The sequence below is a fragment of the Streptomyces sp. NPDC001222 genome, assembly GCF_042896945.1.
Taxonomy (GTDB): domain Bacteria; phylum Actinomycetota; class Actinomycetes; order Streptomycetales; family Streptomycetaceae; genus Streptomyces; species Streptomyces gibsoniae.
Genome location: NZ_JBIAXT010000018.1, coordinates 55,496 through 113,166, shown reverse-complemented (window position 1 = coordinate 113,166; position 57,671 = coordinate 55,496). Strand labels below are relative to the sequence as shown.

Sequence of the window (57,671 nt, the reverse complement as noted above, 5' to 3'; positions counted from 1 at the left end):
GTCGTCGTTGCCGGTCATGCCCGTCGGCCCGTCCGTGAACAGGGTCAGCGCCGCGTGCACCACGTCCGTCGTCTTCCAGGGCTGGCCGGTCGAGAGATACGTGTAGGGGGCGATGAGGTCCGGCTCGTTCTGCGGGTTGTACTTGTCCGCGTTGTAGTACGCGTACGGCCCGTTCACCCAGACCTTCCGCGCGGTCCCCGCCGGGTCCTTCAGCAGCCGGTCGTAGGCGAAGAAGGCGTCGAGGCGGTCGTTGGCCGCCTTCTCGCCGCCGAGGAGGCCGATCAGGCCGCGCAGGTCCTGCGGCACGAGCCACTGGTACTGCCAGGCGGTGCCCTCGTGGAAGCCCTCGCCGCGGGCCGGGTCGGCCTGCCCGGTGAAGGTGCCGGAGGTGCCCCGGGCGCGGAAGAAGCCGGTCGAGGCGTCGAAGAGGTTGCGGTAGTCGCGGGACCGGGCCGCGTAGCGTGCCGCGTCCGCGGGGTGGCCGAGGTCGCGCGCCATCTGGGCGAGCATCGCGTCGGACAGCGCGTACTCCAGCGTCACGGAGGCGCCGTGGTGGTAGTCGGAGTCGCCCGGCTTGGCATACGGGCGGCCCTTGACGTAGGGCGCGAATCCGTGCGCGATGTACTCGCGGTTCGCCTCCCGGCCCACGTACATGGTGTCGGCGGGCGGCACGCCGTCGGCGTTCTTCCTCAGCGCCCGGTAGGCCCGCGCCTCGTAGCCCTTGAGCAGCCCCTGCTGATAGGCGTTGGTGAGGAACGGGGTGACCGGGTCACCGCTCATGATGTTCGTCTCGACCGTGGCGTAGCCCCACTTGGGCAGCCAGCCACCCTCCTCGTCGACCTTGAGCACGGAGATCGCCATGTCCCGCGCCTCGTGCGGCGCGAGCAGGCCGAGCAGCTGGATCTGGGTGCGGTAGGTGTCCCACAGCGACCAGTTCTGGTAGTACGTGAACCCCGTCGCCCGGTGGATCTTCTGGTCCCAGCCGGTGTAGCGGCCGTCGGCGTCGCTGCCGACGTTCGGGGCCAGGAAGGACCGGTACAGGGACGAGTAGAACGTGGTGCGCAGGGTGTCGCCGCCGCCCTGGACCCGGACGGCGTCCAGGCGGCTCTCCCAGGCCTGGCGGGCGTCCTCCCTGATGTCGTCGAACGAACGTCCTTGCGCGGTAGCGAGGTTGACGGCGGCACCGTGCGCGTCGACGTACGACAGAGCCGTGGTGGCCTCGACGGTGCGGTCCGCCCTCGTGTCGAAGGTGACGTACGCGCCGTTGCGCCCCGGGCCCGAGGACTTCGTCGCGCCCGACGTGATCGAGTCCTGGTACCACGTTCCGTGGACGGTGAACGGCCGGTTGAAGCGGGTGACCGTGTAGAGCGTGTACGGGCGGGTGGAACGGCAGAAGCCACTGCCCGTGATCTGGGTGCGCACTGTGCGGTCGTCGAGGATCTCGACCTTGGACGAAACGTTCTTGTGCAGCGCCTGGCCGGCGTTGAGGAGCACATTGGCCTTGCCGGTGGCCGGGAACGTGTACCGCTGCACCCCGGTGCGTGCGGTCGCCGTCAGCTCGGCCTCCACACCGCTGTCCAGCCGGACCCGGTAGTACCCGGGGCTCGCCTGCTCGTCGGCGTGCCGGAACGTCGCGGCGTACTTGGCGTAGTCCGTCTCGGTCACGTCGCCCGTCGTCGGCAGCACGGGCAGGTCCCCTCCGATGGCGCAGCCGACACCGGAGAGGTGCACCAGGGAGAAGCCGCGGATCCGGTGCTGGGTGTAGTCGTAGCCGGTGTTGTGGCCCGTGTCCGGCGAGAGCTGGACCATGCCGAAGGGAACGGCGGCGCCCGGGAAGGTGTTGCCCTCGTTCTGTGCGCCGATGAAGGGGTTGACCAGGTCGGTGAGCCTGCCGCTGTTCGACTCGGCGGCATCGCCCGCCGACGGCGAGAACAGCGCCGAGACCACCGCCGCGCCCACGGCCAACACCCGCAGGCACCGGGTCCATCTCATCTCGGAACACCTCCGGAGGATCGACATCGTTGGTGCACATGGTGGTGGCGCGATGTCGGATTCCGGAGCAATGAGCGGATTTGACCTGCGGCGCGTCGCGGATCGGTGACCTCTCACGCGCCCCCGGCGGTGCCGGGGGCGGCGCCCTTCACAGCACGCGTTGTCCCTTGCCCAGGGCGATCACCCCGGCCTTGGAGACCGTGTACAGCTCCGCGTCCCGGTCCGGGTTGACGCCGATCGTCGCGCCCGGCGGGACCTCCACGTTCTTGTCCAGGACCGCTCCGCGTACGATGGCGCCCCGCCCGACGTGCACGTTGTCGTGGAGGACCGACCCCTGGACGACGGCGCCCGGGTCCACCACGACGCCCGGCGAGAGCACCGAACGCGTCACCTGCCCCCGGATCAGGCAGCCGGCGCTGATGATGGACTCGCCGGCGATCCCGCCCGCGTTGAAGCGCGCCGGTGACAGCTGGCCGGAGTGGGTGTAGATGGGCCAGCTGCGGTTGTAGAGGTTGAAGGCGGGACGCTCGGCGATCAGATCCATGTGCGCCTCGTAGTAGGCGTCCAGCGTGCCGACGTCCCGCCAGTAGCCCCGGTCGCGGTTGGTCTCGCCGGGCACGTGGTTGACGCTGAAGTCGTACAGCCCGGCCTCGCCCCGGTCGGTGAGCGCGGGAAGGATCGAACCACCCATGTCGTGCACGGAGTCGGGGTCCTCGGCGTCCCGCTGGAGCGCCTCGATCAGCACCTTGGTGGTGAAGACGTAGTTGCCCATCGAGGCGAACACGCACTCGGGGTCGTCGGGCAGGCCCGGCGGGTCGGCGGGCTTCTCCAGGAATCGCTGCACGGTCTGGCCGTCGCGGCCCGGAGTGATCACCCCGAAGGAGGACGACTCGGCGCGCGGGACGCGTATCCCCGCGACGGTCACCCCCGCGCCGCTGTCGATGTGCTGGGCCAGCATCTGCCGCGGGTCCATGCGGTAGACGTGGTCGGCGCCGAACACCGCCACGTACTCGGGCCGTTCGTCGTAGATCAGGTTCAGGGACTGCAGGATCGCGTCCGCACTCCCCAGGTACCAGCGCGGCCCGAGCCGCTGCTGGGCCGGCACCGGGGTGACGTAGTTGCCGAGCAGGCTGGACATCCGCCAGGTGGTGGTGATGTGCCGGTCCAGCGAGTGCGACTTGTACTGCGTGAGCACGCAGATGCGCAGGATGTCGGCGTTGACGAGGTTGGACAGGACGAAGTCGACGAGGCGGTAGGTTCCGCCGAAGGTCACAGCCGGTTTCGCCCGGTCGGCGGTCAGCGGCATCAGCCGCTTCCCCTCGCCACCGGCCAGTACGATTCCCAGCACCGAAGGTCCACCGCGCATACCGCCGCCCCTCTACGCCCGGTTGTGACGCTCTCCGCTCAATGACTACCCCTGTGCGAGGACTTTCTCGTACAGGTGGACCGTGCGGCGGGCCACCGTGGCCCAGCCGAACTCCCGTACCGCGCGCTGCCGTCCCGCCTCACCCATGCGTTCCGCGGCCGCCGGATCGGCGAGGAGGGTGTCGAGGGCGCGTGCGAGGTGTTCCTCGAAGTCGTCGTCCACGTCCACCAGGAGACCGGTGCGGCCGTCGTCCACGACCTCCGGGATGCCGCCCGTGCGCGAGGCCACCACGGCCGTGCCGCATGCCATGGCCTCCAGATTGACGATGCCGAGCGGCTCGTACACCGACGGGCAGACGAACACGGCCGCGTGCGTCAGGAGTTGGATCACCTCCGGGCGCGGCAGCATCTTCGGGATCCAGTGGACGCCCTCGCGACTCAGGCTCAACTCCTTGTACAGATCGCGGAACTCGCGGTCCGTCTCGGGTGTGTCGGGCGCGCCCGCGCACAGCACGACCTGTGCCTCGGGGGTGATGTTCCGCACCGCGCGCAGCAGATGCGGCACACCCTTCTGGCGGGTGATGCGGCCGACGAACAGGACGTAGGGGCGGCTCGGGTCGAGGCCGAGGCGGGCGAGCACGTCCGTGCCGTCGTCCGGCCGGTAGAGCGAGGTGTCGATGCCGTTGTGCACGACGTGGACCCGCGCCGGGTCGAGGGCCGGGTAGCAGCGCAGGATGTCCTCGCGCATGGCGCCGGAGACGGCGATCACCGCGTCGGCGGCCTCCATCGCGGTGCGCTCCGCCCAGCTGGAGAGGGCGTATCCGCCGCCGAGTTGCTCGGCCTTCCACGGTCGCAGCGGCTCCAGCGAATGGGCGGTCAGCACATGCGGGATGCCGTACAGCATCTTGGCGAGATGCCCGGCGAGATTGGCGTACCAGGTGTGCGAGTGGACCAGTTCCCGGTCCTGGAGGACGGCGGCCATGGACAGGTCCACGGAGAAGGTGCGCAGTGCGTCGTTGGCGGTGTCGAGCGCGGCCCAGGACCGGTGGCGTACGACGCCGCCCGCGCCGCCCTCACCCCAGCAGTGCACGTCCAGGTCCGTCAGCGAGCGCAACTCCCGGGCGAGGAACTCGACATGGACGCCCGCCCCGCCGTAGACATCCGGCGGGTACTCCCGGGTCAGCAGTCCCACACGCACCCGGAACCCCCTGTCTCAGCGGCTGGTTCCCACATGGTCACCCAGATACGGCGGTTGGGGAAGACCACGCGTGGTCACCGGCGGCCCGGCGGTCGGCCGAAGCAGCAGTCGCCGCACAGGCCGCCACCGGGCAGCCGGTAGTACAAACAGCAGGTGCGGCGGCGCCCGGTGGCGGGGTCGATCGTGCGGGCCAGGTCGGGGTGCGTGAACAGCCCGGCGGCCAGGGTGCGGGCGCGCTCCGCCGCATCCGGGCGGCCGGCCGTCCGCGCCCAGCGGTCGATCATACGGACGCTGCTCGCGAGCGCGGCGCCCGCGTTGCCCCACAGCAGCCGGACGGAGACCCCGTGACGGCTGCTCAGTGCGGTGGCGAGCGGGACGAGATGCCTCTCCCGTACGACCGCGTCGAGCGATGCGACGGGCAGCCCCCGGACCTCGCCGAGCCACAGGTCGTCGGGGGCGCTGGCGTCCGGGTCCCAGCGCAGCAGCCGCGGATCGAGGTCCGGCACCTGCCCGTACAGGGCGGCGGCACCGAGGGCGACGGACCACAGCCGGGCCGCGAGGCCCTGGTGGGCGAGGGAGGCGGCGACCCGGTCCTCCGGCGCGCCGAGCGCGCGGGCGACCTTGCGGACGCGGAAGGCCAGTGGGTCCGCGTACGCCTCCGAGGGGGCGGCGGGCCTCGCGGGCGTGTACGCCTGTTCAAGGGTGGGCAGCCCGGTCCGGGGCGGCAGCGCGGTGTGCAGGACGAAGAAGCCGCCGAGGGGGCGCAGGGCGGCGAGTTCGGGGTCGAGGTCGAGGTCCACGAAGGCCAGTAGTACCAAGGACCCGGTCGGGCTCCCACCTGGGGGGACGCGTGCGGCGCCACCCCTCCCGGGGAGGAGGAGGTCGCGACCGTACTCCGTCGGCAGTATGACCCAATGCGTGCTCAGGGACGACGACAGGAGGATTCCCGGACGGCATCGTATGGGCAATGCATGCCGACCGTTCGTCGTTCCGGGCCCCCCGTCCCGGTCCCGCGCGAAGGAGCCGCCGATGAGCGCCCTCGCGTTGTCCGTGCTCCTCTCGCTCGTCTCCGCGGTCGCCTACGCGGGCGGGGCGATCGTGCAGGAGCGGGTCGCCGTGTCCACCCCCGGCCCGTCGTACGCGCCGCTCCGCAGGCCGGCCTGGTGGGCGGCCGTGGTGCTGAACGGCCTCGGCGGGCTGCTGCATGTGGTGGCGCTCGCCTACGGTCCGCTGAGCCTGGTTCAGCCGCTGGGCGCGCTGACCATCGTGTTCGCCCTGCCGATGGCCGCCCTGTTCGTGAGCCGCAGAGCGGGGGCGACCGCCTGGCGGGGCGCCGTCATGGCGACCGTGGGCCTCGCGGGCCTGCTGTCCCTGATCGGCACCAACGACACCCGTTCGCTGGACGACCCCCAGCGGGTGACGGCCGCGCTCGTGACGGCCGGCTGGATCGTGGCGCTGATGGTCGCGGCCCGGGCGACGCACCGGCATCCGGCGGTCCGCAGTGTGCTGCTGGCGGTGGCGTCCGGTGTCGCGTTCGGTATGTCCTCCGTGTTCACGAAGACCGTCGCGGTGGACTGGACGGGCGGCGTCGTGCTCACGGACCTGCCGAGCCTCGCCGTGATAGGCGTCCTCGCCGTCGTCGGCGTGCTGTTGTCGCAGGCCTCCTACCGGGGCGCGGGCCTCGCTGCGCCGTTGTCCACGCTGACGGTGGTCAACCCGGTGGTCGCGGCCGCGGCGGGCATCACCCTGTTCGGGGAGACCTTTCGCCATGGCACGGCGGGCACCGCCGGGGCGCTCGGCTGCGCGGTCGTCGCCGCGGGCGGTCTGGTCCTGCTGACCTCGGAGCGGATGGGCGCGGAGGAACGGGACGGGGTCCCGGCGCCGGTCGTCCGGCAGGAGTCGTCCGCAAGCCGGGAACAGGCGGTTCACGGTGAGCCGCCGCGGCCGTTCGGCCCTGTCCACGGCGGCGAGCGGTCAGATCCGTACGGCTCTGTCCACGGCGGGCCGCTCCTGCGCGTGCCGGGCCCGGCCCGGGGGCGGGGGGCGGGGCGGGACCGGGTCAGATCCTGAGGCCGCCCTCGCGGAGATAGGCGATCGGATCGATGTCACTGCCGAACTCGGGCCCCGTCCGCACCTCGAAGTGCAGATGCGGGCCCGTGCTGTTCCCGGTGGAGCCGGAGCGGCCGATCCGCTGACCGGCCACCACGCTCTGCCCGTCCCTCACGGAGATCGCCGACAGGTGGGCGTACTGCGTGTAGCGGCCGTCCGCGTGCCGGACGACCACCTGGTAGCCGAAGGAGCCGCCCCAGCCCGCGCTGACCACCTGCCCGTCCGCCACCGCCTTCACGGAGGTTCCCGTGGGCACGGGGAAGTCGACGCCGGTGTGGTAGCCCTTCGACCAGGAGGAGCCCGCCGCGTGGTAGGGCGTGCCGGTCGCGGCGTTCACCGGGGCGACCATCGTGTGGATGGTGGTGGCCGCCCGGCTGGAAGTGGCCTTTCCCGACGACGACTTGCGGGACGGGTGGCCGGAATGCTGATGAGACGGCTCGTGGACCGGCTTGTGGGGGTGGGTCGAGGGTGCGTCGGGGTGCACGGGGGCCCTGCCCCGCAGGTTCAGCCGCTGGCCGGGCAGGATCAGGTCCGGGTCCGTGCCGACGGTGGTGCGGTTGGCCTGGTACAGGCGTTGCCAACCGCCCTGCACCCGATGGGAGTCGGCGATGCCGGAGAGGGTGTCGCCGTGCACCACCGTGTACATCTCGGCGGTGCCCGCCTGCGATTGCGGTGTCGTCTGCGGCTTCACATCGCGGACGGAGCGCTTGGCGGTCTGCGTGCCGACACGCGAGGCGTCGCGGTCGCCGCCGGTGGCGGTCCCGCCGCTCGTATGACGGGAGGCATGGTCGGCGGTGAGTCCGGCGCGCACGGAGCAGACCGGCCAGGCGCCGGGGCCCTGGCCCGCCAGCACCTTCTCGGCCACGGCGATCTGCTGGTCCCGGGTGGCGAGATCCGCCCGTCCGGCGTAGGCCGTGCCCCCGTAGGCCTCCCACGTGGACTGGGTGAACTGAAGTCCGCCGTAGTAGCCGTTGCCGGTGTTGATGCTCCAGTCGCCGCTCGCCTCGCAGGCGGCCACCTTGCTCCAGGTGTCCACGTCGGCCGCGTGTGCCGCTCCGGCGCCGATGAGCGGGATCGCCATGCCGGCACTCCCCGCCGTGACGGTGAGCGACGCTCGGTTGATCCTCGTCGGCTGATACCGGCGGTGCCGACCGCGTGCGGCCATGGTGAGCCCCCTCGCCATGCGTCAGAAGGGCCAAAAGTATGGGCCCCGAACCGGCCGGGACAAGACGGCAATCGGCCGCTCCGAATATCAACTGGCCAAGAAACACCCTTGGTTGACGAAGCGGGCGAAAACAGCGGGGACGAAAGGCGCGGTGGGGGCCGGTGGGGAGCCGGTCCGACACGTCCGGATGTGCGGGGGCCGTACCGGCACGTCAGGATGGTCATCGGGCAATACTGGCGTGCACGACCGGCACCACCCGTCGAGGACGTATTCAAGACCGAACCGGCACCGACGATCCCAGCACCTCTAGGAGCCAACCGTTATGAACGCTTCCGCTCAGATCGGCGTCACGGGCCTCGCGGTCATGGGCCGCAACCTCGCCCGGAACTTCGCGCGCAACGGCTATACGGTCGCGCTGCACAACCGGACCCCCGCGCGGACCCGTGATCTCGTGAAGGAATTCGGACACGAGGGCAACTTCGCGCCTGCTGAGGCCCCGGAGGACTTCGTCGCGGCGCTGGAGCGCCCGCGACGCCTGATGATCATGGTGAAGGCGGGTGCGCCGACCGACGCGGTGATCGAGGAGTTCGCCCCGCTCCTGGAGCCCGGCGACATGATCATCGACGGCGGCAACGCCCATTTCGCGGACACCCGCCGCCGGGAGAAGGACCTGCGGGAGCGGGGCATCCACTTCGTGGGCACCGGCATCTCCGGCGGCGAGGAGGGCGCACTGCACGGACCGAGCATCATGCCGGGTGGTTCGGCCGAGTCGTACGCCTCTCTGGGCCCGATGCTGGAGAAGATCGCCGCGAAGGCGAAGGACGGCACTCCGTGCGTGACCCATATCGGCCCGGACGGTGCCGGCCACTTCGTGAAGATGGTCCACAACGGCATCGAGTACGCCGACATGCAGCTCATCGGTGAGGCGTACCAGCTGCTGCGCGACGTCGCGGGCTACTCGCCCGCCGAGATCGCGGAGATCTTCCGCACCTGGAACACCGGACGCCTGGACTCGTATCTGATCGAGATCACGGCGGAGGTGCTCTCCCACATCGACGAGGCGACGGGCAAGCCGTTCGTGGACGTGGTCCAGGACCAGGCGGAGCAGAAGGGCACCGGGCGCTGGACGGTCCAGATCGCGCTGGACCTCGGTGTACCGGTCTCGGGCATCGCGGAGGCGGTGTTCGCCCGCTCGCTCTCCGGCCACTCGGCGCTTCGGGAGGCGTCGCGCCATCTGGCCGGTCCCAAGCCCGCGCCGCTGAGCAAGGCGGAGGCCGGGGCCTTCGCGGACCGCGTGGAGCAGGCGCTGTACGCCTCGAAGATCGTGTCGTACACGCAGGGCTTCCACGAGATCGCGACGGGCGGCGAGGAGTACGGCTGGGACATCGACCTCGGGAAGGTCGCCTCCATCTGGCGCGCGGGCTGCATCATCCGCGCGGCCTTCCTGGACCGCATCCGGGCCGCCTACGACGCCCGTCCCGACCTGCCCAGTCTGCTGTCGGACGAGACCTTCGCCCAGGAGATCGCCGCGGCGCAGGACGACTGGCGCGAGGTCCTGATCGCGGCGACCCGCCAGGGCGTGGCGACACCCGGCTTCTCGGCGGCTCTCGCGTACTACGACGCCCTGCGCGCCGAGCGGCTGCCCGCCGCGCTCACCCAGGGGCAGCGGGACTTCTTCGGGGCGCACACATACCGGCGGACGGACCGCCCGGGCTCGTTCCACACGCTGTGGGGCGGAGACCGGTCGGAGGTCGAGGCGTAACGCTCCGTCGCCCGCGCGTGCTCTGACGCGGGCCGTCGGCTTCGATGTTCCGGACTGGCTGCCTCACTTCAGGGGCGGCCCCGGTTCGGGCCGGGGAACGGGGTCCGGACCCGGCGGTTCGGGAATCGGCGAGGGCGGCTCCGGCGTGGGACGGGGCTCCGGTTCGGGCACGGGCTCCGGCCCGGGCTGCGGACGGTCGGGGCCGGGCCCGGGGGGCGTGGGCCCGGGTCCGGGCGGGGTCGGCCCGGGTGCCGGGGGCGGCGGGGACGGGGGTGTGGGGGGCGGTCCCGGTGGCACGGGTTCGGGGCCCGGTGGCACGGGTTCGGGGCCCGGTGGCACGGGTTCGGGGCCCGGTGGCACGGGTTCGGGGGTCGGCTCCGGTCCCGGGGTCGGTCCCGGTCCGGGGGGCGGTCCCGGCTGTGCGGGATCGGGGAGCGGATGCGTCATCGTGTCCTCCGGCCAGTGGATGCGTCGGCTCTGGACTTGCCCTTCGGGTACCCGGCCGCCCCGCGCACACTCACACCATGAGCCGCCGTGCGTTTGCGTAGCGTGCGCACACATCCCGCGCACTCACGCGGTCGGCCGCCGCTGCCCGTCGGGCCGTGCGGCTGCGTGTGCCCCTGGCACCGCCAGGGCCGCGGCCGCCGCCGCGAGGCCCGGGCCGGGGCTCGCCAGGACCGGCACGGCGGTCCTCGCCAGACGGCTTGCGGGAGCCATGGACGCCTGGGCGAGGACGATGGCGTCGGCGTCCGTGACCGCCTCGGCGGCGAGCGCGACCGCGCGGACGTAGCCGCTCGTGTCCTCCGCCTCGAAGCGGTCCCAGGCGCCCTCGACGACCAGGGTGCGCACCCGCACTGCGCGGCCCCCGGCCTCGTCGCGGATCAGGGCGACCGTCGGCTCCAGCGTGCTCGCCAGCGCGGCGAGCACCACGATGCGGGTGCCCGCCGCCACCGCGGCGGCCGCCATCGGCCGGTCCACGCGCAGCACCGGCACGCCGACGTCCGTGCGCTCGGCGACCCCGCCGATGGTCGAACAGGTGCAGAGCACGGCACGGGCGCCCGATGCGACGGCCCGGCCGAGCAGTTCGCGGACCCCGTCCGCCACCGCTTCGGGCCCGTGCGCACGGGCCCGGTCCAGCAGTTCCCCGGCCACGAGGTGCGTCAACTCCAGTCCCGGGTGGGACGCGTCACGCAGGGCCTCGAAGACGGGGATGTGGACCGGCGAGGTGTGCAGCAGGGCGAGCGGGCCGGCGTACGGGGGCATCGGGAGCGGATCCGTCGGTCGGAGCGTTCAGACCGTGACGGCGTGCGGGCTGCGCTCCTGGTCCGAGTCCGGCACCGGCGCGGACGGGTCGGCGCCCAGCTCCACGATCCGGTTGTCGGCGTCCACGTGCACGACCCGCGGTCGCAGGGCCCGCGCCTCGACGTCGGTGACCTGGGCGTAGCTGATGATGATCACAAGGTCGCCGGGATGGACCAGATGGGCCGCGGCCCCGTTGATCCCGATGACACCGGAACCACGCTCGCCCTCGATGACATACGTCTCCAGACGGGCACCGTTGGTGATGTCGACGATGTGGACCTGCTCACCGGGCAACAGGTCGGCGGCGTCGAGGAGGTCGGCGTCGATGGTCACGGATCCGACGTAGTGCAGGTCGGCCTGGGTGACCGTGGCACGGTGGATCTTGGACTTGAATACGGTACGAAGCATTCAGCACTCCCGAATATCGCTCCCTGCCTGCTCGCTGCAGGTCAAGGGCTGTCCTCGTAGCCTACAACGGCGCGCTTCCCGGCAGGCGTCCGCCGACCGATTCGGCAATTGTGCTGACCGCCTGCTGAGTTCGCTGCCACCGTGCCGATACCGCCACCCCCGCCGGGGGCAACGGCGTTGCGGACCATGCCGTACGGGCTGCGGGTGCCGACCGATCATCGGCGTGGTCCGGCAGATCTTGTTGCGGAACGCCGTACTTCTCCAGGTGGACGCCTGCTTCCGCCTCGGGGACGAAGGGCTCTCAGGGGGAGTGCTGTTCGCCGACCGTCCGGACGCACGATGTGTGTCGGTCGTACGGCCGCGAAGCGAGCGGGAGGTCAGCACGCAGCGGCACTGCTGCGACGCGTGCTGACCTCTTGCCGACCGGGGCGAGCCGAAAGGGCTCTGACCTGCGCGAACTGTTTCCACACCCCATGTTCGGGTAGCTGTCCCCAGGTTTTCGAGCATCCTCGCCACTCCCGGCACTCGAGGAGCCGGCTGACCTTGCCCTGCGCCGTGCGCGGTCGCCGGACTGCCATGGGCGTCAGGCCCGGAAGTCCTCCGCCCGCTTCCCCGGTCAGCCGAGGGGATTGGTGGCGTCGCGCAGGACGGCCAGGGCCGGGGCGTACATGCGGGCCTTGATGGTTGCGAGGGTGTCACCGGCCTTGTTCACCTGCGCTTGGGCGAACTCCAGGGCTGTGGCGCGCAAGGCGTCGTCGGCGACCGCTCGGTCGATGATGCCGGCGGCCTCGGCGTCCGTTCCGCCATAGCGACGGGCGGTGAGCATAGCTGAGTGGGCGGTCTGCGGCGTCAGCCGGCTCTGGATGAGGGCGGCCATGCCGGGCGTGAAGGGGATGTTGATGTCCGCTTCGGGCAGGCACCAGTAGCCGCGGTCGGCACGCATCACACGGAAGTCGTGCGCGAGGGAGAACATCGCGCCGGCCGCGAAGGTGTGCCCCTGCAGGGCGGCCACTGTGATCACCGGCAAGGACAGCACCCGCGCGAAGAGCTCATGGACGGACACGACGTAGTCCTGGTGCTGGTCGGAGTGGGCGGACAGCCACTCGAGGTCGAGGCCGTTGGAGTAGAACTTGCCCGTTGCTGTGGTCACCATGGCCCGAGGTCCCTCGGCCTTCTCCACCTCGTCCAGGGCGGTGTTGACAGAGCTGATCCAGTCGGGGTGGAAGCGGTTCTCGCCGTCTCCGAGGTCGAGGACGAAGATGTTGTCCTGGCGGGCGAGCGTGGGCATGGCGGCTCCTTCGAGCTGGGCGGGTCAGGGACAGTGGTGGCTTACGGCTGGCGCCGGTTCTGGATGTGGGCCGGTCGCGCAGGTCGGATATCAACAGGTCGTCGATCCAGGCGGCGGTCGCCTCGATCGAGGTGGTGCTCCGTTCTGCCGGGCAGGGGATCGCCGCGCCTTCGGCTGCGGGGATGACGGCGCAGCGAGCTGCGTCTGTCGGCGTGCCACAGGTACGCGGGCGCCGGCACCTGACGGTGACGGCTTCTGGCGGCGGATCACGCACCGGAGCTGACAAGCAGGCTTCCCTCCTCGCCCCACCACTGTGGCAACCGTCACACATCATCCGCACCCTGGCCGCCGATCATCAGCCTCTGTAGCCCGATACAAAGATTCAAGGTCGTGCACCGGGCCCTGCGGCGCCAGTCTGTCCCCGGACAGGCCCGCCGACCATGGCGAACAGCACACACTTGAGACGAGAAGAATTGTCCTCATGAACAACGAGCAACGCGGTCACGTCCTCGACGACCTCACCCTCGGCGAGATTGCCGCCCAGCTGGCCACTGCCCTCGTCCGCGAGATCGCGGCTTATCGTGAGCAGAGCGCGCAGCAGTTGGAAACGGACCTGCTCACCGTTCTGCACCCCATATTCGCCATGCTGCGCGCGGGCCGCGAGGCGACGGTTAAAGAGCGGGCGGCCTTCTCCGACTTCGGCGCCCTGCGCGCCGAGATGGGCATAGCCCTGGAGTCGCTGCTGGAGGGCTTCCGGCTGACCACTCGAAGGACCTTCGACACGCTCTACGACAAGGCCCGGCGCGCCGCGACACCCGAGGTCGGACTGGAGCTCACCCGGGACTTCTGGGTCTGTTGCGACCAGATGTTCGCCGCCATGGTGCAGGGGCACCGGGAGCGTGAATTGGAGAAACTCCACGCCGCCGAGCAACATCGCACGCTCCTGCTGCGCCAGCTGCTGACCGGCGAACTGCCCGTCGAGTATTTGGCAGCCGCGGCCGACATGCTGGGCCTGGACCTGCACGCAGAGTACCGGGTCTGCCACTCCTCGGGCGGCACCGCAGCCGAGCGGGCGCTGCGCCCGCACACCGTCGCCCTGCTGGCCGAGCCGGCTCCGCAGCGGGTGATCGGGCTGGCCGTCGGTCCGTTGCCCGCTTCACTGGGGCTGCCCGTCGGGCTGAGTGAACCGAGGCCACTGAGCCGGGCGCGCGCGTCACTCGCCGAGGCGGAGCAGGCCAGCGAACTGGCCGTCGCCTTTGGCATCCGGCGCTGCGTCACCGCAGGCGAGCTCCCCCTCCACTCGGCAGTGCTGGCCCTTCCCACGGTCGGAGAACAGTTGGTCACCCGCTGCTTCGGACACCTCACCGACGAGCGCCGCACGACCGCAGTCCACACCGTGGACACCTACCTGGCCGCCGACGCCAACATCGACCAGGCCGCCGCTGCCCTGTTCATCCACCCCAACACCTTGCGCTACCGACTGCGGGCACTCACCGCCGCAACCGGTCTGGATCCCGCCCGCACCGAGGACTCGCTGACCCTGTGGTGGGCTGTGCGGTACGTGCAGGCGGTAGAACGCGCGCGCTGAAGGATGCCCGGCCCTGCCCCGTACTGCGAGCTTCGCCGCGCAACCACAGGGTCTCCGCTTTACGGAGCCCGGCCCGGGCACGGTGCACCGCGGCCTCCTTGTCCGCTCCTGCCCAGGATGCATGGCGCACACCTACCTGGAGGCTCCCTACCTGCGGTTCAGCACGGATGTCCGCACCAGGGGTTGACAGAAAGCTCCTCACGCCACAGCCTTTGGCAACGTTGTCATTCTGCTCCGTGCGAGGTGTGCAGAGCCGCTTCGGCTTGCTCCGTCGCTTTTTGATGGGACGTCAGATACATGACCGATCAATCGGATCCGTGGCGCAATCCGTCGCGCCGGTCCATAGTCGCCACGGGCTCCGCCCTGTTGGCCGGGTTCGGACTCAGCTCGTTGCTCCCCACATCGACCGCGACCGCCGCCACGGGCCGACCGACGCAACCAGCCTCGCCTCTTGAGCTCGCGCTCAACCGGCCCGTCTCGGTCTCCTCGACGGCCTACGCCCCCACGCCCGGGGCCTTCGTGGTCGACCGGCTCACCACACCCGGCGTGCGGGGCAGCGGGTGGCGGGCGGAAACCGGCGACCCGCAGTGGATCACTGTGGACCTGCAGGCCGCTTGCAAGGTCACCTGGATCCGCCTCACCTTCGAAGCCGACGCCGCAGACCCGGTTTTCACGCCACCCACCAGCGGAAACCCGGCCGATGGCACCACCGGCAAGGAAATCCTGTCGAGCTACGCGGTGGACTGCGTGGTCGAGACATCCCTTGACAAGAAGTCGTGGACGAGTGTCTACCGCACCACCGGCGGAACGGTGGACATCCAGCTTCCCCGCCCGGTGCCGGCGCGCTGGGTGCGCATGACGTCCCACAAGCGCTCCAGCCCCCTGCCCCTCGGGCTCAACGGCTTCGAGGTGTACGGCACCGCCGACGGGCACCGTCCCGCGGTGACGGGCTGGACCGACTGGGGCACCCAGCACGGCGAGGCGCCCCAGCTGACCGTTGCCGACGACGGCACCGTGCCGGTGGAGTCCGGCTGGCGGCTCACCCTGGACGACTGGGCCGGTGACGACGGTCCCGGTCTGTCGAAGACCTCCGTCGACACGAGCCGTTGGCTGCCCGCCACCGTCCCCGGCACGGTCCTGGCCTCCCTCGTGGACCAGGGCAAGCTGCCGGACCCGGTCGCCGGGCTGAACAACCTGCACGTTCCCGAGGCGCTGTCGCGGCACTCCTGGTGGTACAAGCGGGACTTCGAGCTGCCGCACGGCCTGCGCACCGGGTCCGGCCGCAGGATCTGGCTGGAGTTCGACGGCGTCAACCACAAGGCCGACATCTGGCTCAACGGTGAGCAGGTCGGTGACCTGACGTACCCGTTCGCCCGCTCCTCGTACGACGTGACCCGGCTGCTCGCCGCCGATGACGCGAACGCGCTGGCCGTCAAGATCACACCGATGCCCGTACCCGGCAGCCCCGGCGACAAGGGTCCCCTGGGCGAGTCCTGGGTGGATGCCGGTGCCGGACAGATGAACCTCAACTCGCCAACCTACCTGGCCTCCTCGGGCTGGGACTGGATGCCGGCCGTCCGCGACCGTGCGGCGGGGATCTGGAACCACGTCCGGCTCAGGTCAACCGGGCAGGTCGTCATCGGCGACCCGCGCGTGGACACCGTCCTGCCGAACCTGCCGGACGTGTCGGTCGCCGAGCTGACCGTCGTCGTCCCCGTCCGCAACGCCGACTCCACCGACCACAGGGCGACGGTCTCTGCGGCCTTCGACGGCGTCCGGGTGTCCAAGGTCGTCACCGTGCCGGCCGGCGAGAGCGTCGACGTGGTCTTCGCCCCCGACGCCTTCGGGCAGTTGCGGCTGCGCGACCCCAAGCTGTGGTGGCCGAACGGCCTCGGCGAGCCGGACCTGCACGACCTCACGCTCACCACGTCGGTCGACGGCACCGAGAGCGACCGGCGCACCACCCGCTTCGGCATCCGCCAGTTCGGCTACGAGTACGAGGTGCCGCTGCCGTTCACCGCGTCCGGCGACTCGTACACCCAGTCCGTCACCTTCGACCGGCAGCAGGCGCGGTACGTCCGCATCAAGTGCGGAACGCGGGCCACCTCCTGGGGCAGCTCGCTGTGGACCCTGGCAGTGCGGGACAGCACCCGGCCGACCACCGACCTCGCCCTGCACGCCCCCGCCGACGCCTCCAGCACGGACGGCGACGACCACAGTGCGGCCAACGCGACCGACGGCGATCCGGACACCCGCTGGTCCTCGGCGTACGAGGACGACCAGTGGATCCGCGTCGACCTGGGAACGGCGCAGCCCTTCGACCAGGTCGACGTCACCTGGGAACGGGCGTACGCCAGGACCTTCGTGGTGCAGGTCTCCGCCGACGGCGCCGAGTGGACCGACGTGAAGTCGGTGGACAACGGAGCCGTGCCGCTACCGTTCAACAACGGCAACGCCAGCCTCCAGGTCGAGGACTTCGACCAGCGGACCGCCCGCTACGTCCGTATCAACTGCGGGCTGCGCAACACCAGTTGGGGCAACTCGCTTTGGTCACTCAGTGTCATCGACCGCACCGCCCCCGGTACCGACCTCGCCCTGCACAAGACGGCGACCGCCTCGACCGAGGAGTCCGACGGCCCCGCCTCGTACGCCACCGACGGTGACGCGGGCACCCGCTGGTCGTCGCAGTACGAGGACAACCAGTGGATCCAGGTGGATCTGGGCTCCGCGCAGAAGTTTGACCGGGTGGCGATCGTCTGGGAGACGGCGTACCCGAAGACGTATGTGATCCAGGTGTCCGACGACGGTGAGCAGTGGACCGACGTCAAGTCCGTGAACAACGCGCCCGATCCGCTGAAGATCCTCGTCAACGGCGTCCGGGTGCTGGCCCGCGGCGGTAACTGGGGCTGGGACGAACTGCTGCGCCGGATGCCGCCGGAGCGGATGGACGCGGCGGTGCGGATGCACCGCGACATGAACTTCACCATGATCCGCAACTGGGTCGGCACCAGCGACCGCGAGGAGTTCTTCGCCGCCTGCGACCGACACGGCATCCTCGTCTGGAACGACTTCCCCAACGCCTGGGGCATGGACCCGCCGGACCACGACGCGTTCAACTCGACGGCGCGGGACACCGTGTTGCGCTACCGCATCCACCCCTGCGTGGTCGTCTGGTGCGGGGCCAACGAGGGCAACCCGCCGGCCGCCATCGACAAGGGGATGCGCGGAGCCGTGGAGCAGCAGGTTCCCGGCCTGCTCTACCAGAGCAACTCGGCCGGCGGGATCATCACGGGCGGTGGCCCCTACGGCTGGGTCGAGCCGGAGAAGTACTTCGACCCCGACACCTACGGCAGCAAGGACTTCGGCTTCCACACCGAGATCGGCATGCCGGTCGTCTCCACCGCGGCGAGCCTGCGCAACATGACGGGCGACGAGCCGGAGTGGCCCATCCGCGGCGCCTGGTACTACCACGATTGGAGCGAGCGCGGGAACCAGGCGCCGCAGAACTACAGGGCCGCCGTCGAGTCCCGCCTCGGCGAGGCCACGGGCCTGGACGACTTCGCCCGCAAGGCGCAGTTCGTCAACTATGAGAACTACCGGGCCATGTTCGAGGCCTGGAACGCCAACCTCTGGGACGACGCCACCGGCCTGATGCTGTGGATGTCCCACCCGGCCTGGCACAGCACCGTCTGGCAGACCTACGACTACGACTTCGACGTCAACGGTGCCTACTACGGCGCCCGTTCGGCCTGTGAGCCGCTGCATGTCCAGGCCGACCCGGTGAAGTGGCAGGTCCTCGCGGTCAACCACACCCGCGCCGATCTCAAGGACGCCACCGTCAGCGCTTGCCTCTACGACCTGTCCGGCCGGCAGCTCGGCACGAGCAGGACCGCCCGGGTGGACGTGGCACGGGCCGCCACGGCGGAGGCGTTCACCACCGACTGGACCGACGACCTGCCCGACCTGCACCTGCTGCGCCTGACCCTGGAGGACGCCCGGGGCAGGGAACTCTCCCGCAACACCTACTGGCGCCACCGCGAACCCGCCTCCATGCAGGCCCTCAACAAGGTGAAGCAGGTGGACGTGTCCGGCTCCGTCGGGCATGTGTCCCGTTCCGGAGACCGTCACGAACTGACCGCCACCGTCCGCAACCGCGGGTCGGCCGTCGCCGCGATGGTCCGGCTGTCGCTGGTGGACGAGGCCGACGGCCGGCGGGTGCTGCCGACGCTCTACAGCCACAACTACCTGTGGCTGCTGCCCCGCGAGTCGCAGACCGTCACCCTGTCCTGGCCGGCGCAGGCCCTCCCCTCACGCCGTCCGGCACTGACGGTGGAGGCCTACAACAGCCGCACCACGACGATCCGCCCCTGACAGACCGCACATTCCCGCCGAGGGCACCATCTCCCCTCGGCGGGACGCGGCGATGCCGCCAACAGGCTTCGACAACCGGTAGTCCACACAGGATGGAAACCGCATGTCACGTCTTTTCTCCGGGTGGGCACCGCGTGTCCTCACGCGCCTGGCCTGCCTCACGGTGATCGCGGCCACCGCGCTCACAGCCGGGCCGAGCGCGGCCCAGGCCGATACCGGCGCCGAGGACGTGGTCCACGCCGCCCCCGACGGGCACGGCGCCTCCGGCGACCCAGTCGTCCACGGCGTTCGACGGCTCCGCCGCACGCGCCGCGGACGGCGACACCGACGGCACGTACACCTCCGGCTCCGTCTCGCACACCGACAACGACCGGAACGCCTGGTGGCAGGTGGACCTCGGCTCCACGCAGCCGATCGCCGGCGTCAATCTCTGGGACCGCACGGACTGCTGCGCCGAACGGACCACCGACTACTGGGTGTTCGTATCCGACACACCGTTCGACCAGTCGCTGCCCCCCGAGCAGCAGGCCGCCCAGGCCGGCGTGTGGTCGAGCCACCAGCCCGGCACCGTGGGTCGCCCGACCAGGCTGCCGGTCACGGCTCCCGGCCGCTACGTGATGATCCAACTGTCCGGCACCAACTACCTGACACTCGCGGAGGTCCAGGTCTTCCGCGCCTCCTAGCCGCGCGTTGGTCAGCGCCTCCTGCACGATCCGGTACGCCGCGAGGTCCGCGCCGCACATCAGCGGTGCGGGCCGCCGGGACACGGGCAGCTCAACGGGAGTGCCCGCCGTCCCTGCCCACCCGAGGGCGCGACGGTCGTCGGTGCCGACGAGCTCGGACCGGTGATCCCCCACACCTTCCCGCCGGCGCCGGGCTGGTCGCCGGACGGCCCATCGCATCAAGTCCGAGGTCGGCTACGGCCGTGGGCCGGAGAAGACCTGGATCTACGGCGCTCTGCGGGTTCGGGCCGGCCACGAGGTCACCACGACCGCCTCTTCCCGTAACAGTGCCTGCTACCAGAAGTTTCTTCAAAGGGTCGAGGCAGCCAATCCGGCCGGCGACATCTACCTGGTCACCGACAACCTGTCCTCGCACAACAGCCTGTCCACCTGCTCCTGGCTGGAGGACCGTCCCAGAGTCCGGCACCTCTTCATCCCTGTCGGCGCCTGCTGGCTCAATCTCCAGGAAGGCCGGTGGCGCATCTTCCGCAAGGCCGCCCTCGCAGGCCGGTCCTTCGCCGGACCGCCCGAGATCGAACAAGTAACTCGCCTGGTAACGTCCCAGCTCAACGCCCGAGCCAGGCCCCTGGGTATGGGGAAGAGGTCCAGCCGTTCCGCACGGAGCCGCCGCAGGCTGCCCTCGCAGGCGGCAACGGTGCCCTTCCGGTCGGCGTGGCCGGGCAGCACCTTGCTGACGAGGAAGACCCCTCCCGGCGTCCCCAAAGGACCTTCCCGACGAGCTCCTCGGCTGCGCCGTCGCCGTACATCTCCGCCGTGTCGACGACGGTCATGCCCAGGTCCACGCCCAGCCGCAGCGCGGCGATCTCCTGTTCACGCCGAGCCCGGTCCTCGCCCAGGTACCAGGTGCCCTGCCCGAGCGCCGAGATCCCCTCACCGGAGGGGAGTGCGATCGTTCTGGCCGATTCCGCAGACATCTCGTGCCTCCCGTCTGCCGCGGATCCGTGTCATGCGCACCAGCACCGAGTGCCCAGGTCCGCGCCGCCCAGGCAACCGGTCTCGCATGCGCCGCAGGGGGGTCAGGAGGGGCGAGCGGACTGCGCCGAGAGCGCGCCGGGACCTGATGCGCGGTCGCGCAACGCGACAGCGACCGACACAACGGCGCCGCAGGAGAGGACCGCCGCGAAGCCGATCATCGCGGTCTGCACGGCGAAGTGCCGCAGGGCGATGCTGAACAGGACGGAGGGCAGGCCCATTCCGAGGTACGCGACGACGAAGAACACGGCGAGGACCCCCGCGCGTGAGGCGGGCTCGGCCACTGAAACGGCACGTTCGACGCCTCCCTTGAACAGCAGACCGGAGCCGGCTCCCGACAGGGACACGGCGACCAGGTAGAGCCAGAGCGCCGGGTGGTGGAGGGCGACGGCGCACAGGGCCAGGCCGATCGGGAAGACCACTGCCCCCACGGTCAGGACCCGGGGCAGTGGGAGGCGTCCCAGCACCAGCTGGGCGGCCGCCGCGGAACCGAACATGAGGAAGGCCGCCAGGCCGGCCACGAGGTGCGAGTCGGTGTGCAGGATGCCGTGGAGCACGCTCGCCCCGAGCGAGGAGATCAGGCCGAGGATGGCGAAGGCGAAGGCGCCCAGCGCGCCGGCCGCGCCGAACGTCCGCCGGCCGCCGGGGCGCAGGACGAACCTGCTGGGCGGTTCGGCCGCGGGCAGCTCCAGGTCCACGGTCTCCGGGGTGCACAGCACCAGCGCCAGGCACACTGCCATGGCGAGCGTGAAGATCGCCTGGGTGGTGATCAGGGGCGTGGGAAGCCACTCGGCGGCGGCCCCGGCGACCAGAGGCCCTGAGGCCAGGCCGCCGAGGTTGGCGGCGGTCGCCACGATGCCGGGCAGCACCGAACCCGTCCGTTCCGGACGGGCCTCGTGGTGAAGGTCGTGCAGGTAGGTCGTCGCGGTCGAGGCCATCAGCCCCAGTCCGACACCGTTCAGGATCCTGCCCGCGATCAGCCCCGGCAGGTCCCGCCACACGATCAGTACGACCGAGGCGACGATGCCGACCAGCAGCGCCGGGACGATGATGCGCCGCCGGCCGAGCCGGTCCGACAGGTGTCCCAGTCCGAGGAAGGCGGCCGCTGCGCCCACGACCATCGAGGCGTACGCCACCGTGACCGTGGTCGCGCCGAAGTGGTCCCGGGCCTCGTACAGCGGCCACAGCGGGGTCGGGGCGGTGCCGAAGGCCATCAGCACGGTGAAGGCCACCGCCACGAACCAGAAACCGGTCGCGTGCGGGGCACGGCGCCGGGCGGGGCGGCGGGGCGGCAGGTCGGCGGGAGCGGGCGCTGGAATCCGGTGGGCCGCGTCGCCCGAAGCGGGCGCTGGAATCCGGTGGGCCGCGTCGCCCGAAGCGGGCGCTGGAATCCGGTGGGTCGGGTCGCCGGGAGCGTCGGCTGTGGGGCGGCTCAGCGGCGTCGGAACGGCAGGCAGGGGTACCCCTCCTCGGGCGGAAGTGGATGGCGCTTTCCATCCTCCTCACCAGCCGGGATCAGTGCCAACGAATGTTTTTGCTGGGCTCGAGCAATGCGAGTGATACTTCTAGCGTGGAGCTACGTCAGCTGGAGCACTTCATCGCGGTCGCCGAGGAGCTGAGTTTCACGCGTGCCGCCCGTCGGCTGCACGTGGTCCAGTCCGGGGTGTCCGCCGCGATCCGGTCCCTGGAGCGCGAGCTCGGCTGCACGCTGTTCGAGCGCACGTCGCAGCAGGTCCGGCTCACCGGGGCGGGCGCGGCGCTGCTGCCGGAGGCTCGGGCCACCCTGCACGCCGCCCAGGCGGCCCAGGACGCCGTGCGCGCCGCACAGGACACTCTGCGCGGAACGGTGAACGTGGGAGCCATGGCCTCGGTCGAGGTGGTCGACCTGCCTGCGCTCCTCGGGCAGCTGCACGCGCGGCATCCGTCGATCGACGTCCGGCTGCGGCTGGCGACGACCGGGTCGGCGGGACTGGCGCACGCGCTGCTCAGCGGTGACCTGGACGTGGCCTTCCTGTCGCTGCCCGAGCACAAGCCCGCCGGGATCGACGCACGGGAGCTGGCCACCGTGCCGCTCATCCTGGTGGTGAGTGCCGCCCATCCGCTCGCGCAGCGGGGGGAGGTGGCACTTGCGGACCTCGCGGGGGAGCCCTTCGTGGACTTCCCGCCGGGCTACGGCAACCGCGAGGTGGTCGACCGGGCGTTCGCGGCGGCGGGCGTCGTACGACGGGTGGCACTGGAAGTGCCCGACATCGACATGGGGGCGGCACTGGTCCGGCACGGTCTGGGCATCGCCTTCCTGCCCGCGTTCGCCGTGGCCCGCACCCCCGGCCTGCACGTCCTGGACGTCCACGGCACGATGCTCCGCTGGAGCATGCATCTCGGCACGTCGTCGACACGGCGGCCCAGCTCGGCTCTGCGGGCGCTGCTCGACCTGGTCGACCTCCACGTCATCGCCCTGTGACGCCCGGGCCGCGGCCCGGGCGTCACCCGTCGGTGGTGTCCGGCATCCTGCGTCCGCCCCGCTCCGGCCACGACATCTGCCGCAGCATCCGCTGACGCTCACGCTGCCGTCGTCCATAGGCGGCGTCGGACACCTCCTCGTCCCCTTCGAGGCTGGTGCCGAAGGCCCCGCCGATCATCGGGAGGGCGGTGATGAACCAGACGAGTCAGGTGTGGCCGCCAGGCCGGGCATGACGTAGCACTCCAGTGGTCCGCGGGTGTCACCCACCGTGCCGTCCGGTCCCCGGCGCACACGCAGCGTCCGGGCCGCCACCGCCGGGACGCGGGCGGCGTGCCGACGGCTCCGGGGTCACCCGGCGGATTCGAGGGCCTGGGAGAAGTCCTTTCCGAGCTGCGACATCAGGTCGTTGAACTCCTTCTCGCTGATCGCCTCCCGGAGCACGGTCAGTACGGTCCGCACACCCCGGTCGGCTTCCTCCTCCTTGAGCATGGTGCGTTCGGCCACGCGCCGCACGCTGTCGTAGTGGCCGAAGCGCTCGATGCGGTCCGTGGTTCCCCGGCGCACCGCCTCCGCGAGGCCCTCGGGGAGCTCGGTGATCAGGTCCCTGGCCTCCCCCTGGCTCAGCCTGTGGGCCAGCGTCTCGAGCGTGGCCCAGGTCAGGTCCGCCGCCTCCTGCCGGCTCAGTCCGGTGCGCTCGGCGATGGTACGGACGAATTCCTGCTCATCCATGCGTCGTCCTCCTTCGCTGCTGTGTTGCGACGAACGGCGCGGCCCCCTGCAAGCCTGCCACGCCGACCCGGCCCGCGCCCGCGCACGGACGGTGGTGACCACGACCACCGGTACCCGACGGCGCCCCGGTTCTCCGACAGCCGCAGACGGCGAGGGCACGGTAGCTGTCCGGGCATGCGGACACCGCCCCCTGGCCACCGAGCTGCCCCGGTGTTCTGGGCGAATGGTCCGCCGCCGCCGTATCCCGTGCACGCGCCTTCTGGGCCGGACCGAGCCTCTGGGGAACCAACCCGCCCCGACCGATGTACTGGAGCGGATGCAGGCCGGTCCTTGCCCCGGGCGGGCAACCGTTGTCGCTTCAACTGCCATCGCCGCTCGTCAAGGGTCCACGGGCAGGCCGAGCCACGGCAGAGACACTGGCCCGTTGCCGACCTTTCTGACGCCACGTCAGTCACAGGGCAAGCGCAACACGGGATCTCGGCTCGCTTCCCGTTCCAGTCGATGTCGAGAGTGGACCCGCTCGTGCACCCGACAGACATCGTCCGGCACGACGCTGCCGTTCACCGTCCGGTTCTCACCATTACGCAAGCCGCACCCGCCACCGTGACGATGTGCAGCGCGAGATCGTCGTCAGCCACAGTCAGCGCCTTCTTCACGTAGGCAAGGGAGGGGATGACCACCTTCTTTCGGACGCACTGCGGTTCCTGGACTCCCTTCCCGGTCGCTTGGTGGTTGGCCACCCAGAAACGATAGAAAGGGGATATGAAAGGAGTTTCAGGCCACTCCGGGCAGGATCCGCCTGATACGTCCAGGGCGGCTCATAGGCCCGGTCGGCCTCGTCGGGCGGGAGAGACACGGTGGTGGGGCTCGCTGCTGAGCGTGCACAGCCTCGCGGGCCAGGTCTTCCTGCTCCAGCTGGCGGTTGTGATGCTGCTCGTCACCGCCGCCCTGGTGGTGCTCGTGGTGCAGGCACAACGCGACGTGATGGCGGACGCCCGCCACCGGACGCTCACCACGGCGCAGGCGTTCGCGAACTCCCCGGGGATCGTGGCGGCACTGAACAGCGCGAACCCGACCGCGGTGCTGCAGCCGGACGCCGAGGCGGTCCGGAAGGCCGGAGGCGTCGACGCCGTCATCGTGTACGGGCTGAACGGCATCACCCTCACCCACAGCGACCCGCGTCAGATCGGGAAACGTGTCATCGGGCCCTACGCGGCGGCGGCGGCCGGCAAGCCGTTCACGAGTACGTTCAGGGGCTCACTGGGGCTTTCCGTGGTCTCGGCGGTGCCCGTCAGGGGTCCCGACGGTTCCGTCATCGCCATTGTCTCCGTGCCCGTCACGGTCGAGCGGGTGCGGCACAGGGTGGACCGGCAGCTGCCGGTCCTCCTCGGCGGCGCCGTCACGGCCCTGACCGCCGCCGCGGGCGGGGCGGGCCTGGTGAGCCGGCGGCTGCGGCGACAGACCCACGGCCTGGGGCCGACGGAGATGACCCGGATGTACGAGCACCACGACGCTGTGCTGCACGCAGTGCGGGAAGGGGTGCTGATCCTAGGCGGTGACGGCCGGCTGCTGCTGGCCAACGACGAGGCACGACGGCTTCTGGACCTACCGGCGGACGCGGAACGGCGGCACATCACCGATCTGGGGCTGGACGAGGACCTCACCGGGCTCCTGGTCTCCGACCGCCCCGCCACCGACGAGGTGTATCCGGCGGCCGACCGGCTGCTCGCCGTCAGCAAGCGGCTCACCGCGCCCCGTGGACCGGCCGGAAGCGTGGTCACGCTCCGGGACACCACCGAGCTGCGGGCCCTCTCCGGCCGGGCGGAGGTGGCGCGCGAGCGGTTGCAGTCGCTCTACGACGCCGGGCTGCGGATCGGCACCACGCTCGACGTCAAGCGCACGGCCGAGGAGCTGGCCGAGGCGGCGGTGACCCGATTCGCCGACATCGTCACCGTCGATCTGCTGGACCCGGTCCTGCGCGGCGAGGAGATCTTCGGGGCGCGCCCCGAGATCGCCGAGCTGCGCCGCAGCGCCGTTGCCGGTCTCGGCGCGGGCCATCCCCTCCACCCCGTCCGCGAGCTGATCCGGCTCGCCCCGACCCACCCCGTCTCCACCGCGATGGCCGAGGGCCGCCCGGTCCTGGTCAGGAGCCTGAGCGCCGACAACGCCGGGCGGGCCGAGCAGGCCGAACCCACCCGGCGGCTCCTCGATCACGGCATCCACTCCATGCTGGCGGTGCCCCTGCGCGCCCGCGGTGTGGTGCTGGGCGTGGTGGACTTCTGGCGCGCGCAGGGTTCCCCGTCGTTCGAGGACCAAGACGTGCAATTTGCCGAGGAGCTGGCCGCCCGGGCGGCGGTGTGCATCGACAACGCCCGCCGCTACACCCGCGAACACGCCATGGCCGTCGCCCTGCAGCACAGCCTGCTCCCCCGCGCGCTGCCCGAGCAGCCCGCCCTCGACGTGGCCTACCGCTATCTGCCGGCCCAGGCCGGGGTGGGCGGGGACTGGTTCGATGTCATTCCGCTGTCCGGTACCCGGGTGGCGCTGGTCGTGGGCGATGTCGTCGGCCACGGTCTGCACGCCGCGGCGACCATGGGCCGCCTGCGCACCGCCGTGCACAACTTCGCCAGCCTGGACATGCCCGTGGAGGAGCTGCTGGGCCGGCTGGACGAGCTGGTGGCGCAGATCGACGCCGAGAAGGTCACCCCAGCGGAGGAGGGCCAGGCGGTGATCACCGGGGCGACCTGCCAGTACGCCGTCTACGACCCCACCTCCGGGCGACTGACCATCGCCACCGCCGGCCACCCGGGACCGGCGGTGGTCCGGCCCGACGGTACCGTCGGCTTCCCTCAGCTGCCCGTCTCCCCGCCACTGGGCATCGGAGCCGGCCTGCCTGTCGAGACCGCCGAGCTCACCGTGCCCGAGGATTCCCGACTGGTGCTCTACACCGACGGACTGATCGAGGACCGCACGCGGGACCTGGACGCCGGCCTGGAGGCCCTGCGCGACTCTCTGACAGGGCCCTGTCGCACGCCGGAGGCCACCTGCGCGGCGGTGATGGAGGCCATGCGGCCCGACCGGCCCCAGGATGACATCGCGCTGCTCGTGGCCCGCACGCGCCGGCTCGGACCGGATCAGGTCGCCGAGTGGCAGGTGCCCCGTGACCCGGCGGCGGTGGCCTCCGTGCGGACCGCCTGCGCCCGGCGGCTGGCGGAATGGGGGCTGGAGCAGGTCGGTTTCGCCGCCCAACTCATCCTCAGCGAGCTGATCACCAACGCCGTCCGCTACGGAGCCGAGCCCATCGCCGTGCGACTGCTCCGCACGGAGCCGGTCGGCAGCCCCGCTGCGGGCACCCTGATCTTCGAGGTCGCCGACGGCAGCAGCACCTCGCCACGGCTGCGCCGGGCGAAGGTCACCGACGAAGGCGGCCGCGGACTCTTCCTGGTCGCCCGCTTCGCCGAACGCTGGGGGACCCGTCACACGACCACCGGCAAGGTCATCTGGGCCGCACGGTCCCTGCACCACGACACCACGCCGGAGGCGGAAGGACTCGGCGAGCTTCCGGTCGACCTGTGGGACGACGCCGCACTGTGAGGTGGGCCGGACGTCCCGCTCCTCCACCGTCGCGTGTCGGCGTGAGCGCACGGGGCCGGAGCGTCCAGGGAAGCCGAGTGCCCCGGAAGTGACGGTGAACGCGGGCTTCCCGGGCGGCATTCCGCCAGCGGGGCGGCCGGGTACGCTGGCCTCGATGACCACTTCGTCGGCACCGTGGAGCCGAGGAAGCCGGGAGGCCCAGCCGGAGGCCCGCCTCACCGGATCCAGTGGCGCTGCCGGCGGCCGGTCGAGGTGACCGGCTCATCCCCCGAGTCCGGGAGCAGCAGTGACTACACCGTGTGCCCGAGCAGCGGCGGTCTTCGGCTGCTTCGCTCTCGTGGCGCTGGGCCTGAGCGCTTGCGAGAACACACCGACCGCCAAGCCGTCGGAGGCCACGTCCGCGGAGAGCATGGGCGGCATACGCGCACTGACGGCCGCAGCCGAGAAGGAGGGCACGCTCAGGGCGATCGCGCTGCCTCGTGACTGGGCCAACTACGGCGGGCTGATCAACGGCTTCGAGAAGAAGTACGGGATCAAGGTCACGGTCGAGAATCCGCTGGGCCACAGCGAGGACGAGATCGACGCCCTGCGGAAGAGGGGGAACCGGCCGACAGCGCCCGACGTGATCGACGTGGGCGGCACGTTCGCACGGAAGGCAGCGGCGGAGAATCTTCTCGCACCGTACAAGGTCGTCGCTTACGATTCGATTCCCGGTAACCAGAAGGACTCGAAGGCCCGCTGGTCCGACAACTACGGGGGCTACATCTCCATCGGCTGCGACGCCAACCGGGTCAAGCCCTGTACGGAGACCTTCGCCGATCTGCTGAAGCCCGGTTACGAGGGCAAGGTCGCACTCGAAGGCGACCCGCCACGTTCGGCCACCGCCTTCGCCAGTGTCTACGCGGCCGCGCTGGCGAACCACGGGTCGTTCGACGACGTCCGGCCCGGTCTCGACTTCTTCGCCGAACTCAAGGCTCGCGGCAACTTCAACCCTGTCAATTCCAACTCGGCGACGATCGCGAGCGGCCGCACCCCCATCAGCATCAACTGGGACTACATCAACCTCCAGTACGCCGAACAGCTCCGCGACAAGGGCGTGAACTGGCAGGTCGCGATCCCCTTCGACGGCAGCTTCGCCCAGTATTTCGCGGTGGCGATCAACAAGAACGCCCCGCACCCTGCGGCTGCCCGCCTGTGGCACGAGTACCTCTTCAGCCCGGAGGGCCAGAACCTCCGGCTGCGCGCCCATGCCCGCCCGGTCCTCATGGACGCCATGAGGCAGAACGGCACCCTCGACAAGGCCGCCGCTGAACGACTGCCGACGGTTGAGGGAACGCCGCAGTTCCCGACGGACGCTCAACTGGAGAAGGCGAAGGCGACGGTCACCGAGGGTTGGGCGAAGGCCGTCCACGGCTAGAGGGTGTCTCCTTGGTGAGGGCGACTTCGTCGGTTCAATCGACCGCCCGTGCGGTCGCCGGTCAGGGCAGCGTCCACAACCGGACCGTGACGAGGTAGAAGACGACAGCCCAGAAGGCCATCGCCACAGCGACGAGACCGAGGCCACGGAGGTTGGTTCTTGCCGCCGGTTCGTTCGGGGGCGGCCGCAACCAGCGCCCGAGCAGCGGGTTCACGTAGTAGGGCATCGTCAGGAAGCTCATGATGAAACTCGACAGCAGGTTGCCCACGAGCAGGCCGATCCAGAGAGGCAGGTGCAGGGGGGACAGAGCGAGCGTCAGCAGCACGACAGTCGGGTACAGGCCGACCCAGATGGCGAGAGAGGTCCTGGTCTCGGAGGGCGCCGGCGGTGCCTCCTTGCCGTTGCCCTCGAAGGCGAACCAGCTGCCGAACGAGTTGTCGATCGTGTGCAGCTTGAAGTCGCTGAACTTCTCCCCCTCGGCCAGGATCTCCTGCCGTTGGGGCGACGTCAGCCAGGCGTCGAGGTGCTCGGCGCTGTCGTAGCGGTACAGCGTGGTCCATTCCTCCTGAAGCCCCTCGATGGGGCGGAAGAGCTCGGTCCCGCGAAACCCCTCGAACTTGCTCTCCTCCTGGACCATGTGGTGCTGCCAGTCGAGGAAGTCGTCGACCTGGTTCGGGGGGACGCGGTGGGTGACCACCACGGTGACCAGCGGATCCAGTGACTGGGTGCCGCTGCTTACCACCTGCTGGGTCGGCGGACCGTCGAAGTACTTGGCACCGACGTCGAGATATGTCTGCCTGGTCCCGCTGTTGATCCACGCCTGAAGATGCGCCACCGAGTCGAATCGGTACACGACGATCCAATCGGGTTGCAGCGGTGTCGGCGGGGAGATCTCGGCGCCGAGGAAACCGGGGTAGTAGGCGGCAGCGGCGTTGAGGTCCTCCTGCCACGATTCGAACTCCCGTTCCGACCCGGGCAGGACCTTCTGACCGATGATCGCCGTCGCCGCGGCGGCTATGTTCTTTCGGGTGTTCATGCGGCTCAACCTGTCGACACCGACTGCTCCGCGGGGAGTCGGCCGTAAATGCGTTCCGGAGTCAGCGGCATCGCACGGTAGCGGACGCCCGTCGCGTCATGCACCGCGTTCGCGAGCGCTGGGGCCACGGGGTTGATACAGCACTCGGCCATCCCCTTGGCCCGCATGGGCCCCGTCGAATCCGCCGAGCCCACCAGGAGGACCTCGGTACGGGGGACGTCGGCGAAGGCGGGGATACGGTAGTTCCGGAGGTTCGGATTGACCATGACACCGCTGTCGTCGACGTGATGGTTCTCGGTCAGCGCGAAGCCGATCCCCTGCGCGACACCGCCCTCCACCTGTCCCCGGACCTGCGCCGGGTTGATGATCACTCCGGCGTCCGCCGCATGCACGCTGTACAGGATCCGTATCTCACCCGTCACGCGGTGCACGGCGACCCGGAATCCCTGCGTGTTGGAGGTGACGCTCCGGGGAGAGCCGTACGCCTTGCGTGCGGCGGTGAAACGGATTCCACGCGTCCGGGCCAGCGCGACGAGTTCGGCCAGCGACACCCGCCGGTCCCCGCAGACGACACCGTCGTCGTCCATCATGCACATCACGACATGGACACCCGTGTGCGCCGCGGCGAATTCCAGGATGCGGTCGCGCACGGCGCCCGCCGCCCGCAGGACCGCGTTGCCCGCCACGAAGAGGCCGGCGCTCGCGAAGGCACCGGTGTCGAATCCCGTGCGGTCGGTGTCGGACTGCACCAGACGGATCCGCGAGGGCGTCGTGCCCAGTTGGTCGGCTGCGATCTGGACATGGGCCGTGGAGGTTCCCTCCCCGAACTCGGGGGTTCCGACGGCCAGTTCGTAGATGAGGTCGTCGCCCAGGGTGACCCAGGCCTCGGAGAGGTGTTCCGTCGGGGGCGCGGTCTCGTGCAGGGAACTCGCCACGCCGGCTCCGACGAGCCACCCGGGGCCGGGAGGCGGCCGGTCGGCCGTACGGGCCAGGGCGTCGCCCACCAGGTCGATGCACCTGCCGAGTCCGTCCTCGGTGAAGACCACGTCGTCGGGGCCGGCGTGCAGGGCCACCAAGGGCTCGCCCGGCCGAACGATGTTGCGCCGGCGCAGTTCCAGCGGGTCGATGCGCAGGGCGCGGGCCAGTTCGTCCATCGCCGACTCCACCGCGAACGCCGGCTGCGTCATCCCGTAGCCGCGCAGCGCCCCGCTCGGCACGGTGTTCGTGTAGACGGAGTAGGCGTCGAACTTCTTGTTGGGGCAGCGGTAGATCATGACGGCGGCTCCGCCCGCGTACAGCGTTTCGCCGCCGTGGTTCCCGTAGGCGCCGGTGTTCGACACGTTGCGTACCTGGAAGGCGGTGAGCGTTCCGTCGGCCTTCGCGCCGAGCTTGACGGTCAGGGTCATCGGATGCCGCGGCGACGCCGTGGTGAACTCCTCCTCACGGGTGTACTCGAGGCAGGTGGGCCGTCCGGTGTCCAGGGTGGCAAGTGCGACCAGGTCCTCAGCGATCACCTCCTGCTTGCCGCCGAATCCGCCGCCGACGCGTCTGCAGAACACCCTCAGCTGATCCGGTCGCAGCGCGAACAGGTACTCCAGTTTGACCTTCGCGATCGACGGTGACTGCGAACTGGTGCGGACGATCAGCCGATCGTCCTCCATCCAGGCGATGGAACCGTGGGTCTCCAGATGCGCGTGCTGCACCCGCGGTGAGAAGTACGTGCCTTCGTGGACCACATCGGCTGCGGCGAATCCTGCGTCGACGTCGCCGATGTGCGAGTGAAGTTCGAGCAGGATGTTGCGGACGGGGTCGCGGACGAACGGATCGTGGGAGCCGTGCAGCTGGGGTGCGCCGTCGGCCATCGCCGCCTCCGGGTCGAACACAGCCGGCAGCACCTCGTAGTCGACCGCGAGACACCGGCAGCCCTCCTCCGCCGCTCCGACCGTGTCGGCCAGGACCGCGGCGACGCGCTGGCCGGCGAAGCGGACCGTGTCGTCGAGGATGTAGGTGTCGTCCGGGTCGACCAGGTGGTCGGTGTGGATCGCCGTGCTGAAGCGTCTGCGGGGTACGTCCTCCCAGGTGTAGACCCGGTGCACGCCGCGCACCGCGAGGGCGGCGCTCTTGTCGATCGAGAGGATCCGGGCGTGCGCGTGGGGTGAGTGCAGCACCTTGAGGTGCAGCATGCCGTCGATCTGCGTGTCCATGGTGAACTCGGCGTGGCCCGTCACCACGTCGTGGCCCGCGGGAGCGCCGACGCTCGTCCCGACGGCCTTGCCCGGTGCTGCCGTCTCCACCGCACTGACGCCCTTCACGGCGTCCTCGATCGCCCGGTATCCGGTGCAACGGCAAAGGTTGCCCTGCAACGCCCGTGGCAGATCCGCTTTCTGGTCCTCGGTGAAGGTCGCCGACGTCATGATCATCCCTGCGGTGCAGAAACCGCACTGGAACCCCGGCGCCTCCTCGAACTGCCGCTGCATGGGGTGCAGGGCGCCGGGCCGTCCAAGTCCCTCGATCGTGGTCACCTCCCGGCCGTCCGCGCGGAACGCGGGGGTGATGCAGCTGTGTATCGGTGCGCCGTCCAGCCACACCGTGCAGGCGCCGCAGTCGCCCGCGTCGCACCCCTTCTTGACGCCGAAGTGGCCGAGTTCGCGCAGGAAGGTGCGCAGGCACTGGCCGGGGGCTGGTTCCCGGTCGAGTTCCTTGCCGTTCACGATGTAGCTCATGCCAGGTCCCCAGCCGTGAGTACGCGGCGGATCTCTTCGGCGAAGTGCCGTGTCAGATGCCTACGGTGGTCGGGGGTTCCGTTGGGATCGGCGAACCAGACGTCGGCCGGGACGGCGTCGATGCTCTGCCGCAGGGTTCGGGCATCGGGCAGGGAGTCGAAGGCGATGCGGACCGGCCGTGTGGTACCGGCCGTGACGGTGAGCACCAGGTCACTCGCTCCCAGCCGTTGTGTGCCGACGAGGAACACCGTCGAACGGCCGAGCCGGGTCAGCGTGAAGCGACGGTGCGCGGTGCGTTTGCGCAGCGCGTGCTCCGGAACTGTGATGCGTCGGAGGATCTCCCCGGGGGCGAGAACGTTGCGGTGGTCGCCCGTGACGAAATCGAGGGCGTCGACGAAGCGCACGGAGCCGTCGGTCGCCCACAGTTCGTACTGCGCCTCCAACGCGACCGTCAGCGTGATCATCGGGCCGGCGGGCAAGGACATGCAGATGTTTCCGCCGACGGTCGCCGCGTTCCAGACCTTGAACGAGGACAGGAACGCCTCACAGCTTTTCCGGAATAGAACTCCGGCGGTCCAGCCCTGCGGCCATGGGAAGGCGTACAGGTCCCGAACAGCGCATGTGGCGCTGATCTCCAGGCCCTTGTCCGTCGGAACAAGGGGCTCCCAACGCAACGCCGTCAGGTCGATCAGCCGTCGCAGGTCCGGCTGCTCCGTGGAATAGAGCCATGTTCCGCCTGCGAGCCAGGCGTCACCATCGCGCCAGTCCATGCCCGGCCGCTCGGACGGTCGCCGGACTACTTCGGTGATGGTGTTGAGGTCCATGAGAGCCGACCCACGGGGAACGGGGTTCGGGAAGACAACTGTCCCCTGGCACTGTTGGAGTAGATTTCCTGCTGATCGAGCAGGCATTGGCCCCGATCGGCCGCCGTCCCGCACCGCTCGGGGCGGCTGTGCCGCGAGGAACCGGCGGGCCCGGACACTTTCGTCATCACCTTATCGCAGTATGTGGACGAGGGCCCGGCCGAGGACAGCCGAAAGCATCCGACCCGCTCCGGACAGTAACGGGTGACCCGAAGGGCTGACTCATGGCCCGGCGCCCGGCACTCCCCTGTCTACACCCGGCGGAGTAGTCACAATGGCTACCCCCGCAGGATGACCGCAGGTGTGCCCTGGGCGATGCTGTGGGCCGTGACAGCTGATCTTCACCGAGCCGAAGCCGGAGACGGCGCCAAAGACGGAGCCGGAGACGGGAGCGCGCATCCGGCACCCGCCCCGCCGTCGGTCCCGGCCGAGCGCGCGCACCGGCCGCGCCGCCCCCGGCTGCGGCGGTGGCTGCGGCGCGGCGCGCTGGGCTGTGCCGTCGTGCTGGTGGTCGTCACTGCGGCCTCGTTCGTCTACAACGGCGTCACGGCCGGGCGCGCCACGCCGCCGCGGGGGCTCAAGTACGTGCAGGCCGCAGACATCCGCACGCGGTACCAGACCTGGGGTACGGCCGGCCCGCCGGTCGTCCTGGTGCACGGAGCCTTCGAATCCGTGGACACCTGGTCGCGCCTCGCCCCGCTGCTCGCCCGCGACCACCGGGTCTACGCGCTCGACCTGACGGGCGACGGATACAGCGAGCGCCACGGCCCGTACACCGTCGGCCATTTCACCCGGCAGCTCCTGGGCTTCCTGAGCGCCATGCACCTCGGCGGCCCGGGCGAGCGCCCGCTGCTGGTGGGGCACTCCAGCGGAGCCGCCGTGGTCACCGAGGCCGCGTTGCGCGCTCCTGACCGGCTGGGTGGTGTGATGCTCCTCGACGGCGACGCCCTCGACACGGGTGCCGGGCCGCCGCCGGCCTTCAAGTACGTGCTGATCGACCCGTACCGCACCAGCCTGCTGCGGCTCGGGCTCGGCATCGACGCGGTGATCCGCGGCCTGTACGACGCACAGTGCGGGCCGGCCTGTCCGCGCCTGGACGCCGCCGGTCTGGATCAGTGGCGACGCCCGCTCCGGGTGCCGGGCGCCGAGGGCGCGCTCTGGAGCATGCTCGCCGCCGGGGTGCCGGGTCTGCCGGCGGACCAGGTGGCTCGGCTCGCCGGGGTGCGCCTGCCCAAGTCGGTGGTGTTCGGTGCCCAGGACGACGTGTTCACCCGGCAGACGCCGCAGGAGACAGCGCGGCGTATCGGCGCACCACCTCCGACGCTCATCCCGGGTGCCCGGCACCTGACGATGGTCTCCAGCCCCGAGGCGGTCGCGGCGGCCGTGGACAGCCTCACAGCGGCATCGGTCGCGGCGTCCCGGTGACTTTCGACACCGCTGCGTTCGGGTGTTGAGTCCCAGGCCGAGCGCAGCGGTGATCAAGTCGTACGTATGATGATGCGCTGATTCCGCGATCAGGGAGAAGCTGTGGGGGAGCAGGGATTTCGGGTCCATCCGGACGCGTTGAAGTCGTACGACCGGGTCATTCAGGACCAGGCTGAGCAGATCGCGCGGATCTGGCCGAGACTGGCGGCGGTGCCGCTCTCGTCGAACGACTTCGGCGAACTGCCGAACGCGCAGAACCTTTACGCGGCGTACCAGGAGCACGTGCAGGCCGAGCAGGGCAACTTCGCCGACCTGCTCGAGATCCTTCGCGACACCAGTGAGGGTCTCGAGAACTCGGCGAAGAACTACGAGAGCCAGGACGTGCACATCGAGGCCTCCTTCGGAGGCGGACGGTGAGTGCAGGCACTTTCCAGCAGGTCGGCGACGCGTACAAGTGGACGCGGGACTTCGTCGACGAGCCGTTGATCCCACTGCCGCAGATCCAGAATCCCGTCGCGGACGGCTTGGACGCAGGTCTGGACAGCATCGTCAAGGCGGCGCTCGACTCCACCGGGCTGATGGACATGCTGGAGGAGGTCACCGGCAACCTCGCCGGACTCACTGCGGCCGCCCACGAGTGGCAGGCCCAGGCGCAGGCGATGCAGGCAGTCGGCAACACGCTGCGCGCGGGCGGCGCCACACTCGCCGGGCAGTGGGAAGGTGACGCGTCGAACGCGTTCGGCAGGCACATGGGCCAGGTGGTCGAGGCCATCGACGGCACCGCCAAGGACATGGACCAGATCGCGCAGATCATCAGCCAGGCGGCTGCCGCCTGCCAACTCGCCGAGAACATGATCATCGAGATCATCCGGGAGGCGATCGAGGCGCTGATCGTCTCGCTCGCCGCGATGGTCGCGGTCGACATCCTGACCCTCGGCCTTGCGACCGCTGCCGACGCCCTCGTGGCGGATGCCGAGATCACTGCGTTCATCGGACGGGTGGAAGAGGTCTCCGCCAGCCTGGCGGAGAAGCTGGACGAACTCAAGGAGGCGGTCCGCGAGATCAAGGCGGCTGGAAAGTCCTTCCGTACGATCAAGGACAGCCTGAAGGCGGCCAAGGCCGTGCGGAAGATCGGCGCCATCGGCAACAGGCTTGAGAGGACCGGGAAGCTGGTCAGTTCCCCGTCGATGGAGAACCTCGGAGAGTTCGCGGCCGCCACGGGCACCAAGGCCGTGTACGGCGCCGCGAAGGGCGGCATCGGAGCGGTGGTCGGAGCCGCCGGCCCGATGAGCGCCGTCACGGACGGGCTGAGCCAGGACCCCGCCGTCGACGCCGTGGCCGGCCAGCTCGACGGCCGTAGGAACGAGGCCCCGTACCGTGTGCCGAAGACACAGATCGAGAAGGATTTCGGATGAGTGCCAGCGAGTACGGCCCAGAGCCCGTCTTCGAGCCGCGCCTGCTCGGCGGCGGCTCCCATGTGCCATTGATCGCGCCGTGGCTGCAGCCGCACGAACGACTCCTGGGCATCGTCGGGGTGAAGCTGAGTGATCTGATCCGCCGCGTGCCCCGCGAGTTTCGGGTCGGCAAGGAGTGGAGGGGCACGCTCGGTGCGGTGCATGGCGCCACCGAAGTCGCCGCCTCGGCCGTGGATGCCGTCGAGTTCTTCGACTTCGGCATCATCCGCAGGTTCCGACGCACAGTGCGCGGGGCCGGTCTCACGGGAGGATGGCAGAGCATGGCCGGCCAGTTCGTGATCGCCGTTCGCACCGGACCCGACACTCCGAGCAGCTACGACAACGAACAGGCGCTGATGGTCTTCACCGACCGCAGGATCCTGCTGATGCGCACGGTCTCCACCAGGAACAAGAAGGTGCCCCTGTTCGGCAAGGTCCCGCCCGCAGAGCAGCGGTTGAAGAAGGAAGCCCGGTGTCTGGGCGAGATCCTGCCGGGACAGCTCCGAAGCGTCGCCGTACGGCACACATCGCTTTCGAAACGCGTGGACCTGCACTTCGCCGACGGCTCCCTGGCTGCGGTCGAGGTGGACGAGCAGCAGGCCCGGGCTCTGGAGGCGCTGAGTCAGGGCATCGTCCCACCCCCGCGATCCTGACCCGGCGCGAGTCTTCGGCGATCGACCTGGACCGGCGGCGAAAACAGCGGGACGGTCTGCGGAGATCAACTCTGCGGTCTAGATTGCTCGTTGACCGCGAATCTCTCATCCTCCCAGGAGTCGATCCGTGACCGAGAAACCGTCCGCCGGAGCTGACCCCGCCGCCCAGGCGCTGCGCGCCCGTATCAACACCTCCCAGCCGCACACGGCCCGCATCTGGAACTACTGGCTCGGCGGAAAGGACAACTACGAGGTCGACCGCGCGGCCGGCGACCAGATCCGCCGACTGCACCCGGACATCGGCGAGTACGCCCGCGCGGACCGGCTCTTCCTGGGCCGTGCCGTACGTCATCTGGTCGCCGACAGGGGGATACGCCAGTTCCTCGACATCGGCACCGGGCTGCCGACCGCGGACAACACGCACGAGGTGGCACAGCGGATCGTCCCGGAGTCGCGGATCGTCTATGTCGACAACGACCCGCTCGTCCTGACGCACGCCCGCGCGCTCCTCACCAGCACACCCGAGGGCCGTACCGACTACCTCGACGAGGATCTGCGCAACGTGGACGCGATCCTCGAACATGCCGCGAAGACACTCGACTTCACGCAACCCGTGGCGCTGATGCTGCTCGGCGTGGTCATCTTCATCGGCGACGACGAGGACCCGTACGGTCTGGTACGGCGGCTGGTCGACAGGCTGCCCTCCGGCAGTCACCTTGTCCTGTCGCACACGATCACCAGCCCGGCGATGCCGGACGTCGACGAGGCGGTGAAGTTCTGGAACGAGCACGGCACGCCGAAGCTGACCCAGCGCACGCCCAAGGACGTCACCCGCTTCTTCGACGGGCTGGAGCTGCTCGAGCCGGGCGTGGTGTCCTGCTCGCGCTGGCGCCCGGACGCCACCGGCGAGGTGGAGCCGGACGAGGTCGCCATGTTCGGCGGGGTCGGCCTGAAGCGCTGATAACTTCCGGGCTGTTCCACACTTCGCCATCTACCCGAGCCGCTGCGCCGCGAGGGCTACGCCCCAGGTCGGTGCTGGGGGCCGAAGGCGGTGCGGCGGTAAGCCGCACCGCCTTCGGCCCCGGCGACCCAGACGCGCTTGGCGCCGACCCAGGCGAGCAGGCCGGTCGGCTCCTTGGCTGCCGGTGAAGGACGGGACTACGGGACAAACGGCCCGTCTCGCCGGAGTCGGCTGCTCCGTGTCACGTAACCCGACACCTCCGCAGACCGGTCAATCCATCACATAACCGAGGAATTCGGCCCACGCGGAGGCGGCGACCGCGAATCGCGGCCCGTCCTTCTCCTTGGAGTCCCGTACGTGCACGGCTCCGGGAGTATGTGCGACCTCCACGCAGTCGTCACCCTCGGATCCGCTGTAGCTGCTCTTGAACCAGTCCAGCTCGCTGACGGTGCTCATAGCGCTCCTCGCATCCGCTGCAACAACTCCGCCGAGTCCGCGGGGGACAGGGCCTGTGAGCGCATCTTGGCATAGCGCATCTGCATGACGCTCACCGCTTCCCGGTCGGAGACCAACTGCCCGGTCTTCTGGCCCTCCGCATACCCCAACCACTGGCGCTCCGGGGTCTCCAGGAGCCGCATCGGCCCGTCCGGGCCCGCATGAAACGGCTGCCGCAGCTGCATGATCTGCAGCTCCACGTTCCACAGTTCCGTGCAGGCGAGGAGATGGCCGAGCAGTTCTCGGGTGACTTCCTCACCTCCCGTGTGCCGCAGCAGCACCGACTCCTCGACGATGAAGCTGAACGCCACCGGCGGCCTGCGCGTCAGCAGTTCCTGCCGCGCCCGCCGGGCGGCGACCCGCTCCTCGAGCTGCTCCTCCGTCGGCGGAGGCGGGACGTTGCGCATCACGGCCCGCGTGTACGCCTCGGTCTGCAGCAGCCCCGGCACGACCCGGCACTCGTACGTGCACAGGGTGACCGCCGCCTCCTCCAGCTGCGCCCACTCCCGGAACCAGACGGCCAGTCCGCGCTCCCGCCCGAGGTGCCGCGCCATGGCACGCAGGACCCCGAGCGCCTTCAGTACCTCCTCCGCACGCTCGACGAACAGCGCGGTCGGCATCCGTCGGCCCTGCTCGACCGAAGCGACCAGGGCGAGCGAGTAGTTGAGTCGCTCGGCGAACTGCTCCTGTGTCAGCAGGGCCCGTTCCCGGAACACCTTCAAGGCGGCCCCGAACGCCTTCAGGCTGCCGGACGATTCGAGTGCACTGCCCATCGCCATGACGACGACCCCCTTGTTTGTGGCACACCTTGCCGCCGAGTACAACCGCTCGGCCTTCCATGGGGGTTACGCGCGCGGCACCGCTGGAACCCGTACACGACGGTCTGTACGGGCAGCACACGCCCCGCCGGATCGGCGGCGCACACGATGGCCCCAGCGCCGCGGACGGAAGCCGCGTCAGCCGGTGCCTGGACGACACCGGCTGATCGGATCCAATTTCCTCTACGGAGGTGCCCATCGCGACAGACCGGCGTCCACGCGTTGCCCCGGAGGGGCAATACATACCGGCCGACTGCCGCTTCCCCCGGAGAGGATGGGCGGCCCACCGGTTGGATATCCTCATCCAAGCTCTCGCCTGAGTGCGTCAGCAAGTGGATTCTGGGCGCATCACTCGAACAGGTGAGCATAATCGTTTCACTTGTTTCCTTACCGCCTCCCGCGCCGCCCTTCGGAACTTTTTTGGGAATTGCCTTACAGGCCACGGCAGTTGACCCGGGAAAGGCTTCGGCATTCGACGCGCCATTGCCCGTATCACCGAATACCGGCCTCCCGCGGCATCACGAGGGTTCGGGCTTCCACCGCTCTGGCCTGCACCGTCCCTCGCTCCCGCCCCGCCGCCCGGGCCGTACGCCCGATTCGCCGCACGACGATTCGGAGCAAACGGCGCAGTGCCGCAGGGAGATGCCTCCGCCCGCTTTCCAACAACCATCAATCCGGTGCCCGGCCGAATGGCATCCCGTTCCGACTTCGCCGCTCGAGGGGAACGGAACGAACGGAACGCCCAGAACGCTGGGAACGCTGGGAACGACGGGCCGTGGACGGGTTGTGAACGAAATCCCGGGTCAGTCGCGGGGCTGTGGCAGAACCACGACGCAAGTCCGCATGCGTGTCGTGGCGCTCACCGTCGCCGCGTCGGCTCGCTCGGCGGACCCTACCCGGCCTTGGGCCACCTGGCCTCGTGGTCCTGCGCAGATGAGGCGAGACGAAACAAAATTACTTCGATCGGGTGACGGAGTTGACGGTCCCTTGTCCCTCGATCGAAGGCATGTATCACTGGAAGCGTGAAACCGGCGGGCTGCCCATCCCCGTGCCGGGGGAACGTCAGACGGGCAGTGCTTGCCGGTTTTCTCGATGCCCCGAGAGAGCACAGGCTGCTGTGCGCCTGGCCATGGATGCCGGACGACTGTCCGTTCGTTCGCCCTGGGCCCGACAGCGGCCCCAAGCCGCCTTCCGCTTCGTCCGGGAGCGCCGGCTCAGTCTGACGGCGCCCGTCCATCGGCGCTGGCCCCGGGCCGTTCCGCCGGTTCCTCGCACCCCTTTCAAACAGGAAGAAGGAGCGTCCCCATGCCTATCTCTCCGAGCCAGGGTTCCACCGGCGGAGGCACTCTCGTGACCATCACGGGTACCAACCTCTCCAACACCAGCGCCGTCACGTTCGGCACCAAGGCGGCCACGAGCGTCACCAACGTCTCGCCGACCCAGGTCACCGCGGTCTCGCCCGCCGGGAGCGGCACCGTCGGGGTCACGGTCACGACTCCGGGCGGAACCAGCAACCCGTTGTCGTTCTTCTACCTCAACCCCCCGTTCAAGTCCTCCCTGAGCGCCACCTCCGGGCCCCTGGCCGGCGGCAACAGCATCAACATCAACGGTGTCGGTCTGTCGACCGCCACCAGTGTGTCCTTCGGCGGGGTCACCGCGACCCCGACCGTGGTCTCCGACTCCGTCATCTCCGTGACGGTGCCGGCCGGTGCGGTGGCCGGATCGGTGTCGGTGAGCGTGACGACGGCCGGCGGCACCAACAACGGCCTGTCCTACACCTACGTCGACGTCCCCACGATCACCACGGTCAGCCCGTCCTCGGGGTCGACCTCCGGTGGCACCGCGGTGACCATCACAGGCACGAACTTCACCAGCACCACGTCGGTCACCTTCGGCGGCACCGCCGCGCCGTTCACCGTCACCAGCGCCACCACGATCAACGCGTTCACCCCGTCCGGCACCGCCGGCGCCGTCGACGTCGTGGTCACCAACCCCGCGGGGGCCGCGACCGCGGTCGCCGGCTTCACCTACGTCGCCGGTCCCGGCATCTGATCCGGAAGCCCCTACCGGGCGGACGTCCCACACCTGTCCGGGCGGCAGCACCTGCGCCGCTCGGACGGGCCACGTCCGCACGAACCAGCATCCGTGCCCAGGTAAGTCTGCATACGGGTCCGCGCGCGCAGTGGCGTGGCGAAGGAGTACACCCATGGCTGCCCCCGTCGTCTCCTCTGTCAGTCCCAACCAGGGGCCGCCTGCGGGCGGGACCACCGTCACCCTCACCGGTACCGGCTTCACCGGTACCACCAGCGTCAAGTTCGGCAGCAATGCCGCCCCCTCGTTCACCGTCGCCAGCAGCACGCAGGTGTTCGCGGTGTCCCCGGCGGGCACCGGATCGGTCAATGTCACCGTCACCAACGCCGAGGGCACCAGCAGCCAGACCGTCACCTTCACCTATGTCGTCGCCCCCTCCCTGTCGGCCCTCTCGCCGAGCCTGGGCCCGGTTGCAGGCGGCACCGTGGTGACGCTCACGGGGACGAACCTGTCGGGCGCGACGGCCGTGCGCTTCGGCGGAGTCGCGGCGACCTCGTTCACCGTCATCTCCGCCACCCAGATCAGCGCGGTGACCCCCGCCCACGCGGCCGGCGCCACAGCCGTCACGGTGACCACCGCCGGCGGCACCAGCAACGCCCTCACCTTCACCTACGTCACGGCACCATCCGTCACCGGCATGTCGCCGACTCAGGCACCGACCGCGGGCGGCACGACGGTGACGCTCACGGGCACGAACCTGACAGGGGCGACAGCGGTGCGCTTCGGCGGAGTCGCGGCGACCACGTTCAGCGTCGATTCCGCCACCCAGATCACCGCGGTGACCCCCGCCCACGCGGCCGGCGCCGCCGCGGTCACGGTGACCACCCCCGGCGGCGTCAGCGACCCCGACAACCCCAGCATGTACTTCTTCTACGCCGCAACACCCACGCTGACCTCCGTCACCCCCTCGTCCGGACCCACGGCGGGCGGCACCTCGGTGACACTGGCCGGCACCGGGTTGGTCGGTACGACGGCCGTGAACTTCGACGCGACTGCGGCGCCTGCGTTCACCGTCGGCTCCGCCACGCAGATCACCGCGGTGACCCCAGCCCACGCGGCCGGTTCCGCAGCCGTGACGGTCACCACCCCCGGCGGCACCAGCAACCCCGTCAGCTACGCGTACTCCCCGGGACCCGCCCTGACCACCCTGAACCCTGCCCAGGGGCCGACGTACGCGGGGAACGTCGTCACGCTGACCGGCACGAACCTCACGACCACCACCGCCATCGTGTTCGGCGGCGCCCCCGCGTCGTTCACCGTCCTCTCCCCCACCCAGGTCACCGCTGTCGCCCCGTCAGGCGCCGTGGGAGCAGTCGACGTCACGCTCACCACCACCGGCGGGACCAGCAACGCACTGACGTACACCCGGATCGCGGGACCTGGCATCTGACCCGCCCGGTGCAGCGCTGTCAGCCAAGCAGCCCTGAGGGCCTACAAGCGGAACCCGCCCGAAATCCCCGAGGCGGGCCTCGCAATGCGCAGCCGTGGCGCCGTAGTTCAGACTCCACAGTCCCTGACGAACCGATCATTATGAAGACAATCATTCTTTTCCACCCGTGTCATAACAAGCTTCTGGGTGGCATATGCGATTTTCTCTTCACGTCTCCCTTGCTCGCACGCACGCGACGGAAGGCGTGGTGGTTCGTGATGCGAAGGTTTGTCGCTTCATCGCTTGTTCTGGGGGCGATGAGTCTCGGTCTGGCGTGTGAGCTGTCGGAGCCCGCGGCCGCAGCTCAGCCGTCGAGAGGCAGGGCCCCGTCAGGGGACAGGCCCGCGAAGGCGCACCCGGACCCGTCTCCTGGCACGATTCCCGGAACTGTCGCGGCGAGGTACGGCTTGACCATCCGGGCCCTGCCGACGCCTCACTCCACCGTGCTGGGTCACTACTCCAGGGGCGCCCGAATCAGCATCTGGTGCAAGGCACGCGGCGCGAGCGTCGCCGGCGACGCCACGTGGTACCGGTTGGCCAACCACCCGGGCTGGGTCACCGCCCGCTACGTCAAGGCCTCAAGCACCGTGCCGGTGTGCGGCAAACCGGGCCCCCAAGGGCCGCCGGGCCCCCAGGGCAGCACCGGGGCGACCGGACCCCAAGGCGGCAGCGGGCCTGCCGGCCCTCAAGGCAACACCGGAGCCACCGGACCCCAAGGAGGCACCGGACCCGCCGGACCGCAAGGCGGGACCGGCCCTCAAGGCAACACCGGGGCCACCGGACCCCAAGGCGGCACCGGACCCGCCGGACCCCAAGGCAACACCGGCGCCACCGGACCACAAGGCGGTAGCGGACCGCAGGGCAACACCGGGGCCACCGGACCCCAAGGCGGCACCGGACCCGCCGGACCCCAAGGCAACACCGGCGCCACCGGACCACAAGGCGGAACCGGACCCCAAGGCAACACCGGCGCCACCGGACCCCAAGGCGGCACCGGACCCGCCGGACCCCAAGGCAACACCGGCGCCACCGGACCGCAAGGCGGTAGCGGACCGCAGGGCAACACCGGGGCCACCGGACCACAAGGCGGCACCGGACCCGCCGGACCCCAAGGCAACACCGGCGCCACCGGGCCCCAAGGCGGGAGCGGACCACAGGGAGGCAGCGGACCCGCAGGCCCCCAGGGCGATACCGGGGCTATCGGTCCCCAAGGAGGGACTGGACCCGCCGGACCCCAAGGAGCGACTGGAACCCAAGGCGCGACCGGTCCCCAAGGCACCACCGGCGCCCAGGGCGACATCGGCCCCCAAGGCGCCACGGGAACCCAAGGCGCCACGGGCTCCCAAGGCTCAACCGGCGAAACCGGAGCCACCGGACCCCAAGGAGCAACCGGAACCCAAGGTCCGGCCGGACCCCAAGGAGCAACCGGAACCCAAGGCGCAACCGGCCCCCAAGGCACCACCGGCGAAACCGGAGCCACCGGACCCCAGGGAGCCAACGGAACACAAGGTGCGACCGGAACCCAAGGCGACATCGGGCCCCAAGGAGCCACCGGACCCCAAGGAGCCACCGGCACTCAGGGCGCCGCCGGAACCCAAGGCGACACCGGACCCCAAGGAGCCACCGGACCCCAAGGGCCTTCCGGCACCGTCGGCATGACTGCCGTTTTCGGGGTGCAGACGACACTCGCGCCGGAGCAGACGACGGCTGTGGCCGCCGTCTGTCCGAACGGTCAGACGGCCATCGCCGGCGGATGGATGGCGGGCGACGAGGTCGTCCCCGTTCGCAGCTTCCGCACCACGAGCACGACCGACAACGACAGTTGGACCATCAGTTTCCACAACACGTCGACCACCCAGGGCTACCCGATCATCCCCATCGTCTACTGCGTGCCGTGACGGCACCGCGCCCGCCGCACAGCGAGGCAGACGCACGGCCCGGAGATCCGCCGACGCCGCTCCGGGCCCGCTGCCAGGGCATGCGGCGCACCACCCGGCAGGCGGCCCAGCCTGATGTGCTCAGGAGCCCTCGGGGAATGGGGCGACCTCCGCCATGACGACGTCAAGGAGGCCCGGGAAGCGGACCTCAAGTTCCGCCCGGCGCAAGGACATCAGCCGGGCCTTGCCGCTGATGCGCGTGGACGTGATGCCCGCCTCGCGCAGGATCCGCCAGTGGTTCGTCATCGTGGAGCGCGGAACGTCGAGCCCGGTGGGGCTGCAGGTCACCTCGTCGGCCGCCGCCAGGCGCCGTAGCAGCTCCAGACGCACAGGGTCACCGAAGGCATGCAGCACGGTCGCGAGGTCGAAGTCCTCGGGCTTGGGCTGGTTCAGGGTGCGCACGCCTTCTCCTTCGGTTCTGCCCCTACTATAGGCCTCGATTCGATGTTACGAGAAAGTCGAATTGATCTTGAGAGTGGGGCATGCCCGGATGCCGTCTTCCTACGGCGACACGGAGGCCACGAGCATCAAGGGTTTCCCGCTCGTCGCGGGGAACGCCCAGGCGCTCACCACCTCGTCCGACTGCTGAAGCACCTCGACGTCTGTGACGCACAGGCACCAGCCAGGAGAACACCACCCATGACCCCCTCGACATCCACGGCTCCAGGGGGAGCCGCAGGCAAGACCGGCCCGGCGCCGTCCGTGAAACTGACGCACCGACAGATCCTGACCGTCCTCAGCGGCCTGGTGCTCGGGATGTTCCTTGCGGCGCTGGACCAGACCATCGTCAGTACCTCGATCCGGACGATCGCCGACGACCTGCATGGACTGAGCCATCAGGCGTGGGTCACCACGGCCTACCTGATCACCTCGACGATCAGCACCCCGCTGTACGGGAAACTGTCCGACATCTACGGGCGCAAGCCGTTCTTCCTGACCGCCATCAGTCTCTTCGTCCTCGGCTCCGCCGCGTGCACGCTCGCCACCTCGATGACCGAACTGGCAGGGTTCCGCGCCTTCCAGGGCATCGGCGCGGGCGGTCTGATGTCACTGGCGATGGCGATCATCGGCGACATGGTCCCGCCGCGCGAACGCGCCCGGTACCAGGGCTACATACTCGCGACGTTCGGCTCGTCGAGCGTGCTCGGTCCGCTGATCGGCGGCTTCCTGGCAGGCCAGGGCAGCATTCTCGGCATCACCGGCTGGCGGTGGGGCTTCCTGGTCAACGTCCCGATCGGTCTCGTCGCCCTCTTCGTCGTCGCCAAGGTGCTGAATCTTCCGCACACCCGGCGCGAGCACCGTATCGACTGGTGGGGCGCCGTCACCATCGCCATCGGCGTGGTGCCGCTGCTGCTCGTCGCCGAGCAGGGCCAGAGCTGGGGCTGGACCTCGACCCGGTCGATCGTCTGCTACGCGATCGGTACGGTCGGCCTGACCGTGTGGATCTTCGTCGAGCGGGCGATGGGCGACGAGGCGCTCCTGCCGATGCGGCTGTTCCGCAGCGCCATGTTCAGCAAGATGAGCCTGCTCTCCGTGCTCGTCGGCATGGGCATGTTCGGCGGCATGATCATGATTCCGCTGTATCTGCAGATCGTGAAGGGGGTGACGCCCACCAGGTCGGGACTGCTGATGCTGCCGCTGTCGGTCGGCATGCTGCTCTCGACCCTGATGGTGGGGCGCGCCATCCGCAAGACCGGCAAGTACAAGATCTTCCCGGTCATCGGCTCCGCGCTGATGACGACGGCGATGCTGCTCCTGCACTACCGGGTGCAGTGGAACAGCCCGCTGCCGGAGACCCTGGGCTATCTGGTCCTCTTCGGCGCCGGGCTGGGCGGCTGTTTCCAGGTCCTCATGCTGGCCCTGCAGAACGCCGTCGAGCCCAAGGACATGGGTGTCGCGACCGCCTCGGCCACCTTCTTCCGGCAGATGGGCGGCACCGCCGGTGCGGCGATCTTCCTCTCCGTGCTGTTCAGTACCGTCGGCGACAAGATCGGCGCGGCCTTGCGGGCCGCCTACCGCACGACCGGGATCCAGGCGGCGCTGCACGACCCCGCCGTGCGCTCCGACCCGGCGAACAAGCCGGTGCTGGACATGCTCAAGCACCCCCAGGCCGCCGGCGTGAACGGCTCGGGAGCGCTGGACGACTCCTCGTTCATCCAGCACCTCGACCTCCGGCTGGCCGAGCCGTTCAGAGTGGGCTTCACGGACTCGCTCCATGTCGTCTTCCTGCTCGTGGCCGGCGTGATGGTCCTCGGCTTCCTGGTGGCGGTGTGGACGAAGGAGGTGCCGTTGCGCAGGGTCTCCGGTCTGGAGGCGCGGGCCGCCGAGGAGCGCAGGGGTCCGGCATCTGACTCCGCGTCCGATGCCCCGCTCCCGCAGGGCTGAGGCAACCCCGCGACACCGGCGGGTGCGCCGGGTCCCGAGCGACGCGGCGCGCCGGTGGCGAACCGCGTCCTGACCACTCGGGCTGCCGCGCCTCGCCCACCTTGCCGCCGTCGTGACCGAGGCCTCGGTCACGACGGCGGCAGGGGCACCCGCTGTGGTGCTTCAGCGCCGGGCCGTTCGATCACCGACCAGGCGGTGCACCACATCCGTCAGGGCGTCGGTGGCGTCGACCAGAGCGTCCACGACGAGTGCCGTGCGCTGACCGGCCGGCAGGGTCTGGGCGCGCAAGGGGGCCTGGATCCGGTGCAGGGGAGGAAGGTCGCGGGGGGCTTCCAGGGTCAGCAGCGACTCCGCCAGCCGCTCCAGCGTCGTACGGACGGCGACGGCCAGGGCGTCCAGTGAGCCGCGGCCGTCGGGGTCCTGAGGCTGCTCCTCCTGACCGGCCGCCGGCTGCCGGAGAACCAGGGCGTGCAGGGCGAGTTCCGCCTGGGCCAGCCGTGTGACCACGGCGACCAGGGTCCGGGCGACGGCCGGGGTCATCGGTGGTTGCGGAGGCTCGGCCGCCAGACGTGCCATGGACGCCTCGGCATCGGTGCGGTCGCGGCGGGCCGTGGTCTGCAGGGCGCGGAGCCTGCCGGGATCAAGCTCCTCGGGGTGGGAGAGCTGCCGGAGCAGGGCGGCGTTGTACCGGCTGTGGGAGGTCAGCATCCGGGCGAACTTCTGCTGCGCCGAGAGACCCTCCCAGGTGGGCCACACCCAGTAGGCGATGATCGCGCAGGCCGCGCCGAGAGCGGTCTGGGCCAGCCGTGCGGTGGCGGTGGAGCCTGCCGGCAGCCCGAACGTCTCCAGCAGGATCACGAGGAAAGCGGTGAGGAAGACGCTGAAGAGCAGGTAGTTCACGGCGAACAACGCGAACGCCGCCGCGACGGTGATCGTTGCCCCGACGACGAGCCCTGCGTCACCGGGGTGGGCCAGGATTGCCGCACTCGCGCCGAGACCGGCGCCCACGGCCGTACCCACCGCCCTGTGCACGCTGCGCGACAGCGTCGTGGCGAAGTCCGGCCTGAGCACCAGGAAGGCCGTCAGCACGGCCCAGCGGCCCTCGTAGAGGTCGCTGGCCTGGACGAGGAACTCGACCAGGCCGGTGACCGCCGCCAGCCGGAGCGCGTGGCGGCCTGTCTCGCCCGCCGCCGTGAGGTTGGCCCGCAGGGTCAGGGCGGTCCATTGCACCGTGTCCCGGGGAACGGGCCGGTCCGGTGATCCGGGTCCATCACGCGGGACGGCCCTCTTCGGCGTACGGCCGTGGCCGAGAATGCGGTTCACGGCCCGCAGCTGGCACAGGAGCGCCTCGGCGGCCCAGTGCCAGCCGCTGTCACCGGCGGCCTCCTGCCAGGTGAACTCTCCGTCCGGCGTCTGTTCCCTCGGGGCACGGTCGCCCGGCCGGGCGTTCAGCGCGTCGGCGATGCCGTCCAGGGCTCGCGCGGTGTCGGCGGCGAAGAGGCGCGCCGTCGCGGAGGGGTCGTCCTCCGTGTGCGCGGCCAGGGCCGCGAGTGAGGCGCGGATGCGCTCGGCCTGCTCCAGCAGATTGAGATGATCCGCGCGTACGGCCGCGGGGAGGAGCGGATTGGGGTCCGCGACGGCGTCGCCGGCCACGAAGTCCGCCGGTGGCGGCGGGCCTGCCCGGCCGGCGGCGAGACCGCGGGCGTAGGCGGACAGGCCGCGGTAGGACTCGGCCAGCGCGGCCCGCTCGGCGGCGCCGGGGCGCAGCGTCCAGGAGACGGCGACGAGCGCACACTGGAACAGCCCCCCGGCCAGCACCAGACCGGCTCGGAGCGCGGCCTCGGACGGGCCCAGGGGTATCCCGGCCGCGATCAGCAGCGCCACGGGCCACTGGAGGACTGCGACGCTCGTCCAGCGTCCCAGACAGACGGCCAGCCCCGTCGCATACCCCCACAGGGCCACCACGGGCACCAGCAGCCAGGGAGCGGACGCGGCGAGGACGCCGCCGACGAAGGTGGACATCGCCGCCCCCGCGCTGGCCGCCACGACGGTGACCGCGCGCGTGCGGGTCACCCCTTGCAACGACGCGAACCCCGCGGGAAGGGCACCCAGCGACGCGAACGCCCCGTACTGCAGATGCCCGGTCGCCGTCCCGGCGGCCAGCGGAGCCGCCACGCCCACCGCGACGCGGAGGGCCCCGCCGTAGGCGAGTTCGCGCCAGTCGAAGCGGCCGGGGCGCAGCATTTCCTGCAACTGCTCCCTCCCCAGGCGGGCGCGGGGGCGGCGGGCAGCCGACTGCGTCGTGCGGCGCGGGATGTCGACCATGTTCGGTCTCCCAGGGGCGTGGGGTACCCGTGCCCGTCCGGGCGGAAAACTCCTTACCGTCACAGTGTGGAGCGTGCCATCGGCCGCTGCGACGTGAGCGGGATCGCCGCGGTGTCGATCCGGGCGGCAGGGGCGACGGCGTGCGTCGGGGGCGTTCAGTCGTGGATCAGGTCCAGTGCCTTCTTCAGGTTGTGCTCCGCGATGCCCGCCATGGCCGCCCGGTCGGGGAAGCCTCCGTCGAGCAGCCGTAGCGGACCGGCCGTCAGTGACAGACGCTGCGCCAGCGTGTAGAGCGCGAGCCGGTCCTGGTCCAGTCCGTCCACCGCCAGCGGACGGTAGGCGTCGTCCAGGCGGATCCGCAGAAAGACGTGCTCCCACTCGACGTCGAAGTACATCGAGCCCTCGATGTCGATCGCCACGGGATTGCCTTCCGCGTCCACCAGTACATGGTCCGGCCCCAGTTCGCCGTGCACGACCGCGTACTCCGCGCGGGGCCGGACCGCCGCCGCCAGACCCAGCAGCCGCTCCTCCAGCCGGTCGCGGGCTTCCGCGATCCGCGGATCACGCGCCGCCGCCTCGGCGAGGTCCCGTAGCGCACGGTCGAGGACGACCCCTTCGCACGACGTCCCGCGCGACGTGCCCCCGCCGTCGACGACGGCCACCTTGCCGTAGGCGGGTGCCCGATGACGCCGCATCGCCTCCAGTGCCTCCCCGAGTCGGGCCATGATCGGGGCGGCCGCGCGCGGGTCGCGCGCGAGCAGTTTCTCCAGGTTCTCGCCCGGGAGATCCTCGACGATCGCGAGACCGGCCGGGCAGTGGGCGCCCTCGCGGTCGACGAGACGGATCGCCGGGACACGGACGCCGAGCGCGTCCAGCCGCGCGTGCGCGGCCTCGAACAGGTCGAGCCCGAGGCCGGGTGAGAACGGGTCGGTGAGGTCGTCGTCGCCCTCGCCCGCAGGCCAGTGGTTCTCGGTGCCGTCCCACAGGTAGGCGATCGCTGTCGTCGCGTCGTCCATCACCAGGCGGTACACGCCCTTCTTGCTGCCGCCCGTGACCCGCTCGACCGCCACCGGCCGGCGCCCGCCGCCGAGCGCGGCGCGCGCCGCACCGGCCAGCTGCGCCCGCGTCACCGCCCTGGATGCCACGTCCCGAACCGCCTCTCCGTCACTGCAACCCGCGCACCCTACGGGAGCACCGACAGCGGCGCGATCGGATATCTCCGGTCCGCGACACGGCCGTTCTGCCGGGCGCAGCGGCGGCGTGCCGGAAGACCTCGGCGGCGCTTCCGACATGTGCGTGCTCCCGGGGCTGGTGGACACGACGTCTCGCGCATCTCGTACGTCGCGCCGTCACAGCCGGACGATGACCAGCGCGATGTCGTCGCGGGAACCGCCGGCCACCCCGAGTTCGGCGAGCAGCGCGTCGGCCAGACGTTCCGCGCCGAGCGTGCTGCAGCGGCAGAGGGCGTCGGTCAGCCGGCCCAGGCCCTCCTCGATGCTCTCGTCGCGCCGCTCGATCAGCCCGTCGGTGTAGAGCACGAGCAGGTCCCCGGGGGTGTACGGCTGACCGGCCTGGGGACGCGGCACGTGCTGGGGCCGGGCCCCCAGCGGCGGGTCGGTCGCCTGGTCCAGGAACTCGCAGACGCCCTCCGGGTGCACCAGCACCGGCGGCGGATGCCCCGCGCTGCTGTAGATGATCAGGCGGCTGCGGGTGTCCACCATGGCCTTGAAGGCCGTCGTGTTCAGGGCGCCCTCGACCGAGCGCGCGTACAGGCCCACCACCTCCATGGCCTGGGCCGGCCGCTCCAGTGCCCGGATGGCCGCGCTCAGCGCACTGCGCAGCATCCCCATGACGGCGGCGGCCTCCAGACCGTGACCGACGACGTCGCCGACCGCCACCGCGAACCGGCCGTCGGGCAGATCCACGACGTCGTACCAGTCCCCGCACACGTTGAGGGAGCCGGTGGCGGGCAGATAGCGCACGGCCACGTTCTCGTGCCGGGCCAGGTCGGGTGACTGGAGCATGGCTTCCTGCAGGGTGACCGCGACCTGGCGCTCACGGTTGTGGGCCTGCCTCAGCTCCTCGTTCAGCACCTGGAGCTCGCGCGCCCGCGCGTACAACTCGGCTTCCAGGGCCTCACGCTCGGTGAGATGCCTGATCCCGGGGTGGGGGCTCAACGGGTGGGTGCGGACGTACTCGGTGACGTCCTCCGCCCGGTGGATGATCCAGGCCACGCTCCCGTCCGGGCCCGGGATCGGCGTGTTCACGGGGGACCACCAGCGCTCCTCGAACACATCGGGCCGGTCGCCGACCGGGACGTCGTACCTCTGCACCGCCATCGTGTCGGGCTCCCCGGTCACCAGGACCCGGTGCAGCGAGGCCTTCAGATTGCGCACACCGTCCGCGTCGGGCTCGGCGGGGTTGCCCGGGAGTGCCTCGAGGATGTGCTGCCCGATCAGGGCCTGCCGGGTGCTGCGGGTGGCGCTCAGATACGCCTCGTTGACCTCCACGATCACCAGGTCGCGTGCCAGCACCAGATAGGGGCTCGGGGTGGCGGCGAACAGCGCCGCGTAGTCCATGTCCGTCCCCTGCATCGTGACCGTCTCCCTTCCCGGCCCTCCCCTGCTGCCTGCCCATCTCTTCACGCTACGGGCCGCGCAGCTCAGCCGCCCACGCGAGCGGGTACGGCGGCACGCTCAGGAGAGCCGGCCGGGGCCGTTCACCAGCGTCTCCGGGGCGTGCACCCCGGCGAGACGGGCGAAACCCAGCGCGTACTCGTGCAGATTGCCCTGGACCGCGACGAGGGCGGCGCGGCAGGCCGCGTTGTCGGGCCAGGAGGCTTCGGGGGCGTCCGGGTGCGCCTGTTCATGGGCGTGCAGACGGGGGTGCCAGGTCGAGAGGAAGGGGCGCAGCTCGTGGTTGAGCATGGTGATGGCCAGGTATTCGACGGTGTGCCCGCCGACGACGGCTCTGGAGGGGCGGCCGGCCTTGAGGGTCTCGCGGGTCGTGGCGAAGAGCCCGTGCAGGGAGCTGAGCGCCTCGCGCAGCAGGCCCTCGTCCTGGCTCAGGGGCTGGGTGGAGACACGGGTCGAGGTCTCGACGAACAGATGCCAGGCCATCTGCCGGGCGTCGTTGTTCACCACGAACGTCAGTTCGCTGACCTGCGGCACCCGGACAGTGACCTCGCTCAGGCGCGCGGCACGCCCGTAGACCTGGAGGATCACCACGGCGAGGACCCCGGCCAGGCCGCCGGTGATGACGAAGAGGCTGCGGCCGCTGACCCTGGTGACGCTGAAGACGGCCTGCCCGGTGGCCGCGCCGACCACCATGGCGGCCAGCAGCCGGAGACCGTGCAGGCGCGCCCTGTTCCGCAGCGTGGTCCACCATGTCATTCCGTCGCGTCCCCCCTGGCACCGGACCACCTTGAGCGTCGGATTCAGCACGCAGAGTATTCGCACGGGGGCGCTGGTCCAGGGCTTTCGCCGAAAATGGGCTCAGCCCCGGCCGGGAGGTGACACCGGCCGGGGCTGATCAGCGAGCTGTGGCGGTGAAAGGGCGGTCGCCTCTCGGCGATAGGCTCCATGAGGCTTCAGCCGAACGATCGTCCCCATGGGCGATAGGTGAGGCCCGGGGACACTGTCCCCCTCACCCCCCTCACCACCACGCCTTCTGCAACCAAGGCCGCCCCCCGGACATTCCCCCGCCGTCCGGCTCTCAGCCGGCGTGTGCCGCGCCCACGGCCAGGACCAGGGCCGCGCTGGCGGCGCAGCCGATTCGGCCGTCGCACGCTGCCCTCACCGCCTCGGCCAGGGGAACCTGACGCACCCCGAGGTCCGCCTCGCCGGGCTCCGGTGCGGGCTCGCCCGGCGTCAGGCCGTCGGCGCTCCACAGGTGGACCCGGGCGGGTGTGAGGCCGGGCAGCGGATGCAGGGCGCCCCGCGCTGTCCAGCGGCCCTCGCGGTAGCCGGTCTCCTCGGCGAGTTCCCGACGGGCGGCGGCGCCGCTGTCCTGGTCCTCCGGGTCGACGTCGCCGCCCGGCAGCTGCCACATCGTGCCGGTGAGGTAGTGATACTGCTCGACGATCAGCAGGCTTCCCCCGACCAGGGCCGCGACCCGGACCTGGTCCGGCACCCGCACCCAGTCGTAGTGGCCCGTACTTCCGTCGGGCAGCGTGACCTGGTCCTGGTACGCAACGAGGCGCCCGGTCGTGCACAGGGGCTCCCGGTGATGCCGCCTCCAGGGTCCTCGGGTCTCCATGCCGGGAGTTCTGCCCACCGACCACGGCACCATGCGGGCCCTGTGTCCCGGCCCGCCGCACCCACCCCTCAGGCGATGGCCTCGGTCTCCCCGAACTCCGCGCTCTCCCCCGTCTCCCCCGTCCGTGAAGCCGCCCCTGCCTGATCGAACTGCGTCCGGTACAGCTCCGCGTACCGTCCGCCCAGGGCCAGCAGTTCCTCATGTGTGCCCCGCTCCACGATCCGGCCGGACTCCACGACCAGGATGACGTCCGCGGCCCGCACGGTGGACAGACGGTGGGCGATCACGACGGCGGTACGGCCCTGAAGGGCCTCGGCCAGGGCCTCCTGGACGGCCGCCTCCGAGGTGCTGTCGAGATGGGCGGTGGCCTCGTCGAGGATGACGACGCGCTGCCGGGCCAGCAGCAGGCGCGCGATCGTCATCCGCTGGCGCTCGCCCCCGGACAGACGGTAGCCGCGCTCGCCGACGACCGTGTCGAGGCCGTCGGGCAGGGACCGTACGAGGTCGTCGAGACGGGCCCGGCGCAGGACCTCCCACAGATCGTCGTCGGTCGCGTCCGCCCGGGCCAGCAGCAGGTTGGCCCGTACCGTGTCGTGGAACAGATGGCCGTCCTGCGTGACCATGCCGAGCGTCTCGCGCAGGGACGTCGCGCTCAGCTCCCGGACGTCGATCCCGCCGACGCGCACGACGCCCGCGTCGACGTCGTACAGCCGCGGGAGCAGTGCGGCCACGGTGGACTTGCCGGCGCCCGAGGAGCCCACGAGGGCGACCGTCCGGCCGGGTTCCGCACGGAAGGAGACGCCGTGCAGGATCTCGGTCCCGCCGCGTGTGTCCAGGCTCGCCACCTCCTCCAGCGAGGCGAGGGAGAACCGGTCGGCGGCCGGGTAGCCGAAGCGGACGTCGTCGAACTCCACCGACACCGGCCCCTCGGGGACGCTGCGCGCCGCAGGCTGCTCCTCGATCATCGGCTTGAGGTCGAGCACCTCGAAGACGCGCTCGAAGCTCACCATGGCGCTCATCACCTCCACCCGGGCCCCCGCGAGAGACGTGAGCGGCGCGTAGAGCCGGGTGAGCAGCAGGGCCAGTGAGACCACGGCGCCCGGCTCCAGGGCGCCGCGCAGGGCGAACCAGCCGCCGAGGCCGTAGACCAGGGCGAGTGCCAGCGCGGAGACCAGGGTCAGCGCGGTGAGGAACGCCGACTGTGCCATCGCCGTGCGCACCCCGATGTCCCGCACCCGACGGGCCCGCGCCGCGAACTCCGCCGACTCCTCCTCCGGACGCCCGAAGAGCTTGACGAGGGTGGCACCCGGCGCGGAGAAGCGCTCGGTCATCCGGGTGCCCATCGCGGCGTTGAGGTCGGCGGCCTCCCGTTGCATCCGTGCCATACGGCTGCCCATCCGGCGCGCCGGCACCACGAAGACCGGCAGCAGCGCCAGCGCGATCAGGGTGATCTGCCAGGACAGGGTGAGCATCACGGCGAGGGTGAGCAGCAGCGTGACGATGTTGCTCACCACGCCCGACAGGGTGTTGCTGAAGGCGCGCTGGGCGCCGATGACGTCGTTGTTGAGACGACTGACGAGTGCTCCCGTACGAGTGCGTGTGAAGAACGCGACCGGCATGCGCTGCACATGATCGAACACAGCCGTCCGCAGATCGAGGATGAGGCCCTCCCCGAGCACGGCCGACAGCCGGCGGCTCACCAGCCCGAGTCCCGCCTCGGCGAGCGCGATGAGGGCGATCAGCGAGGACAGCTCCAGGACCCTGCCCTGGTCCCCGTGCGACACGATCGCGTCGACGACGCGGCCGGCGAGTACGGGAGTCGCGACGGCGAGCAGGGCGGTCACCACGCTCACCACGACGAACCACACGATGCGGCGGCGGTGCGGGCGGGCGAAGGCCGCGATGCGGCGCAGCGTCGCGCGGGCGAAGGGCCGGCGCTCCCGCTGTGCGGTCATGACGCTGTGCAACTGGTGCCAGGCGGTGGTCTCCATACTCATGAGACCGACGGTAGAACCTCAAGCGTTCTCGAGGTCAACGCAGCCGGAGCCGGAGCCGCTCCCGGGCCTTGCCCCGCACGTCAGCATCCGTCTGCGCGCACGCAACCTGGCGTTGGTGCGGCGCGGAAAACCTCTGGGGATGTGACTGCCGTACGTCTCCCGCAGGGACTCCCCAGACGTCTTCCGGTCCGCCAGGTCCTGTGTCTGCTCCCGCTCGTCCTCGTGCTCGTGGTCGCGGCAGAGCACTGGTCCGTGCTCGCGGAGGGCTTCGGCCATCTGCGGTCGGCCGAGTGGCCGTGGCTGGTGGCCGCCGCCGGCGCGACCTGTCTGACCTGGGTGGCGGCCGCCGTCACCCGGCAGGGCGCGGTGATGCAGCGACTGCCCCGGCGACGGCTGCTCGCCACCCAGTTCGCGGCGGGCGCGGCCAACCATCTGCTGCCCACCGGGTTCGGTGCGAGCGCGGTCAACCTGCGCTTCATGACGGTGTGCGGGGTGCCGCTCGCCCGCTCCTCGGCGGCGCTGGCGTTGTACATGCTCGCCGAGGCGATCACCCGGGTCGGTCTGCTGCTGGTCCTGCTGCTCGCCTTCCCGGACGCGCTCCGCCTCGGCTCCCTAGTCCCCTCGTGGGCGGCGGGCCCGCTGCTGTTCGCCGCGGCCGGGACGGCGTGCGCGGCGGTCGCGGTCCTGCTGCTGGTGCGGCGGCTGCGCACGGCGGTGTTGTCGTTCGTGCGCACGGCACTCGGCGAGGCCCGTTCGGTGCACACGCGCCCCACCCGCGCGCTGGCCCTGTGGGGAGGCTCGCTGGCGTTCCCCGCGCTGCAGGCGGCCGGTCTGGCCGCGGTGGGCGAAGCGCTGTCGCTTCCGGTGCCTCCCGTGCACATGGCGGTCGCGTATCTGGCGGCGACCCTGGCCGTCGCCGCCGTGCCCACCCCGGGCGGGATCGGCTCGGTGGAGGCGGCACTGATCCTCGCCCTGGTGGCGGCGGGCGGCCCGGTGGCCGTGGCGACGGCGGTGGTTCTGGCGTACCGGATCATCACGGTGTGGCTGCCCCTGGTGCCGGGCGCGCTGACGCTGGGGGCGCTGGTACGGCTGAAGGTGATCTGACCGGGGGCGACCCCTCGCTGCGGGTCGCCACAGTCCGTCTCCGGCCCGCCGCCCGTACCGCTCCGCGCACCGCCGGACAACTCCCGTACCGGGGAGTAACCTCTGCGGGGCCAGCCCTTCCCGCCCGCGAAAGAGGCAGCCCGATGCCGGTCCGGATCGAACGTCAGGGGTACGTCACCACCGTCGTCCTCTCCCGCCCCGAGGCCCGCAACGCGGTGGACGGGCCGACCGCAGCCGCGCTCGCCGAGGCCTTCCGGGCCTTCGAGGCGGATGCGTCGGCGCGGGTGGCGGTGCTGTGGGGCGAGGGCGGGACGTTCTGCGCGGGTGCCGATCTGAAGGCGGTCGGGACCGAGCGCGGAAACCGGGTGGCCGAGGACGGCGACGGCCCCATGGGGCCGACCCGGCTGCGGCTGTCCAAGCCGGTGATCGCGGCGGTCGCGGGGCACGCGGTGGCCGGCGGTCTGGAGCTCGCGCTCTGGTGCGATCTGCGGATCGTCGAGGAGGACTCGGTGTTCGGGGTCTTCTGCCGCCGCTGGGGCGTACCGCTCATCGACGGCGGCACCGTACGGCTGCCGCGGCTGATCGGCACCAGCCGTGCACTGGACATGATCCTCACCGGCCGACCGGTGCCGGCCCAGGAGGCGCACGCGATGGGGCTCGCCAACCGCGTCGTGCCGACCGGGCGCGCCCGCGCCGAGGCGGAGGAACTGGCCGCCGAGATCGCCCGGTTCCCGCAGGCGTGTCTGCGCGGCGACCGCGCCTCGGTCCTCGACCAGGAGGGACTGGGCGAGGAGACGGCACTGCTCAGCGAACTCCGCCACGGCAAGGGCGTGCTGGCGGAGGGTCTGGAGGGCGCGGCCCGCTTCGCGGCCGGGTCCGGACGGCACGGGTCGTTCACGGACCTGTGAGGGCGCGCCGCACCCACGCCACGCCATCGGAGCGCCAACGGCCGGACGACATCGCTCGTTTCACGGTCCGGCACCGGCATACGGCAGGATGAATCCTCGCTCCGGGCGCGGCCAGTCCGCCCGGAGGTGATCGTGCATCCCGTGAAACGAGCAGGTGGCAAGTGACGAGTCCTCATTTCCGGCCCCGGGGCCCTCTCTTCGGCGCGGGAGGTGACCGGTGAACCGCGGGGTCACCCTCGACGATCTGATCCTCGCCGGAATCGCCGTGGCCGCGGGCCTGTTGGCGGCCTTCCTGCTGCGCATGCTGATGCGCTGGCTGGGCCGGCACGCGAGCCGCACCAAGTGG

Annotated in this window: 44 protein-coding genes and 2 pseudogenes (2 of these 46 running past the window's edge); 21 read left to right on the top strand and 25 right to left on the bottom strand. The window is 70.8% G+C overall.

Annotation, left to right across the window (positions count from 1 at the left end; genetic code table 11):
- From ACFY2Z_RS23790 to ACFY2Z_RS23775, 4 genes are all read right to left on the bottom strand, one after another.
- Positions 1-1,992, bottom strand: the 5' portion of a protein-coding gene (locus ACFY2Z_RS23790; RefSeq protein WP_390746105.1) for a GH92 family glycosyl hydrolase. 339 nt of this gene lie to the left of the window's left edge; the window shows 1,992 of its 2,331 coding nt (coding positions 1-1,992); it begins with the start codon at positions 1,990-1,992; its stop codon lies beyond the left edge, outside the window.
- Between the two features lie 148 nt (positions 1,993-2,140).
- Positions 2,141-3,358: a glucose-1-phosphate adenylyltransferase gene (glgC, locus tag ACFY2Z_RS23785; RefSeq protein ID WP_390746104.1), complete on the bottom strand. Its 1,218-nt coding sequence runs from the start codon at positions 3,356-3,358 to the stop codon at positions 2,141-2,143.
- Between the two features lie 45 nt (positions 3,359-3,403).
- Positions 3,404-4,555 carry a glycogen synthase gene (glgA, locus tag ACFY2Z_RS23780; RefSeq protein WP_390746103.1) on the bottom strand — a complete coding sequence of 384 codons (1,152 nt, stop codon included), beginning with the start codon at positions 4,553-4,555 and terminating at the stop codon, positions 3,404-3,406.
- A 74-nt stretch (positions 4,556-4,629) separates the two neighbouring features.
- Positions 4,630-5,373: a (2Fe-2S)-binding protein gene (locus ACFY2Z_RS23775; RefSeq protein ID WP_390746102.1), complete on the bottom strand. Its 744-nt coding sequence runs from the start codon at positions 5,371-5,373 to the stop codon at positions 4,630-4,632.
- 211 nt (positions 5,374-5,584) lie between these two features.
- On the opposite strand from ACFY2Z_RS23775, the gene ACFY2Z_RS23770 reads away from it, so the two are divergent.
- The gene (locus ACFY2Z_RS23770) at positions 5,585-6,625 is read left to right on the top strand and encodes a DMT family transporter (protein ID WP_390746101.1); all 1,041 of its coding nucleotides are present in this window, start codon (positions 5,585-5,587) and stop codon (positions 6,623-6,625) included.
- Here the strand turns inward: ACFY2Z_RS23770 and ACFY2Z_RS23765 are convergent.
- Positions 6,615-7,829 (bottom strand): transglycosylase family protein, encoded by a 1,215-nt coding sequence (locus tag ACFY2Z_RS23765; RefSeq protein ID WP_390746100.1) that lies wholly within the window; start codon positions 7,827-7,829, stop codon positions 6,615-6,617. The two genes, ACFY2Z_RS23770 and ACFY2Z_RS23765, sit on opposite strands and share 11 nt — an antisense overlap.
- 322 nt (positions 7,830-8,151) lie before the next feature.
- Between ACFY2Z_RS23765 and gndA the strand changes: the two genes are divergently transcribed.
- Positions 8,152-9,591 carry an NADP-dependent phosphogluconate dehydrogenase gene (gene gndA, locus ACFY2Z_RS23760; RefSeq protein WP_390746099.1) on the top strand — a complete coding sequence of 480 codons (1,440 nt, stop codon included), beginning with the start codon at positions 8,152-8,154 and terminating at the stop codon, positions 9,589-9,591.
- 570 nt (positions 9,592-10,161) lie between these two features.
- Here gndA and ACFY2Z_RS23755 read toward each other — a convergent pair.
- The 3 genes from ACFY2Z_RS23755 to ACFY2Z_RS23745 form a co-directional block, all read right to left on the bottom strand.
- Positions 10,162-10,854 carry an aspartate/glutamate racemase family protein gene (locus tag ACFY2Z_RS23755; RefSeq protein ID WP_390746098.1) on the bottom strand — a complete coding sequence of 231 codons (693 nt, stop codon included), beginning with the start codon at positions 10,852-10,854 and terminating at the stop codon, positions 10,162-10,164.
- Between the two features lie 27 nt (positions 10,855-10,881).
- Positions 10,882-11,301 (bottom strand): aspartate 1-decarboxylase, encoded by a 420-nt coding sequence (gene panD, locus ACFY2Z_RS23750; RefSeq protein ID WP_390746097.1) that lies wholly within the window; start codon positions 11,299-11,301, stop codon positions 10,882-10,884.
- A 616-nt stretch (positions 11,302-11,917) separates the two neighbouring features.
- Positions 11,918-12,589, bottom strand: a complete 672-nt coding sequence (locus ACFY2Z_RS23745; RefSeq protein ID WP_390746096.1) for an enoyl-CoA hydratase-related protein — start codon at positions 12,587-12,589, stop codon at positions 11,918-11,920.
- 481 nt (positions 12,590-13,070) lie between these two features.
- On the opposite strand from ACFY2Z_RS23745, the gene ACFY2Z_RS23740 reads away from it, so the two are divergent.
- From ACFY2Z_RS23740 to ACFY2Z_RS23725, 4 genes and pseudogenes are all read left to right on the top strand, one after another.
- Positions 13,071-14,177 carry a PucR family transcriptional regulator gene (locus tag ACFY2Z_RS23740; protein ID WP_390746095.1) on the top strand — a complete coding sequence of 369 codons (1,107 nt, stop codon included), beginning with the start codon at positions 13,071-13,073 and terminating at the stop codon, positions 14,175-14,177.
- Between the two features lie 297 nt (positions 14,178-14,474).
- Positions 14,475-18,548, top strand: a complete 4,074-nt coding sequence (locus ACFY2Z_RS23735; protein WP_390746094.1) for a discoidin domain-containing protein — start codon at positions 14,475-14,477, stop codon at positions 18,546-18,548.
- A 212-nt stretch (positions 18,549-18,760) separates the two neighbouring features.
- Positions 18,761-19,231, top strand: a complete 471-nt coding sequence (locus ACFY2Z_RS23730) for a discoidin domain-containing protein (protein ID WP_390746153.1) — start codon at positions 18,761-18,763, stop codon at positions 19,229-19,231.
- Between the two features lie 217 nt (positions 19,232-19,448).
- Positions 19,449-19,730, top strand: a pseudogene (locus ACFY2Z_RS23725) (transposase); the annotation flags it as partial.
- A gap of 137 nt (positions 19,731-19,867) precedes the next feature.
- Here ACFY2Z_RS23725 and ACFY2Z_RS23720 read toward each other — a convergent pair.
- Positions 19,868-20,205, bottom strand: a pseudogene (locus ACFY2Z_RS23720) (aldo/keto reductase); the annotation flags it as partial.
- Positions 20,206-20,307: 102 nt separating this feature from the next.
- Positions 20,308-21,495 carry an MFS transporter gene (locus tag ACFY2Z_RS23715; protein WP_390746093.1) on the bottom strand — a complete coding sequence of 396 codons (1,188 nt, stop codon included), beginning with the start codon at positions 21,493-21,495 and terminating at the stop codon, positions 20,308-20,310.
- 338 nt (positions 21,496-21,833) lie between these two features.
- Between ACFY2Z_RS23715 and ACFY2Z_RS23710 the strand changes: the two genes are divergently transcribed.
- Positions 21,834-22,724, top strand: a complete 891-nt coding sequence (locus ACFY2Z_RS23710; protein WP_390746092.1) for a LysR family transcriptional regulator — start codon at positions 21,834-21,836, stop codon at positions 22,722-22,724.
- Between the two features lie 22 nt (positions 22,725-22,746).
- Here the strand turns inward: ACFY2Z_RS23710 and ACFY2Z_RS23705 are convergent, their stop codons facing one another.
- From ACFY2Z_RS23705 to ACFY2Z_RS23695, 3 genes are all read right to left on the bottom strand, one after another.
- On the bottom strand, positions 22,747-22,902 hold the full coding sequence (locus ACFY2Z_RS23705) for a hypothetical protein (RefSeq protein ID WP_390746091.1): 156 nt from the start codon (positions 22,900-22,902) through the stop codon (positions 22,747-22,749).
- A gap of 170 nt (positions 22,903-23,072) precedes the next feature.
- Positions 23,073-23,453, bottom strand: a complete 381-nt coding sequence (locus tag ACFY2Z_RS23700; protein WP_390746090.1) for a DUF2267 domain-containing protein — start codon at positions 23,451-23,453, stop codon at positions 23,073-23,075.
- 560 nt (positions 23,454-24,013) lie between these two features.
- Positions 24,014-24,193, bottom strand: coding sequence for a hypothetical protein (locus tag ACFY2Z_RS23695; RefSeq protein ID WP_390746089.1), 180 nt, complete (start codon positions 24,191-24,193; stop codon positions 24,014-24,016).
- Between the two features lie 22 nt (positions 24,194-24,215).
- Between ACFY2Z_RS23695 and ACFY2Z_RS23690 the strand changes: the two genes are divergently transcribed.
- Positions 24,216-27,047 (top strand): SpoIIE family protein phosphatase, encoded by a 2,832-nt coding sequence (locus ACFY2Z_RS23690; RefSeq protein ID WP_390746088.1) that lies wholly within the window; start codon positions 24,216-24,218, stop codon positions 27,045-27,047.
- A gap of 286 nt (positions 27,048-27,333) precedes the next feature.
- Positions 27,334-28,464 (top strand): ABC transporter substrate-binding protein, encoded by a 1,131-nt coding sequence (locus ACFY2Z_RS23685; RefSeq protein WP_390746087.1) that lies wholly within the window; start codon positions 27,334-27,336, stop codon positions 28,462-28,464.
- 61 nt (positions 28,465-28,525) lie between these two features.
- On the opposite strand, the gene ACFY2Z_RS23680 is transcribed toward ACFY2Z_RS23685, so the two are convergent.
- From ACFY2Z_RS23680 to ACFY2Z_RS23670, 3 genes are read right to left on the bottom strand one after another with little or no spacing between them, the layout of a single operon-like run.
- Entirely contained in the window at positions 28,526-29,500 is a 975-nt protein-coding gene (locus tag ACFY2Z_RS23680; protein WP_390746086.1) for an antibiotic biosynthesis monooxygenase, read from the bottom strand.
- Positions 29,501-29,505: 5 nt separating this feature from the next.
- Positions 29,506-32,223 (bottom strand): molybdopterin-dependent oxidoreductase, encoded by a 2,718-nt coding sequence (locus ACFY2Z_RS23675; protein ID WP_390746085.1) that lies wholly within the window; start codon positions 32,221-32,223, stop codon positions 29,506-29,508.
- The gene (locus ACFY2Z_RS23670; RefSeq protein ID WP_390746084.1) at positions 32,220-33,047 is read right to left on the bottom strand and encodes an FAD binding domain-containing protein; all 828 of its coding nucleotides are present in this window, start codon (positions 33,045-33,047) and stop codon (positions 32,220-32,222) included. The genes ACFY2Z_RS23675 and ACFY2Z_RS23670 overlap by 4 nt, the downstream gene beginning before the upstream one ends.
- 366 nt (positions 33,048-33,413) lie before the next feature.
- On the opposite strand from ACFY2Z_RS23670, the gene ACFY2Z_RS23665 reads away from it, so the two are divergent.
- The 5 genes from ACFY2Z_RS23665 to ACFY2Z_RS23645 all read left to right on the top strand — a co-directional run bounded on the left by ACFY2Z_RS23665 (position 33,414) and on the right by ACFY2Z_RS23645 (position 37,579).
- The gene (locus ACFY2Z_RS23665) at positions 33,414-34,511 is read left to right on the top strand and encodes an alpha/beta fold hydrolase (RefSeq protein WP_390746083.1); all 1,098 of its coding nucleotides are present in this window, start codon (positions 33,414-33,416) and stop codon (positions 34,509-34,511) included.
- Between the two features lie 102 nt (positions 34,512-34,613).
- A complete protein-coding gene (locus ACFY2Z_RS23660) occupies positions 34,614-34,928 on the top strand; it encodes a hypothetical protein (RefSeq protein ID WP_390746082.1) in 315 nt (104 codons plus the stop codon).
- Positions 34,925-35,926, top strand: coding sequence for a WXG100 family type VII secretion target (locus ACFY2Z_RS23655; RefSeq protein ID WP_390746081.1), 1,002 nt, complete (start codon positions 34,925-34,927; stop codon positions 35,924-35,926). Before ACFY2Z_RS23660 ends, ACFY2Z_RS23655 begins: the two co-directional genes overlap by 4 nt.
- The gene (locus ACFY2Z_RS23650) at positions 35,923-36,618 is read left to right on the top strand and encodes a hypothetical protein (protein ID WP_390746080.1); all 696 of its coding nucleotides are present in this window, start codon (positions 35,923-35,925) and stop codon (positions 36,616-36,618) included. Before ACFY2Z_RS23655 ends, ACFY2Z_RS23650 begins: the two co-directional genes overlap by 4 nt.
- A 127-nt stretch (positions 36,619-36,745) precedes the next feature.
- Positions 36,746-37,579, top strand: a complete 834-nt coding sequence (locus ACFY2Z_RS23645; protein ID WP_390746079.1) for an SAM-dependent methyltransferase — start codon at positions 36,746-36,748, stop codon at positions 37,577-37,579.
- Between the two features lie 270 nt (positions 37,580-37,849).
- On the opposite strand, the gene ACFY2Z_RS23640 is transcribed toward ACFY2Z_RS23645, so the two are convergent.
- Together ACFY2Z_RS23640 and ACFY2Z_RS23635 are read right to left on the bottom strand one after the other, a co-directional pair.
- Positions 37,850-38,035 carry a DUF397 domain-containing protein gene (locus tag ACFY2Z_RS23640; RefSeq protein ID WP_390746078.1) on the bottom strand — a complete coding sequence of 62 codons (186 nt, stop codon included), beginning with the start codon at positions 38,033-38,035 and terminating at the stop codon, positions 37,850-37,852.
- On the bottom strand, positions 38,032-38,853 hold the full coding sequence (locus ACFY2Z_RS23635; protein ID WP_390746077.1) for a Scr1 family TA system antitoxin-like transcriptional regulator: 822 nt from the start codon (positions 38,851-38,853) through the stop codon (positions 38,032-38,034). Before ACFY2Z_RS23635 ends, ACFY2Z_RS23640 begins: the two co-directional genes overlap by 4 nt.
- A gap of 1,344 nt (positions 38,854-40,197) precedes the next feature.
- On the opposite strand from ACFY2Z_RS23635, the gene ACFY2Z_RS23630 reads away from it, so the two are divergent.
- The 3 genes from ACFY2Z_RS23630 to ACFY2Z_RS23620 all read left to right on the top strand — a co-directional run bounded on the left by ACFY2Z_RS23630 (position 40,198) and on the right by ACFY2Z_RS23620 (position 44,310).
- Complete coding sequence (locus ACFY2Z_RS23630) at positions 40,198-40,944, top strand: IPT/TIG domain-containing protein (RefSeq protein ID WP_390746076.1); 747 nt, start codon at positions 40,198-40,200, stop codon at positions 40,942-40,944.
- 154 nt (positions 40,945-41,098) lie between these two features.
- A complete protein-coding gene (locus tag ACFY2Z_RS23625; protein WP_390746075.1) occupies positions 41,099-42,373 on the top strand; it encodes an IPT/TIG domain-containing protein in 1,275 nt (424 codons plus the stop codon).
- Positions 42,374-44,067: 1,694 nt separating this feature from the next.
- Positions 44,068-44,310 (top strand): hypothetical protein, encoded by a 243-nt coding sequence (locus ACFY2Z_RS23620; protein ID WP_390746074.1) that lies wholly within the window; start codon positions 44,068-44,070, stop codon positions 44,308-44,310.
- Between the two features lie 120 nt (positions 44,311-44,430).
- Here the strand turns inward: ACFY2Z_RS23620 and ACFY2Z_RS23615 are convergent, their stop codons facing one another.
- Complete coding sequence (locus ACFY2Z_RS23615) at positions 44,431-44,751, bottom strand: ArsR/SmtB family transcription factor (protein ID WP_390746073.1); 321 nt, start codon at positions 44,749-44,751, stop codon at positions 44,431-44,433.
- Between the two features lie 237 nt (positions 44,752-44,988).
- Between ACFY2Z_RS23615 and ACFY2Z_RS23610 the strand changes: the two genes are divergently transcribed.
- Positions 44,989-46,734 (top strand): MDR family MFS transporter, encoded by a 1,746-nt coding sequence (locus ACFY2Z_RS23610; protein WP_390746072.1) that lies wholly within the window; start codon positions 44,989-44,991, stop codon positions 46,732-46,734.
- Positions 46,735-46,896: 162 nt separating this feature from the next.
- Here the strand turns inward: ACFY2Z_RS23610 and ACFY2Z_RS23605 are convergent, their stop codons facing one another.
- The 6 genes from ACFY2Z_RS23605 to ACFY2Z_RS23580 all read right to left on the bottom strand — a co-directional run bounded on the left by ACFY2Z_RS23605 (position 46,897) and on the right by ACFY2Z_RS23580 (position 55,307).
- Positions 46,897-49,059 carry an FUSC family protein gene (locus ACFY2Z_RS23605; protein WP_390746071.1) on the bottom strand — a complete coding sequence of 721 codons (2,163 nt, stop codon included), beginning with the start codon at positions 49,057-49,059 and terminating at the stop codon, positions 46,897-46,899.
- A gap of 155 nt (positions 49,060-49,214) precedes the next feature.
- Positions 49,215-50,189: a phosphotransferase family protein gene (locus ACFY2Z_RS23600; RefSeq protein WP_390746152.1), complete on the bottom strand. Its 975-nt coding sequence runs from the start codon at positions 50,187-50,189 to the stop codon at positions 49,215-49,217.
- A 219-nt stretch (positions 50,190-50,408) separates the two neighbouring features.
- Positions 50,409-51,653, bottom strand: a complete 1,245-nt coding sequence (locus tag ACFY2Z_RS23595; protein WP_390746070.1) for a PP2C family protein-serine/threonine phosphatase — start codon at positions 51,651-51,653, stop codon at positions 50,409-50,411.
- A 102-nt stretch (positions 51,654-51,755) separates the two neighbouring features.
- Positions 51,756-52,451, bottom strand: a complete 696-nt coding sequence (locus ACFY2Z_RS23590) for a hypothetical protein (protein WP_390746069.1) — start codon at positions 52,449-52,451, stop codon at positions 51,756-51,758.
- Between the two features lie 322 nt (positions 52,452-52,773).
- Positions 52,774-53,316 carry an NUDIX domain-containing protein gene (locus tag ACFY2Z_RS23585; RefSeq protein ID WP_390746068.1) on the bottom strand — a complete coding sequence of 181 codons (543 nt, stop codon included), beginning with the start codon at positions 53,314-53,316 and terminating at the stop codon, positions 52,774-52,776.
- A 68-nt stretch (positions 53,317-53,384) separates the two neighbouring features.
- Positions 53,385-55,307, bottom strand: a complete 1,923-nt coding sequence (locus ACFY2Z_RS23580; RefSeq protein WP_390746151.1) for an ABC transporter ATP-binding protein — start codon at positions 55,305-55,307, stop codon at positions 53,385-53,387.
- Positions 55,308-55,454: 147 nt separating this feature from the next.
- On the opposite strand from ACFY2Z_RS23580, the gene ACFY2Z_RS23575 reads away from it, so the two are divergent.
- From ACFY2Z_RS23575 to ACFY2Z_RS23565, 3 genes are all read left to right on the top strand, one after another.
- Positions 55,455-56,417 carry a YbhN family protein gene (locus tag ACFY2Z_RS23575; protein ID WP_390746067.1) on the top strand — a complete coding sequence of 321 codons (963 nt, stop codon included), beginning with the start codon at positions 55,455-55,457 and terminating at the stop codon, positions 56,415-56,417.
- A 143-nt stretch (positions 56,418-56,560) separates the two neighbouring features.
- Positions 56,561-57,325, top strand: coding sequence for a crotonase/enoyl-CoA hydratase family protein (locus tag ACFY2Z_RS23570; RefSeq protein ID WP_390746066.1), 765 nt, complete (start codon positions 56,561-56,563; stop codon positions 57,323-57,325).
- Positions 57,326-57,542: 217 nt separating this feature from the next.
- Positions 57,543-57,671, top strand: partial view of a mechanosensitive ion channel family protein gene (locus ACFY2Z_RS23565; RefSeq protein WP_390746065.1) — the 5' portion only. 969 nt of this gene lie beyond the right edge of the window; the window shows 129 of its 1,098 coding nt (coding positions 1-129); it begins with the start codon at positions 57,543-57,545; the stop codon falls past the right edge of the window.

What these genes read in the sequence shown, in the direction of transcription:
- glgC (WP_390746104.1), bottom strand. Translation starts at nt 3,358, where the DNA reads ATGCGCGGTGGACCTTCGGTGCTGGGAATCGTACTGGCCGGTGGCGAG.
- ACFY2Z_RS23770 (WP_390746101.1), top strand. Translation starts at nt 5,585, where the DNA reads ATGAGCGCCCTCGCGTTGTCCGTGCTCCTCTCGCTCGTCTCCGCGGTC.
- ACFY2Z_RS23765 (WP_390746100.1), bottom strand. Translation starts at nt 7,829, where the DNA reads ATGGCCGCACGCGGTCGGCACCGCCGGTATCAGCCGACGAGGATCAAC.
- gndA (WP_390746099.1), top strand. Translation starts at nt 8,152, where the DNA reads ATGAACGCTTCCGCTCAGATCGGCGTCACGGGCCTCGCGGTCATGGGC.
- ACFY2Z_RS23755 (WP_390746098.1), bottom strand. Translation starts at nt 10,854, where the DNA reads ATGCCCCCGTACGCCGGCCCGCTCGCCCTGCTGCACACCTCGCCGGTC.
- panD (WP_390746097.1), bottom strand. Translation starts at nt 11,301, where the DNA reads ATGCTTCGTACCGTATTCAAGTCCAAGATCCACCGTGCCACGGTCACC.
- ACFY2Z_RS23745 (WP_390746096.1), bottom strand. Translation starts at nt 12,589, where the DNA reads ATGCCCACGCTCGCCCGCCAGGACAACATCTTCGTCCTCGACCTCGGA.
- ACFY2Z_RS23740 (WP_390746095.1), top strand. Translation starts at nt 13,071, where the DNA reads ATGAACAACGAGCAACGCGGTCACGTCCTCGACGACCTCACCCTCGGC.
- ACFY2Z_RS23735 (WP_390746094.1), top strand. Translation starts at nt 14,475, where the DNA reads ATGACCGATCAATCGGATCCGTGGCGCAATCCGTCGCGCCGGTCCATA.
- ACFY2Z_RS23705 (WP_390746091.1), bottom strand. Translation starts at nt 22,902, where the DNA reads ATGATCGGCGGGGCCTTCGGCACCAGCCTCGAAGGGGACGAGGAGGTG.
- ACFY2Z_RS23700 (WP_390746090.1), bottom strand. Translation starts at nt 23,453, where the DNA reads ATGGATGAGCAGGAATTCGTCCGTACCATCGCCGAGCGCACCGGACTG.
- ACFY2Z_RS23690 (WP_390746088.1), top strand. Translation starts at nt 24,216, where the DNA reads ATGAAAGGAGTTTCAGGCCACTCCGGGCAGGATCCGCCTGATACGTCC.
- ACFY2Z_RS23680 (WP_390746086.1), bottom strand. Translation starts at nt 29,500, where the DNA reads ATGAACACCCGAAAGAACATAGCCGCCGCGGCGACGGCGATCATCGGT.
- ACFY2Z_RS23675 (WP_390746085.1), bottom strand. Translation starts at nt 32,223, where the DNA reads ATGAGCTACATCGTGAACGGCAAGGAACTCGACCGGGAACCAGCCCCC.
- ACFY2Z_RS23670 (WP_390746084.1), bottom strand. Translation starts at nt 33,047, where the DNA reads ATGGACCTCAACACCATCACCGAAGTAGTCCGGCGACCGTCCGAGCGG.
- ACFY2Z_RS23650 (WP_390746080.1), top strand. Translation starts at nt 35,923, where the DNA reads ATGAGTGCCAGCGAGTACGGCCCAGAGCCCGTCTTCGAGCCGCGCCTG.
- ACFY2Z_RS23640 (WP_390746078.1), bottom strand. Translation starts at nt 38,035, where the DNA reads ATGAGCACCGTCAGCGAGCTGGACTGGTTCAAGAGCAGCTACAGCGGA.
- ACFY2Z_RS23635 (WP_390746077.1), bottom strand. Translation starts at nt 38,853, where the DNA reads ATGGCGATGGGCAGTGCACTCGAATCGTCCGGCAGCCTGAAGGCGTTC.
- ACFY2Z_RS23630 (WP_390746076.1), top strand. Translation starts at nt 40,198, where the DNA reads ATGCCTATCTCTCCGAGCCAGGGTTCCACCGGCGGAGGCACTCTCGTG.
- ACFY2Z_RS23625 (WP_390746075.1), top strand. Translation starts at nt 41,099, where the DNA reads ATGGCTGCCCCCGTCGTCTCCTCTGTCAGTCCCAACCAGGGGCCGCCT.
- ACFY2Z_RS23620 (WP_390746074.1), top strand. Translation starts at nt 44,068, where the DNA reads ATGACTGCCGTTTTCGGGGTGCAGACGACACTCGCGCCGGAGCAGACG.
- ACFY2Z_RS23610 (WP_390746072.1), top strand. Translation starts at nt 44,989, where the DNA reads ATGACCCCCTCGACATCCACGGCTCCAGGGGGAGCCGCAGGCAAGACC.
- ACFY2Z_RS23605 (WP_390746071.1), bottom strand. Translation starts at nt 49,059, where the DNA reads ATGGTCGACATCCCGCGCCGCACGACGCAGTCGGCTGCCCGCCGCCCC.
- ACFY2Z_RS23595 (WP_390746070.1), bottom strand. Translation starts at nt 51,653, where the DNA reads ATGCAGGGGACGGACATGGACTACGCGGCGCTGTTCGCCGCCACCCCG.
- ACFY2Z_RS23590 (WP_390746069.1), bottom strand. Translation starts at nt 52,451, where the DNA reads ATGACATGGTGGACCACGCTGCGGAACAGGGCGCGCCTGCACGGTCTC.
- ACFY2Z_RS23585 (WP_390746068.1), bottom strand. Translation starts at nt 53,316, where the DNA reads ATGGAGACCCGAGGACCCTGGAGGCGGCATCACCGGGAGCCCCTGTGC.
- ACFY2Z_RS23580 (WP_390746151.1), bottom strand. Translation starts at nt 55,307, where the DNA reads ATGGAGACCACCGCCTGGCACCAGTTGCACAGCGTCATGACCGCACAG.
- ACFY2Z_RS23570 (WP_390746066.1), top strand. Translation starts at nt 56,561, where the DNA reads ATGCCGGTCCGGATCGAACGTCAGGGGTACGTCACCACCGTCGTCCTC.